The sequence below is a fragment of the Pseudomonas sp. HR1 genome (assembly GCF_030175875.1).
Taxonomy (GTDB): Bacteria; Pseudomonadota; Gammaproteobacteria; order Pseudomonadales; family Pseudomonadaceae; genus Chryseomonas; species Chryseomonas oryzihabitans.
Genome location: NZ_JASNRF010000003.1, coordinates 508,926 through 565,035, shown reverse-complemented (window position 1 = coordinate 565,035; position 56,110 = coordinate 508,926). Strand labels below are relative to the sequence as shown.

The 56,110-nt window shown below is 64.6% G+C and carries 54 protein-coding genes (1 of these 54 running past the window's edge); 18 read left to right on the top strand and 36 right to left on the bottom strand.

Going from position 1 to position 56,110, the window contains the following annotated elements; all coding sequences use genetic code 11:
- Positions 1-10: 10 nt before the first annotated feature.
- From QKY98_RS14000 to ttcA, 6 genes are all read right to left on the bottom strand, one after another.
- Positions 11-331: a hypothetical protein gene (locus QKY98_RS14000; RefSeq protein WP_007159236.1), complete on the bottom strand. Its 321-nt coding sequence runs from the start codon at positions 329-331 to the stop codon at positions 11-13.
- Positions 332-385: 54 nt separating this feature from the next.
- Positions 386-922: a C40 family peptidase gene (locus tag QKY98_RS13995; protein WP_017638877.1), complete on the bottom strand. Its 537-nt coding sequence runs from the start codon at positions 920-922 to the stop codon at positions 386-388.
- Between the two features lie 96 nt (positions 923-1,018).
- Complete coding sequence (locus QKY98_RS13990; protein ID WP_081875203.1) at positions 1,019-1,657, bottom strand: C40 family peptidase; 639 nt, start codon at positions 1,655-1,657, stop codon at positions 1,019-1,021.
- Positions 1,658-1,753: 96 nt separating this feature from the next.
- Positions 1,754-2,518, bottom strand: a complete 765-nt coding sequence (locus QKY98_RS13985; protein WP_284671083.1) for an NAD-dependent protein deacylase — start codon at positions 2,516-2,518, stop codon at positions 1,754-1,756.
- Positions 2,515-3,186, bottom strand: a complete 672-nt coding sequence (locus QKY98_RS13980; protein WP_284671082.1) for a DNA-3-methyladenine glycosylase I — start codon at positions 3,184-3,186, stop codon at positions 2,515-2,517. The genes QKY98_RS13985 and QKY98_RS13980 overlap by 4 nt, the downstream gene beginning before the upstream one ends.
- Complete coding sequence (gene ttcA, locus QKY98_RS13975) at positions 3,186-4,010, bottom strand: tRNA 2-thiocytidine(32) synthetase TtcA (RefSeq protein WP_027596944.1); 825 nt, start codon at positions 4,008-4,010, stop codon at positions 3,186-3,188. Before ttcA ends, QKY98_RS13980 begins: the two co-directional genes overlap by 1 nt.
- A 97-nt stretch (positions 4,011-4,107) precedes the next feature.
- Here ttcA and QKY98_RS13970 point away from each other — a divergent pair, with 97 nt between their 5' ends.
- Positions 4,108-4,728 (top strand): DNA-J related domain-containing protein, encoded by a 621-nt coding sequence (locus QKY98_RS13970; RefSeq protein WP_074584423.1) that lies wholly within the window; start codon positions 4,108-4,110, stop codon positions 4,726-4,728.
- Positions 4,729-4,747: 19 nt separating this feature from the next.
- A complete protein-coding gene (locus tag QKY98_RS13965) occupies positions 4,748-5,248 on the top strand; it encodes a SprT family zinc-dependent metalloprotease (protein ID WP_256326414.1) in 501 nt (166 codons plus the stop codon).
- A 46-nt stretch (positions 5,249-5,294) separates the two neighbouring features.
- On the opposite strand, the gene QKY98_RS13960 is transcribed toward QKY98_RS13965, so the two are convergent.
- On the bottom strand, positions 5,295-6,032 hold the full coding sequence (locus tag QKY98_RS13960) for a dienelactone hydrolase family protein (RefSeq protein ID WP_027596947.1): 738 nt from the start codon (positions 6,030-6,032) through the stop codon (positions 5,295-5,297).
- A 55-nt stretch (positions 6,033-6,087) separates the two neighbouring features.
- Positions 6,088-7,992 carry a molecular chaperone HtpG gene (htpG, locus tag QKY98_RS13955; RefSeq protein ID WP_115946029.1) on the bottom strand — a complete coding sequence of 635 codons (1,905 nt, stop codon included), beginning with the start codon at positions 7,990-7,992 and terminating at the stop codon, positions 6,088-6,090.
- 200 nt (positions 7,993-8,192) lie between these two features.
- Here htpG and QKY98_RS13950 point away from each other — a divergent pair, with 200 nt between their 5' ends.
- The gene (locus tag QKY98_RS13950) at positions 8,193-8,474 is read left to right on the top strand and encodes a hypothetical protein (RefSeq protein ID WP_027596949.1); all 282 of its coding nucleotides are present in this window, start codon (positions 8,193-8,195) and stop codon (positions 8,472-8,474) included.
- A gap of 55 nt (positions 8,475-8,529) precedes the next feature.
- On the opposite strand, the gene brnQ is transcribed toward QKY98_RS13950, so the two are convergent.
- The 10 genes from brnQ to sdhC all read right to left on the bottom strand — a co-directional run bounded on the left by brnQ (position 8,530) and on the right by sdhC (position 21,354).
- Positions 8,530-9,873, bottom strand: a complete 1,344-nt coding sequence (gene brnQ / locus QKY98_RS13945; RefSeq protein WP_284671081.1) for a branched-chain amino acid transport system II carrier protein — start codon at positions 9,871-9,873, stop codon at positions 8,530-8,532.
- Between the two features lie 204 nt (positions 9,874-10,077).
- Positions 10,078-10,965, bottom strand: coding sequence for a succinate--CoA ligase subunit alpha (gene sucD, locus QKY98_RS13940; protein WP_027596951.1), 888 nt, complete (start codon positions 10,963-10,965; stop codon positions 10,078-10,080).
- Positions 10,965-12,131: an ADP-forming succinate--CoA ligase subunit beta gene (sucC, locus tag QKY98_RS13935; protein WP_284671080.1), complete on the bottom strand. Its 1,167-nt coding sequence runs from the start codon at positions 12,129-12,131 to the stop codon at positions 10,965-10,967. The genes sucD and sucC overlap by 1 nt, the downstream gene beginning before the upstream one ends.
- A gap of 185 nt (positions 12,132-12,316) precedes the next feature.
- Positions 12,317-13,753 carry a dihydrolipoyl dehydrogenase gene (gene lpdA / locus QKY98_RS13930; protein WP_007159250.1) on the bottom strand — a complete coding sequence of 479 codons (1,437 nt, stop codon included), beginning with the start codon at positions 13,751-13,753 and terminating at the stop codon, positions 12,317-12,319.
- Positions 13,754-13,833: 80 nt separating this feature from the next.
- Positions 13,834-15,054, bottom strand: a complete 1,221-nt coding sequence (gene odhB, locus QKY98_RS13925; protein WP_007159251.1) for a 2-oxoglutarate dehydrogenase complex dihydrolipoyllysine-residue succinyltransferase — start codon at positions 15,052-15,054, stop codon at positions 13,834-13,836.
- A gap of 42 nt (positions 15,055-15,096) precedes the next feature.
- Entirely contained in the window at positions 15,097-17,928 is a 2,832-nt protein-coding gene (locus tag QKY98_RS13920; RefSeq protein ID WP_058792354.1) for a 2-oxoglutarate dehydrogenase E1 component, read from the bottom strand.
- A 185-nt stretch (positions 17,929-18,113) separates the two neighbouring features.
- On the bottom strand, positions 18,114-18,818 hold the full coding sequence (locus QKY98_RS13915) for a succinate dehydrogenase iron-sulfur subunit (protein WP_007159253.1): 705 nt from the start codon (positions 18,816-18,818) through the stop codon (positions 18,114-18,116).
- A gap of 11 nt (positions 18,819-18,829) precedes the next feature.
- Entirely contained in the window at positions 18,830-20,602 is a 1,773-nt protein-coding gene (gene sdhA, locus QKY98_RS13910) for a succinate dehydrogenase flavoprotein subunit (RefSeq protein WP_027596954.1), read from the bottom strand.
- A gap of 3 nt (positions 20,603-20,605) precedes the next feature.
- The gene (gene sdhD / locus QKY98_RS13905) at positions 20,606-20,974 is read right to left on the bottom strand and encodes a succinate dehydrogenase, hydrophobic membrane anchor protein (RefSeq protein ID WP_027596955.1); all 369 of its coding nucleotides are present in this window, start codon (positions 20,972-20,974) and stop codon (positions 20,606-20,608) included.
- Complete coding sequence (gene sdhC / locus QKY98_RS13900) at positions 20,968-21,354, bottom strand: succinate dehydrogenase, cytochrome b556 subunit (RefSeq protein ID WP_026083585.1); 387 nt, start codon at positions 21,352-21,354, stop codon at positions 20,968-20,970. The genes sdhD and sdhC overlap by 7 nt, the downstream gene beginning before the upstream one ends.
- Before the next feature lie 347 nt (positions 21,355-21,701).
- On the opposite strand from sdhC, the gene gltA reads away from it, so the two are divergent.
- Positions 21,702-22,982 (top strand): citrate synthase, encoded by a 1,281-nt coding sequence (gltA, locus tag QKY98_RS13895; RefSeq protein WP_284671079.1) that lies wholly within the window; start codon positions 21,702-21,704, stop codon positions 22,980-22,982.
- Positions 22,983-23,119: 137 nt separating this feature from the next.
- Here the strand turns inward: gltA and QKY98_RS13890 are convergent, their stop codons facing one another.
- From QKY98_RS13890 to ppsA, 6 genes are all read right to left on the bottom strand, one after another.
- Positions 23,120-24,175: an OmpA family protein gene (locus QKY98_RS13890; RefSeq protein WP_007159258.1), complete on the bottom strand. Its 1,056-nt coding sequence runs from the start codon at positions 24,173-24,175 to the stop codon at positions 23,120-23,122.
- Positions 24,176-24,275: 100 nt separating this feature from the next.
- Entirely contained in the window at positions 24,276-24,860 is a 585-nt protein-coding gene (sigX, locus tag QKY98_RS13885; protein ID WP_007159259.1) for an RNA polymerase sigma factor SigX, read from the bottom strand.
- A gap of 55 nt (positions 24,861-24,915) precedes the next feature.
- Positions 24,916-25,740 carry a mechanosensitive ion channel family protein gene (locus QKY98_RS13880; RefSeq protein ID WP_027596957.1) on the bottom strand — a complete coding sequence of 275 codons (825 nt, stop codon included), beginning with the start codon at positions 25,738-25,740 and terminating at the stop codon, positions 24,916-24,918.
- A complete protein-coding gene (locus tag QKY98_RS13875) occupies positions 25,741-26,004 on the bottom strand; it encodes a hypothetical protein (protein ID WP_007159261.1) in 264 nt (87 codons plus the stop codon).
- A gap of 48 nt (positions 26,005-26,052) precedes the next feature.
- Positions 26,053-27,054 carry a divalent cation transporter CmaX gene (cmaX, locus tag QKY98_RS13870; RefSeq protein WP_074584430.1) on the bottom strand — a complete coding sequence of 334 codons (1,002 nt, stop codon included), beginning with the start codon at positions 27,052-27,054 and terminating at the stop codon, positions 26,053-26,055.
- A 153-nt stretch (positions 27,055-27,207) separates the two neighbouring features.
- A complete protein-coding gene (ppsA, locus tag QKY98_RS13865) occupies positions 27,208-29,577 on the bottom strand; it encodes a phosphoenolpyruvate synthase (RefSeq protein WP_007159263.1) in 2,370 nt (789 codons plus the stop codon).
- Between the two features lie 126 nt (positions 29,578-29,703).
- Here ppsA and ppsR point away from each other — a divergent pair, with 126 nt between their 5' ends.
- Complete coding sequence (ppsR, locus tag QKY98_RS13860; protein WP_007159264.1) at positions 29,704-30,522, top strand: posphoenolpyruvate synthetase regulatory kinase/phosphorylase PpsR; 819 nt, start codon at positions 29,704-29,706, stop codon at positions 30,520-30,522.
- A 49-nt stretch (positions 30,523-30,571) separates the two neighbouring features.
- Positions 30,572-31,201, top strand: a complete 630-nt coding sequence (locus QKY98_RS13855; protein ID WP_027596959.1) for a LysE family translocator — start codon at positions 30,572-30,574, stop codon at positions 31,199-31,201.
- Between the two features lies 1 nt (position 31,202).
- On the opposite strand, the gene QKY98_RS24015 is transcribed toward QKY98_RS13855, so the two are convergent.
- From QKY98_RS24015 to QKY98_RS13825, 6 genes are all read right to left on the bottom strand, one after another.
- Positions 31,203-32,267, bottom strand: coding sequence for a hypothetical protein (locus QKY98_RS24015; RefSeq protein WP_502945088.1), 1,065 nt, complete (start codon positions 32,265-32,267; stop codon positions 31,203-31,205).
- Between the two features lie 102 nt (positions 32,268-32,369).
- A complete protein-coding gene (locus tag QKY98_RS13845) occupies positions 32,370-32,870 on the bottom strand; it encodes a GNAT family N-acetyltransferase (protein ID WP_027596961.1) in 501 nt (166 codons plus the stop codon).
- Between the two features lie 84 nt (positions 32,871-32,954).
- A complete protein-coding gene (locus tag QKY98_RS13840; protein ID WP_284671078.1) occupies positions 32,955-35,357 on the bottom strand; it encodes a TonB-dependent siderophore receptor in 2,403 nt (800 codons plus the stop codon).
- Between the two features lie 390 nt (positions 35,358-35,747).
- On the bottom strand, positions 35,748-37,745 hold the full coding sequence (locus QKY98_RS13835; protein ID WP_284671077.1) for a CHASE2 domain-containing protein: 1,998 nt from the start codon (positions 37,743-37,745) through the stop codon (positions 35,748-35,750).
- Between the two features lie 10 nt (positions 37,746-37,755).
- Positions 37,756-38,388: an OmpA family protein gene (locus QKY98_RS13830; protein WP_027602672.1), complete on the bottom strand. Its 633-nt coding sequence runs from the start codon at positions 38,386-38,388 to the stop codon at positions 37,756-37,758.
- Positions 38,385-38,831 (bottom strand): FecR family protein, encoded by a 447-nt coding sequence (locus QKY98_RS13825; RefSeq protein ID WP_284671076.1) that lies wholly within the window; start codon positions 38,829-38,831, stop codon positions 38,385-38,387. The genes QKY98_RS13830 and QKY98_RS13825 overlap by 4 nt, the downstream gene beginning before the upstream one ends.
- 267 nt (positions 38,832-39,098) lie before the next feature.
- On the opposite strand from QKY98_RS13825, the gene QKY98_RS13820 reads away from it, so the two are divergent.
- Positions 39,099-39,665 carry a histidine phosphatase family protein gene (locus QKY98_RS13820; RefSeq protein ID WP_144960241.1) on the top strand — a complete coding sequence of 189 codons (567 nt, stop codon included), beginning with the start codon at positions 39,099-39,101 and terminating at the stop codon, positions 39,663-39,665.
- Positions 39,666-39,671: 6 nt separating this feature from the next.
- Here QKY98_RS13820 and QKY98_RS13815 read toward each other — a convergent pair whose 3' ends face one another.
- Together QKY98_RS13815 and QKY98_RS13810 are read right to left on the bottom strand one after the other, a co-directional pair.
- A complete protein-coding gene (locus QKY98_RS13815) occupies positions 39,672-40,052 on the bottom strand; it encodes a DUF1090 domain-containing protein (RefSeq protein ID WP_244950612.1) in 381 nt (126 codons plus the stop codon).
- A 48-nt stretch (positions 40,053-40,100) separates the two neighbouring features.
- Positions 40,101-40,910 (bottom strand): inositol monophosphatase family protein, encoded by an 810-nt coding sequence (locus tag QKY98_RS13810; RefSeq protein ID WP_027596967.1) that lies wholly within the window; start codon positions 40,908-40,910, stop codon positions 40,101-40,103.
- A gap of 302 nt (positions 40,911-41,212) precedes the next feature.
- Here QKY98_RS13810 and QKY98_RS13805 point away from each other — a divergent pair, with 302 nt between their 5' ends.
- The 9 genes from QKY98_RS13805 to xylB all read left to right on the top strand — a co-directional run bounded on the left by QKY98_RS13805 (position 41,213) and on the right by xylB (position 50,176).
- Positions 41,213-41,653, top strand: a complete 441-nt coding sequence (locus QKY98_RS13805; RefSeq protein ID WP_027596968.1) for a hypothetical protein — start codon at positions 41,213-41,215, stop codon at positions 41,651-41,653.
- A 152-nt stretch (positions 41,654-41,805) separates the two neighbouring features.
- Entirely contained in the window at positions 41,806-42,051 is a 246-nt protein-coding gene (locus QKY98_RS13800; RefSeq protein ID WP_027596969.1) for a hypothetical protein, read from the top strand.
- A gap of 143 nt (positions 42,052-42,194) precedes the next feature.
- Entirely contained in the window at positions 42,195-42,509 is a 315-nt protein-coding gene (locus tag QKY98_RS13795) for a hypothetical protein (protein ID WP_027602668.1), read from the top strand.
- Positions 42,510-42,724: 215 nt separating this feature from the next.
- Complete coding sequence (locus QKY98_RS13790; RefSeq protein WP_027602667.1) at positions 42,725-44,050, top strand: ABC transporter substrate-binding protein; 1,326 nt, start codon at positions 42,725-42,727, stop codon at positions 44,048-44,050.
- 122 nt (positions 44,051-44,172) lie between these two features.
- Complete coding sequence (locus QKY98_RS13785; RefSeq protein WP_007159280.1) at positions 44,173-45,105, top strand: carbohydrate ABC transporter permease; 933 nt, start codon at positions 44,173-44,175, stop codon at positions 45,103-45,105.
- A 10-nt stretch (positions 45,106-45,115) separates the two neighbouring features.
- Positions 45,116-45,949 (top strand): carbohydrate ABC transporter permease, encoded by an 834-nt coding sequence (locus tag QKY98_RS13780; protein ID WP_007159281.1) that lies wholly within the window; start codon positions 45,116-45,118, stop codon positions 45,947-45,949.
- A 19-nt stretch (positions 45,950-45,968) separates the two neighbouring features.
- The gene (locus QKY98_RS13775) at positions 45,969-47,066 is read left to right on the top strand and encodes an ABC transporter ATP-binding protein (RefSeq protein ID WP_007159282.1); all 1,098 of its coding nucleotides are present in this window, start codon (positions 45,969-45,971) and stop codon (positions 47,064-47,066) included.
- A 65-nt stretch (positions 47,067-47,131) separates the two neighbouring features.
- Positions 47,132-48,607, top strand: a complete 1,476-nt coding sequence (locus tag QKY98_RS13770; RefSeq protein ID WP_284671075.1) for a mannitol dehydrogenase family protein — start codon at positions 47,132-47,134, stop codon at positions 48,605-48,607.
- A 72-nt stretch (positions 48,608-48,679) separates the two neighbouring features.
- Complete coding sequence (xylB, locus tag QKY98_RS13765) at positions 48,680-50,176, top strand: xylulokinase (protein WP_284671074.1); 1,497 nt, start codon at positions 48,680-48,682, stop codon at positions 50,174-50,176.
- A 160-nt stretch (positions 50,177-50,336) separates the two neighbouring features.
- Here xylB and ybaK read toward each other — a convergent pair whose 3' ends face one another.
- Both ybaK and QKY98_RS13755 read right to left on the bottom strand, forming a co-directional pair.
- Entirely contained in the window at positions 50,337-50,807 is a 471-nt protein-coding gene (ybaK, locus tag QKY98_RS13760; RefSeq protein ID WP_077172156.1) for a Cys-tRNA(Pro) deacylase, read from the bottom strand.
- Positions 50,804-51,868 (bottom strand): diguanylate cyclase, encoded by a 1,065-nt coding sequence (locus QKY98_RS13755; protein ID WP_284671073.1) that lies wholly within the window; start codon positions 51,866-51,868, stop codon positions 50,804-50,806. Before QKY98_RS13755 ends, ybaK begins: the two co-directional genes overlap by 4 nt.
- Before the next feature lie 222 nt (positions 51,869-52,090).
- On the opposite strand from QKY98_RS13755, the gene QKY98_RS13750 reads away from it, so the two are divergent.
- Positions 52,091-52,528 (top strand): HPF/RaiA family ribosome-associated protein, encoded by a 438-nt coding sequence (locus QKY98_RS13750; protein ID WP_007159287.1) that lies wholly within the window; start codon positions 52,091-52,093, stop codon positions 52,526-52,528.
- A gap of 81 nt (positions 52,529-52,609) precedes the next feature.
- Positions 52,610-53,668, top strand: coding sequence for an oxidoreductase (locus QKY98_RS13745; protein ID WP_284671072.1), 1,059 nt, complete (start codon positions 52,610-52,612; stop codon positions 53,666-53,668).
- Here the strand turns inward: QKY98_RS13745 and QKY98_RS13740 are convergent.
- Both QKY98_RS13740 and rlmKL read right to left on the bottom strand, forming a co-directional pair.
- Positions 53,662-54,696, bottom strand: a complete 1,035-nt coding sequence (locus QKY98_RS13740; protein ID WP_284671071.1) for an acyltransferase family protein — start codon at positions 54,694-54,696, stop codon at positions 53,662-53,664. The two genes, QKY98_RS13745 and QKY98_RS13740, sit on opposite strands and share 7 nt — an antisense overlap.
- A gap of 167 nt (positions 54,697-54,863) precedes the next feature.
- Positions 54,864-56,110 carry the 3' portion of a bifunctional 23S rRNA (guanine(2069)-N(7))-methyltransferase RlmK/23S rRNA (guanine(2445)-N(2))-methyltransferase RlmL gene (gene rlmKL, locus QKY98_RS13735; RefSeq protein WP_077172154.1) on the bottom strand. It continues 925 nt past the right edge of the window, so the window shows 1,247 of its 2,172 coding nt (coding positions 926-2,172); its start codon lies beyond the right edge, outside the window — the gene reads right to left on this strand; its stop codon occupies positions 54,864-54,866.

Below are 56,110 nucleotides of genomic sequence, written 5' to 3'. Positions count from 1 at the left end.
GTGGTATTACTCAACGCTTGGGCACGAAGCCATCGGGCTTGGCCGCCAGCCAGTCGACGAACTGGCGAATGCGCGCATCGCTGAGCAGCAACTCGCGGCTGTTGTATTCCAGCGCCAGGGTCTTTTCGTCGAAGGTCTGGTGGATATGGTTGTGGCAGGGTCGGCAGACCCAGAGGGTGGCGGTGATCCGGCTGACGCGGTCGAATCTCTTGCGCACGTAGGCCTTGTCGTGCAGCGAGCGAGGGATCAGGTGATGGCGGGTGAGCGGCGCCGCCCTACCGCACAGCTCGCAACGAGCCGGCTGGGGCGGCAGACGTATCGCCTGGGGCATGATGGGCTCCGCACGGGCTGGATGCCTATTCGAGCGGCCCGGGCGGAACGGGGTTCAATAGCCGCCGGCGAGACTCGGCGTGACCAGCACGCGCTTGGCCTGCAGATAGCTGTTCTGCCAATAGGGCTTGGCCAGGCTGTCCAGGCGCACCGTCCCGCCCGTGCGCGGTGCATGGACGAAGCGCCCTTCCCCGACGTAGATGCCGGCATGGCTGACCTGACGGCCACCGGCGGTGGCGAAGAAGATCAGATCACCGGGCTGCAGGGCATTGCGCGCCACATTGGGCGAGCCGAGGGTGATCATCTCGCGGGTCGAACGCGGCAGGGTCACCCCGGCCGCATCGCGATAGACGTAGCCGATCAGCCCGCTGCAATCGAAGCCACCCGCCGGGGTATTGCCGCCGTAGCGATAGGGAGTGCCGACCAGGCCAATGGCCCGAAAGAGCACATCGTTGGCGGCCTGGGCCTGGCTTTCCAGCAGGGGGCGGGAGACGACCGGGGCGACCGGTGCGGGTGCCTGGGGCGGCCTGCCGGCACAGGCGGCCAGCAGCACGAAGGCGCAATACAATCCGAGGCGAGCCGCATGCGGCATTGGAGACATCCTTAGTTATCCATCGATCACCGTCGGCCTGCCACGCAGCCTCGACGGGTCCTCGAAGCGCACCGGCGGAGATCGCGGCGATACGCCTCAGCGCAATACGCGCTTGCCTTCCAGGAAACTCACCTTCCAGTACTGGTCGTCCAGGCTGTCCACCCGCACCCCGCCGCTGCGGCGACTGGAGGAATGGATGAACTTGCCCTCGCCCATGTAGATACCGGTGTGACTGACCCGGCCACGGCCGTTGCTATTGAACAGCAACAGATCGCCAGGTTCCAGATCGTTCTTGCTGACTACCGGTACTTCGAGATCGATGATCTCGCGGGTGGAGCGCGGCAGGGTCATGCCGGCCCGCTCGCGAAAGACGTAATTGACGAAACCGCTGCAATCGAAACCGGCCAGGGTGCTGCCGCCGCGGCGATAGGGCGTGCCCACCAGCTGGGTGGCACGATTGAGGATCTGGTCCGCTAGATTCGGCAGCGCCTGACGCGGACCGACCTCGCGATCCCAATCCAGTTGATGCGGCGACTGGGTATGGGGGAAGACCGGACGTTGCTGAGCGCTCTCGGTCTCCACCGCGGCGGAACCGTTGCCAGCACCACCCAGACCATGCAGCGAGGCGGTCTGGAAGGTCCGGGAGGTAGAGGACTGATCAGGGGCAACGGCGATGTCAGGACTTTGCGGCGCACTCGCACAGGCGGCGAGCAGACAGACAAAAGACAGGGGCACGAGGGGTGCGAAGCGTTTCCTTGGCATGGGCACGACCGTGTCGTTTTCTCAAAGTTTCGACACCTTGCCGACCTGGATCACAGATGGCAAGTTTTTTTAGCCTCCGATGTGACTCAAAAGCCGAGGAAGGACGTCTACGGCCCTTTTTTTGATCTGAACGGTCGCCAAGCCACTCAGCGACGAGCGGTCCGGGTTGATTTCGATGAGGTCACCACCCTGCGCCAGGGTCTGGCCAATCGGCGCCTGGATATAGCCGAAGGCGGCCGTGGTGCCGACGGCGATCACCAGGTCGAAGCCCTCCTCCATCGCCTCCTGCAGACGTTGCAGCTCAGTGGCCGGCAGGGCTTCCTCGAACAGCACCACCGGTGGCCGCAGGATGCCGCCGCATGCGGGACAGCGCGGCGGCAGCGGACCGGCCAGGTGATCTTGGGCATCCGCGACCGTCTGCGCGCAACTCATGCAGGCGAGCGGCTCCAGTTGTCCATGGATCTCGATCAGCCGCTCTGGCGGAAAGCCTGCCTGCCGATGAAAGCCGTCGATGTTCTGCGTCAGCACCCAGCTGCCGGGGTGACTGACACCGAAGTCGGTGATCGCCTGGTGCGCCGCATTGGGCCTGGCCGCAGCGCAGGCCCGGCCGAGTTGCGCCAGGTAGCGCCAGCAGAGCTCCGGACGCTGCCGGAGCATGCTGCCCGAGAGCGCCGCCTCGATGGGGATGCCCTCTTCGGTGAGGCCGTTGTACAGCCCGCCCAGGCCGCGATAGGTCGGCAGTCCCGAATCGGCGGACAGCCCCGCCCCGGTGATGAACAGCACCCGACCGGCCCGCTGCAGCAGGCCTTGGGCACGCACCAGGGCGTCGGTCAATGATTCACCGTCAGGGCCAGCATCACCGACAGCTGGCAGAGCGGGCGGCCGCTCTGTTCCTGCCAGAGCTTGAAGGCCTCCTGCATCTTCTGCCGATCGCGCTTGGCGGTGGGCGCCTTGTCGAGGATGTTCTGCGCCTTGAGTGCCGTCACCACGTCGTCAGTCGCCAGAAAGGTGTCCTTGCCAGCCATGCGCAGGAAGCGCTGCGCTGACAGGCCACCCAGCTGATTGCCACGCTTGGTCAGCAGCTCCCAGAGGCCAACGATGTCCTGCGTCGGCCATTCGGCCAGCAACTGGCCGAAGCTGCCGTGACTGCGCTGGAAGTCCAGCACCATCTGGGCGTTGATCGGCACGCTGCGCAACTTGCCCAGGTGGCGGATCAGACGGGCGTCCTGCATCAGCCGCTCCAGACGCTCGCCGCCCATGAGCACCACCTTCTCCGGATCGAAGCCGAAGAAGACCTCCTCGAAGGCCGGCCACTTGGCGTCCACCAGGCTGTGCTTGAGTCCGGCGCGAAAGATGCGCCGGGTCAGCAGCGACAGATAGCGGTCATCGCCCACGGACGCCAGGGTGGCGGCGTCGACCGGTTGCGGCAGCCGTGCCTCCAGGGCCGCTCGGGAGCCGCAGCGATTGAGGGCGTATTCGAGCAGCCAGGCGTAGTCCCGCATCAGAGATTCATCACCTGGACGAAGCGCGGCGTGGCGCTGTCATCGACCCTGAGACTGGCGAAGTCGAACAGCTCGCGATCGGCCAGTTGCGAGGGCACCACGTTCTGCAGGGCGCGGAACATGATCTCGGTACGCCCTGGCGTCTTGCGCTCCCACTCCAGCAGCATCTCCTTGACCACCTTGCGCTGCAGGTTCTCCTGGGAGCCGCAGAGGTTGCAGGGAATGATGGGAAATTCGCGCAAGACGGCGTAGGCCTCGATGTCCTTCTCGTTGCAATAGGCCAACGGACGGATCACCACGTTGCGCCCGTCGTCGGCGCGCAGCTTGGGTGGCATGGCCTTGAGCGTGCCGCCATGGAACAAATTGAGGAAGAAGGTTTCTACCATGTCGTCGCGATGATGGCCGAGCGCCATCTTCGTCGCGCCGATCTCGTCGGCGAAGGTGTAGAGGATGCCCCGCCGCAGGCGCGAGCACAGCGAACAGGTGGTCTTGCCCTCGGGAATCTTTTCCTTCACCACGGAATAGGTATCACGTTCCAGAATGTGGTACTCGACCCCCAGTTCCTTCAGGTACTGAGGTAAAACGTGTTCAGGAAAGCCCGGCTGCTTCTGGTCGAGGTTGACCGCCACGATCTCGAAGCGAATCGGTGCGACCTTCTGCAAGTAGAGCAGCATGTCGAGCAGGGTGTAGCTGTCCTTGCCACCGGACAGGCAGACCATGACCTTGTCGCCGTCCTCGATCATGTTGTAGTCGGCGATGGCTTCGCCGGTAAGACGGCGCAGGCGTTTCTGCAGCTTGTTCTGGTTGACCGAAAGGGTGCCCATGGATGAATCCGCGAAAGGAAAAAACGAAAGGCCGGCATTTTACGCGCAAAGCGTCCGCCGCCCTACCCCGAACGTCAGTCCATGGCGACCGGCAGCCATGAGCGAAGCCCAGGCGCTCATGACGGCGCTCCACCAGGAACTGCTCAGGGCCCAGTCCAGCCTGTCGGAGTACGAGTTGCTGCAGGCCTTGCGCCGGGCGGGATCACCGCTGATCCCGCCGCGCCCGGTGACCGACAACTACGAACTCTTCCGCCTGCACTTCCGCGTCTTCAACGCCCTCTATCGACTGCGCGATCAACTCCGCGCCGAGCAGCGCGCCGAACTGGTCATCAGCGCCCTGCGCATCGAATTGCGCCCCTATCTGCGCGCCCGTGCCGGGCTGGTGGTGGCCGATCCGCTACGCGCCTACTACCTCGATGTCACCCAGCTGGAGACCACCACTCCGGAAGACGTGGCCAACCTGCTCAATCACTTCTGGGCCTTGGTCAACGGTGAGTCCGAACTGCTGGAGGCCCTGCGCCTGCTAGGACTCGATCGCTCGGCGGACTATGGCCAGATCCGCCGCCGCTATCGCCAGCTGGCCAGCCGTCATCACCCCGATCACGGTGGCAGCACCGGCCGACTGCAGGCCATCAATGCCGCCATGGATACGCTGAGGCGGCACTACGGCCACCAGCCGACCGCGGACGCTAGGGTGCAGGCACGGGCTTCGGCATAATCACCCGCCTCGCCAGAGGTTGCCCATGCCTGAACAACTCACAGCCCGGGTCGAAGACTGCTATCGGCAGGCCGAGGCCTTCTTCAAACGCCGCTTCCCTCGCCCCGAGGTCAGCCTGGCCCTGCGTGGCCAGCGCGCCGGCGTCGCCCATCTCACCGAGAATCGGCTGAGATTCAACCGGCAGCTCTATCAGGAAAATCGCGCCCACTTCCTCGAGCAGACCGTCGCCCACGAGGTGGCGCATCTGGTGGCGCATCAGCTGTTCGGTGGCGGCATCCGCCCGCATGGCGAGGAGTGGCAGCTGATCATGCGCGGGGTCTATGGCCTGCCGCCGGATCGCTGCCATACCTACGAGTTGCCGCAACGCGTACGCACCCTGTACCTGTATCGCTGCAACTGCCCCGACGGTCGCTTCGAATTCACCGCCCAGCGTCACGCGCTGGTGCGCAAGGGACGGCGCTATCTGTGCCGGCGCTGCCGCGGTCCGCTGGACTTCACCCAGGAAGTCATCCGCGGCTGATCCTGCCGGCCCCGATCCGGGTTCCGGCAGGCAGGCTGCGAAAGCCTCAGCCCTGGGCGAAGACTTCGTCGAACAGGTTGTGCATCGCCAGGAAGGCGCGCTTGGCCACCACCGGGTGGTACTGCTGCTTGCCCGGATTGTTGGCTTCGGGATCGGTGAAGGAATGCACCGCGCCACCATAGCTCAGCAGTTGCCAGTCCACCTGGGCGGCATCCATCTCCTGGCGGAAACCAGTGAGTTGCTCGTCCGGCACCAGCGGATCGGAGGCGCCGTGCAGCACCAGCACCGGGCCGGTGATCCGGGCGGCATCGGCCGGGTTGGGCGTATCCAGATTGGCGTGGAAGGTCACCACGGCGCTCAGCGCCGCGCCGTCACGGGCCAGTTCAAGCGCCGCGCAGCCACCAAAGCAGAAGCCGATGGCGGCGATCTGATGGACATCCACCGCCGCCGTCTCGGCCTGGGCGACCAGGGCCGCATAGGCCGCCTGCATGCGCTGGCGCAGCAGCGCGCGATCGCCGCGGATCGGCGTCATGGCCGCCAGGGCTTCGTCGGCGTTTTGCGGACGCACGTTGCGACCATAGAAATCCACCACCAGGTAGGCCAGGCCGTCGGCCTCGGCCAGGCCCTTGGCCTGCTCGACGGCGCCATGGGATACCCCCATCCAGTTGGGCGCCAGGAGCACGCCCGGGCGGGTGGGATTGCCGCTGGTGGCATACACCAGCTGGCTCTCGAACGGCTGGCCATCGATTTCGTAGGCGACGGGTTTTACAGTGACTTCGACCATGGGGTCCTCCAGAAGGTGGATAGAAAGAAGCCCGCCGAGGCGGGCTTCTTCGTTGTTAAGCGGACAATTCCACCAGCAGTTTGTTTAACCGGCGGACATAGGCGGCGGGATCCTTGAGGCTGTCGCCCGCGGCCAGCGCTGCCTGATCGAACAGGATGTGCGACAGGTCGGCGAAGCGGTCCTCGTCAGGCTCGCCATCGAGTTTCTCGATCAGCGGGTGCTGCGGATTGATCTCGAAGATCGGCTTGGAATCCGGGGCCTTCTGGCCGCTGGCTTCCAGGATCCGGCGCATCTGCAAGCCGAGGTCCTGCTCGCCGATGGCCAGGATCGCCGGCGAATCGGTCAGGCGATGGGAGACGCGGACTTCGCTGACCTGGGCCTCCAGGGCCTGCTTGAGGCGCTCGACCAGGCCTTCCTTGGTCTTGGCGACCTCTTCCTGGGCCTGCTTGTCTTCTTCGCTGTCCAGCTTGCCGAGATCCAGATCGCCACGGGCGACGTCGACGAAATGCTTGCCGTCGAATTCGGTGAGATAGCTCATCAGCCACTCGTCGATGCGATCGGTCAGCAGCAGCACCTCGACACCCTTCTTGCGGAAGACTTCCAGGTGCGGGCTGTTCTTGATCTGGGCGTGGCTCTCGCCGGTCAGGTAGTAGATCTTGTCCTGACCGTCCTTCATGCGGCCAATGTAGTCGGCCAGGGACACGTTCTGGGCATCGTCGCCGTTATGGGTCGAGGCGAAACGCAGCAGACCGGCGATCTTCTCGCGATTGGCGAAGTCTTCCGCCGGACCTTCCTTGAGCACCTGGCCGAAGTGGCCCCAGAACGACTGGTACTTCTCCGGCTCGCTCTTGGCCAGCTTCTCCAGCATGTCCAGCACGCGCTTGGTCAGCGCCGACTTCATGGAGTCGATCACCGGATCCTTCTGCAGGATCTCGCGGGACACGTTGAGCGACAGGTCGTTGGAATCCACCACACCCTTGATGAATCTCAGGTACAGCGGCAGGAACTGGTCGGCCTGATCCATGATGAAGACGCGCTGCACATAGAGCTTGAGGCCCTTGGGCGCTTCGCGCTGGTACAGATCGAAGGGCGCGCGGGCCGGCACGTACAGCAGTGAGGTGTATTCGAGCTTGCCCTCGACCTTGTTGTGGCTCCAGGTCAGGGGATTCTCGAAATCATGGCCGACATGTTTGTAGAACTCCTGGTAGTCCTCGTCCTTGAGTTCGGTACGCGGACGGGTCCAGAGCGCGCTGGCGCGGTTGACGGTTTCCCACTCGGCTGCGGCCGGCTGCTCGTCCTCGCCACCCTGCTGCTCCTTCGGCAGCTCGATGGGCAGGCCGATGTGGTCGGAATACTTCTTGACCACGTTGCGCAGGCGCCAGCCATCGGCGAATTCGATTTCCTCGGGCTTGAGGTGCAGCACGATGCGGGTACCGCGCTCGGGCTTGTCGATGGTCGCGACCTCGAACTCCCCTTCCCCCTTGGACGACCAATGCACGCCCTCGGCGGCCGGCTGGCCGGCGCGACGGGTGTAGACATCTACCTGGTCGGCGACGATGAAGGCCGAATAGAAGCCCACGCCGAATTGACCGATGAGGTTGGAATCCTTCTTCTGGTCACCGCTGAGATTCTTCAGGAAATCGGCGGTGCCGGACTTGGCGATGGTGCCGAGGTGAGCGATCACCTCTTCGCGGCTCATGCCGATGCCATTGTCTTCGAGGGTGACCGTGCCGGCCTCCTTGTCGAAGCTCAGGCGAATCTTCAGCGTATCCCCGCCTTCGAGCAGTTCGGGCTTGGACAGGGCCTCGAATCTGAGCTTGTCGGCCGCGTCGGAGGCGTTGGAAATCAATTCGCGCAGGAAGATTTCCTTGTTGGAATACAGCGAGTGAATCATCAGGTGAAGCAGCTGCTTCACTTCGGTCTGGAAGCCTAGGGTTTCCTTTTGAGTCTCCACACTCATGCTACGAACTCCGCTATCGATAGGTACGCACCAGATGCCTGGCGATGTCGCGGAGATGGGGGCGCGCGGTGACATTTCAACCTTGGCGCGCTCGGTTCGCGATGCAGGTAGGAATTTGCGCGATGCTGGAGCTAGACGCGGAACTTAACTTTTAACGGTGCGTTCGAACGGCTGTCGTGTAGTTCATAAGGAGAAAACACATGAAAAAGCCCTTTGCCATCGCCCTGCTCTTCACTGCCGCCTTCGGCCTCGCCGCCTGTGACAAGCCTTCCGAAAACAAGGCTCAGGATGCTGCCAAGACCGAACAGAAAGCCCAGGAAAACCTGAACAAAGCCGCTGAGCAGAGCAACAAGGCTGCCGAGCAGCGCAACGAAGCTGCCAACGAAGCTGCCAAGGAGCAATCCAAAGGCGAAGCCACCTCGGTGAGCCCGGCTACCGGGACCACCAACGGCACCGCGCCGGCTACCCAGCCCAAGCCGTAAGCCGATCGGATATGAAAAAAGCCCGCTGCTGCGGGCTTTTTTGTGGGCGACCGATTCAGGAGCGCGAAGGATCCGGCTCGGCTTCACTCTCGGGCGCGCGCCCGCTACGTCTCAGACTTTCCAGGACGAGGGCGGCAAGACCCACCACCACGGCCGGCAACAGCCAGCCCAGGCCCGAGTCGGCCAGCGGCAGCCACTGCCCGGCACCACTCAGATAGGGCACCGTCAGGTGCGCGGCCTGCAGGCCATCGAGGATACCGAAGGCCAGGGCCACCAGTAGCACCGGGCCGAGGATGCGCCCGGGCGCCGCCCAGCGGGCGGTAAAGAAGCTCAGCACCACCAGGGCGATGCAGGGCGGATAGATGGCGGTGAGGATCGGCACCGAGATCTGGATCAGCTGCGTCAGCCCCAGGTTGGATACCAGCAGCGAGAAGGCCGCCAGCAGGACCACCAGACTGCGATAGCTGAATGGCAGGAATTCGCTGAAGAACTCCGCGCAGGCGCAGGTAAGGCCCACCGCCGTGACCAGACAGGCCAGGGTGATCAGCACCGCCAGGAAGTCGCTGCCGACGCTGCCGAAGGTATGCTGCACATAGGCATGCAGCACCTCGGCGCCATTGCTGGCATGGGGTACCAGCACCCCGCTGCCGGCGCCGAGCTGGAACAGACTCAGGTAGACCAGCACCAGCCCGACGCCGGCGATCAGACCGGCGATGATGGTGTAGCGCGTCAGCAGCTGCGGCGCAGTCACGCCCCGGGCGCGAATGGCGTTGACGATAACGATGCCGAACACCAGGGCGCCCAGGGTATCCATGGTCAGGTAGCCGTTGACGAAGCCCTGGGACAGCGCCCGCGAGGCGTAGTCCGGCGCCGCCGTGACAGGTCCGCCCGCCGGCCAGAACAGCGCCGCACCGCCCAGTACCGCCAGCGCCAGGATCTTCAGCGGACCGAGAAAGCGCCCCACGGTGTCGAGCAGGCGTCCCGGATAGAGCGAGACCCCCAGCACCACCAGGAAGTAGGCCAGGCTGTAGAGGAACAGCGGGATGGGGCCATTGCCCAGCAGCGGCGCGACGCCGACCTCGAAGGACACCGTGGCGGTGCGCGGCGTGGCGAACAGCGGACCCACCGACAGGTAGCAGACGATGGCCAGGGTGCGGGCGGCGGTCTGGCCGAGCGGCTTGCTCAGGGCGTCCATGCCACCGCCGACTCGCGCCAGGGCGATCAGCGTCAGCACCGGCAGGCCGACCGCGGTCAGCAGAAAGCCCAGGGCTGCGCTCCAGACGTGCTCGCCCGCCTGCAGGCCGACGATCGGGGGAAAGATGATGTTGCCCGCGCCGACGAACAACGCGAACGTCATGAATCCAAGGGCCAGGACATCCCGGCTTTGCAAAGCTTTCATGGAAGGCAGTACCAGCAATGAGGAAAACGAGGCAGCCCGCCCTCATGGGAGCAGGTCTTGGTGGGGCCACGGTGTGGCCGTTGGAGCGGAAGGTTGCCATCCTAACGAATTACCGGCGAAAAGGCAGCCGGCAGCTGATGAGGCGTCATCGCAGCGCCCATGAAAAAGGCCGCCCGAAGGCGGCCTTTTTACAGTCGGTCAGGCTCAGGCCTTCTTGACTTCCCAACCGGTCAGCTCGGCCAGGGCCTTGCCGATGTCGGCCAGGGAACGCACGGTCTTCACACCGGCGTCCTGCAGGGCGGCGAACTTCTCGTCCGCAGTGCCCTTGCCGCCGGAGATGATGGCGCCGGCGTGGCCCATGCGCTTGCCGGGCGGTGCGGTGACACCAGCGATGTAGGACACCACCGGCTTGGTCACGTTGGCCTTGATGAAGGCCGCGGCCTCTTCTTCAGCGCTGCCGCCGATCTCGCCGATCATCACGATGGCTTCGGTCTGCGGATCTTCCTGGAACAGCTTCAGGATATCGATGAAGTTCGAGCCCGGGATGGGGTCGCCGCCGATGCCCACGCAGGTGGACTGGCCGAAGCCGGCGTCGGTGGTCTGCTTCACGGCTTCATAGGTCAGGGTGCCGGAACGCGACACGATACCGACCTTGCCCGGCAGGTGAATGTGACCGGGCATGATGCCGATCTTGCACTCGCCGGGGGTGATGACGCCGGGGCAGTTCGGGCCGATCAGGCGTACGCCCAGCTCGTCGCACTTCACCTTGGCATCCAGCATGTCGAGGGTGGGGATACCCTCGGTGATGCAGACGATCAGCTTGATGCCGCCGAAGGCCGCTTCCAGGATGGAGTCCTTGCAGAAGGGAGCCGGAACGTAGATCACCGAAGCATCGGCGCCGGTGGCTTCCACGGCTTCCTTGACGGTGTTGAACACCGGCAGGCCGAGGTGGGTGGAGCCGCCCTTTCCGGGGGTCACGCCGCCGACCATCTGGGTGCCGTAGGCGATGGCCTGTTCGGAGTGGAAGGTACCCTGGCTACCGGTGAAGCCCTGGCAGATGACCTTGGTGTCTTTGTTGATCAGGACGCTCATTACTTACCCTCCGCGGCCTTGACGACCTGCTGGGCAGCGTCGGTCAGGCTGGTTGCCGCGATGATGTTCAGGCCACTTTCGGCCAGGACCTTGGCACCGAGTTCGGCGTTGTTGCCTTCCAGGCGAACCACGACCGGCACCTTCACGCCGACTTCCTTCACGGCACCGATGATGCCTTCGGCGATCATGTCGCAGCGCACGATGCCGCCGAAGATGTTCACCAGAACGGCCTTCACGTTGCTGTCGGACAGGATGATCTTGAACGCTTCGGTCACGCGCTCTTTGGTCGCGCCGCCGCCAACGTCCAGGAAGTTGGCCGGCTTGCCGCCGTGCAGGTTGACGATGTCCATGGTACCCATGGCCAGACCGGCACCGTTGACCATGCAGCCGATGCTGCCTTCCAGGGCCACGTAGTTCAGTTCCCACTTCTGCGCATGGGCTTCACGGGCGTCGTCCTGCGACGGGTCGTGGAAGGCGCGCAGCTTGGGCTGACGGTAGATGGCGTTGCTGTCGATGTTGATCTTGGCATCCAGGCAGTGCAGGTTGCCGTCCTTCTTGATCACCAGCGGGTTCACTTCCAGCAGAGCCAGATCGTAGTCCTGGAACAGCTTGGCCAGACCGACGAAGATCTGGGTGAACTGCTTGATCTGGTCACCTTTCAGGCCCAGCTGGAAGGCCAGGTCGCGACCCTGGTAGGGCTGAGCGCCCACCAGCGGATCGATGGTGGCCTTGAGAATCTTTTCCGGAGTGTCGTGAGCGACCTTCTCGATGTCCACGCCACCTTCGGTGGACGCCATGAACACGATGCGGCGGCTGGAACGATCGACCACGGCGCCCAGATAGAGCTCCTTGTCGATGTCGGTGCAGGATTCGACCAGGATCTTGCTGACCGGCTGACCGTTGGCGTCGGTCTGGTAGGTCACCAGACGCTGGCCCAGCCACTTGGCGGCGAATTCCTTGGCTTCTTCCTTGCTCTTGACCAGCTTCACGCCACCGGCCTTGCCACGGCCACCGGCATGTACCTGGGCCTTGACGACCCACTCTTCGCCGCCGATACGGCCGCAAGCCTCGTAGGCCTCCTGGGGGGTGTCGACAGCGTAGCCTTTGGAAACGGGCAGGCCGTATTCAGCGAACAGCTGCTTACCCTGATACTCGTGGAGATTCATGCTTGTCTACCGTCTTCGTTGGGTATTGCGCATTAGACGCTGTGCGTTATCCGTGCCGTCCTCCGGACGGTCGCGGGCACCGCGCCACCTGTGACCCCTGCCCTCGCAAGGGTCCGAGGCGCCTTCCTGCGGTGGAGCCCTCAGGGCTCCACGGCGGTCGGCGACCCCGTGGTTCCGTAAATCTCTTACCGCTTCTTGCGATTCACTGCGTGGATCGCATGACCGTTCACCGCCAGGGCCGCTTCGTGCAGCGCCTCGGACAGCGTCGGGTGCGAGAACACCATCATGCCCAGGTCTTCGGCGCTGGTGCCGAATTCCATGGCGATGGCGCCTTGCTGCACCAGCTCCGCCGCGCTCGGGCCGACCACATGGACGCCCAGGACGCGATCGGTCTTGGCATCGGCCACGACCTTGACGAAGCCGGCGGTGTCGTTGGCCGCCAGGGCACGACCGCTGACCGCGAAGGGGAAGGTGCCGACGTTGACTTCGACGCCTTCGGCCTTCAGGGCCTGCTCGGTCTTGCCGACCCACGCGATTTCCGGGTGGGTGTAGATCACCGAGGGGACCAGATCGTAGTTCATCTGGGCCTTGTGACCGGCGATGCGCTCGGCGACCATCACGCCCTCTTCCGAGGCCTTGTGGGCCAGCATCAGACCGCGAACGCAGTCACCGATGGCGAACACGCCCGGCACGCTGGTGGCGCAATGGTCGTCGACGTAGATGTAGCCACGCTCGTCGCTTTCCACGCCGCTGTCGGAGGCCAGCAGGTCGGTGGTGACCGGACGACGGCCCACGGCGACGATCAGACGATCGAAGGTGATCTGCTTTTCTTCACCGGCTTCGGTGTAGTGCACGGTGACTTCTTCGCCGTTGACCTGGGAACCGGTCACACGCGCACCCATGCGGATGTTCAGACCCTGCTTGGAGAGGATCTTGTAGGCTTCCTTGGACACCTGCTCATCGGCGGCGACCAGGAACTTGTCCAGGGCTTCCAGCACGGTGACTTCGGCGCCCAGGCGGGCCCAGACCGAACCCAGCTCCAGACCGATGACGCCGGCACCGATCACGCCCAGACGCTTGGGCACGCTCTGGAATTCCAGGGCGCCGGTGGAATCGACGATGACCTTCTGGTCCACCGGAGCTGGCGGGATGTCGATGGGACGCGAGCCGGACGCCAGGATGACGTTCTCGGCCTCGACCACCTGGACGTTGCCGTCCAGACCGGTGACTTCGACCTTCTTGCCGGACAGCAGCTTGCCGTTGCCTTCCAGCAGGGTCACGCCGTTCGCCTTGAACAGGGTGGCTACGCCGCCGGTGAGGTTCTTCACGATCTGGTCCTTGCGGCCGATCATGGTGGGCACGTCGATGGTGACGTTCGGCGCGTCGATGCCGTGGACCTTAAAGCCCTCGTGCGCCTCGTGGTACTTGTAGGAGCTGTCCAGCAGCGCCTTGGAGGGAATGCAACCCACGTTCAGGCAGGTGCCGCCCAGGGCGACCTTGCCTTCCTTGCCCTTGTAGCGCTCGACACAGGCCGTCTTCAGACCGAGCTGCGCGGCGCGGATGGCGGCCACGTAGCCACCAGGGCCGGCGCCGATCACCACTACGTCGAATTTGTCGCTCATACACTAATCCCCTTGGAGCAGCTTCAGGCAGGAAAACTTGAAGCGGTGCGCGGCCCCTGCCCCGCACCGCGAGAGCCGGATCAGATGTCCAGCAGCAGACGAGCCGGGTCTTCCAGCAGGTCCTTCATGGTGACCAGGAAGGTCACGGCTTCCTTGCCATCGATCAGGCGATGGTCGTAGGACAGCGCAAGATACATCATCGGCAGGATCACTACCTGGCCGTTCACCGCCATGGGGCGTTCCTGGATCTTGTGCATGCCCAGGATCGCGGTCTGCGGCGGGTTGACGATGGGGGTGGACAGCAGCGAACCGAAGACACCACCGTTGGAGATGGTGAAGGTGCCGCCCTGCATGTCTTCCATGGTCAGCTTGCCGGCCTTGGCCTTCTTGCCGAAGTCGGCGATGGTGCCTTCCACTTCCGCCAGGCTCATGAACTCGGCGTTGCGCAGCACCGGAACCACCAGGCCACGGTCGCTGGATACGGCCACGCCGATGTCCTGATAGCCGTGGTAGACGATGTCGTTGCCGTCGATGGAGGCGTTGACGCCCGGCTGACGCTTGAGCGCCTCGGTGGCGGCCTTGACGAAGAAGGACATGAAGCCCAGGCGCACGCCGTTGTGCTTCTTCTCGAACATGTCCTTGTACTTGGAGCGCAGGTCCATGATCGGCTTCATGTTGACCTCGTTGAAGGTCGTCAGCATGGCCATGCTGGACTGGGCTTCGACCAGGCGCTCGGCGACCTTGGCCCGCAGGCGGGTCATGGGCACGCGCTTCTCGGTGCGGTCGCCAGCGGCGGTCACCACCGGAGCGGCAGCAGCAGCGGGCTTGGCAGCCGGAGCGGCGGCGCCGGACTTCTTGGCCTCGACGGCAGCGACGGCGTCTTCCTTGGTGATGCGACCGCCCTTGCCGGTGCCGACCAGGGTAGCCGGGTCGATCCCGTTCTCTTCGGCGATCTTGCGCGCGGCGGGGGCCAGGATCGGATCCTCTTCACCACCGGCAGCCGGGGCGGCGGCCGGAGCGCTGGCAGCGGCCGGCTGGGCAGCCGGAGCAGCGGCGGCAGCGGCGCCCTCTTCCACGCGAGCGATGACTTCTTCGCTCAGCACGGTATCGCCTTCGTTCTTCAGGATTTCGGCCAGCACGCCATCGGCAGGTGCCACGACTTCCAGCACGACCTTGTCGGTCTCGATGTCGACCAGCAGTTCGTCACGCTTGACCGCTTCGCCGGGCTTCTTGTGCCAGGTGGCGACGGTGCCGTCAGCGACCGATTCCGGGAAGGTAGGGGCTTTGATCTCGATAGCCATTCTATGAATTTCCTTAGTGATCTCTAGTAGTCGCGTGGCGAATCAAACGGAGAAAGCATCTTGCAGCAGTTTTTCCTGCTGCTCGGCGTGCATGGAGGCATAGCCGCAGGCCGGCGCGGCGGACGCATCGCGACCGGCGTATTCCAGACCCAGGCCCTGCTTGTAACCGGAAACGGCGCGGCGCATGTGATGCTGGCTGCAGTACCAGGCGCCCTGGTTCATCGGCTCTTCCTGGCACCAGACCACGCGCTCGAGGTTCGGATAGCCGGCCAGTACCTCGGCCAGGTCGTCCTCCGGGAACGGATAGAGCTGCTCCAGACGCACGATGGCGATGTCCTGGCGATTCTCGCTGCGGCGCTTTTCCAGCAGGTCGTAGTAGACCTTGCCGCTGCACAGCACCAGGCGCTTCACCTGCTGGGCATCGAGCTGATCCAGTTCGTTGATCACGGTCTGGAAGGAGCCATGGGCCAGGTCTTCCAGAGTCGAAATGGCCAGCTTGTGGCGCAGCAGCGACTTGGGCGTGAGCACCACCAGCGGCTTGCGCAGCGGGCGGATCACCTGGCGACGAAGCAGGTGGTAGATCTGTGCCGGCGTGGTGGGTACGCAGACCTGGATGTTCTGCTCGGCGCACAGCTGCAGGTAACGCTCCAGACGGGCCGAGGAGTGCTCCGGACCCTGGCCTTCGTAGCCATGGGGCAGCAGCATGGTCAGGCCGCAGAGACGACCCCACTTGATCTCACCGCTGGTGATGAACTGGTCGATGACGACCTGGGCACCGTTGGCGAAGTCACCGAACTGGGCTTCCCAGACCACCAGCGCATTGGGCGTGGTGGTGGCATAGCCGTATTCGAAGCCCAGCACCGCTTCCTCGGAAAGGAAGGAATCGTAGATCTCGAACGACGGCTGATCCTCGGCCAGGTGCTGCAGGGGCACGTAGGGAACGGCGTCCTTCTGGTTGTGCAGCACCGCGTGACGGTGCGAGAAGGTGCCACGACCGACGTCCTGACCGGTGATGCGGATCGGATGGCCTTCGTGCAGCAGGGTGGCGTAGGCCATGGTCTCGGCGAAGCCCCAGTTCAGCGGCAGGCCGCCGGCGGTCATCTTCTGCCGATCCTCGAGGATCTTGCCGACCTGACGCTGGACCACGACCCCTTCCGGAATCTGCAGCAGCTTGTTGGCCAGGTCCTGCAGGGTCTTGAGGTCGAAGCCGGTGTCGTGACGCGCGGTCCAGGCATGGCCCAGGTAGGGCTTCCAGTCGACGAACAGGTCGCGATTGGGCTCCTTGACCAGGCTGGCCACCACGTGACGACCCTCGTCGAGAGCGCCGCGATAGGCTTCGAATTGGGCCTGAACCTGCTCGGCATTGACCACGCCGGCCTGGGTCAGGGCATCGGCGTAGAGATCGCGGGTGGTGCGCTGCTTGGCGATCTGCTGGTACATCAGCGGCTGGGTGCCGCTCGGCTCGTCGGCCTCGTTGTGGCCGCGACGGCGGTAGCAGACCAGGTCGATGACGATGTCACGCTTGAACTGCATGCGGTAGTCGACCGCCAGCTGGGTGACGAACAGCACCGCCTCGGGATCGTCGCCGTTCACGTGGAAGATCGGCGCCTGGATCATCTTGGCGACGTCGGTGGCGTACTCGGTGGAGCGCGCATCTTCCTGGCGGTTGGTGGTGAAGCCCACCTGGTTGTTGATGACGATGTGCAGGGTACCGCCGGTCTTGTAGGCCCGGGTCTGCGACATCTGGAAGGTTTCCATGACCACGCCCTGGCCGGCGAAGGCGGCGTCGCCGTGGATAGCCACGGGTACGACCTTGTCGCCGGTGCGATCGCCGCGGCGATCCTGGCGTGCACGGACCGAACCTTCCACCACCGGAGAGACGATCTCCAGGTGCGAGGGGTTGAACGCCAGCGCCAGGTGGACTTCGCCGCCCTGGGTCATGACGTTGGAGGAGAAGCCCTGGTGGTACTTGACGTCACCGGAGCCCAGCTCGACCAGCTTCTTGCCTTCGAACTCGTCGAACAGATCGCGCGGGTTCTTGCCCAGGGTGTTGACCAGCACGTTCAGGCGGCCACGGTGGGCCATGCCGATCACCAGCTCCTTGACGCCATAGGAACCGGAACGCTGGATGATCTCGTCGATCAGTGGAATCAGGCTCTCGCCCCCTTCCAGACCAAAACGCTTGGTGCCCGGATACTTGGTGCCCAGGTACTTTTCCAGACCCTCGGCGGCGGTCAGGCGCTCCAGCAGATGGGTGCGGACTTCCGGCGAATATTGCGGGCGGCCACGGACGCTTTCCAGGCGCTGGAGGAACCAGCGGCGCTCCTCGGAATCGACGATGTGCATGAACTCCGCACCAACCGTGCGGCAATATGTCTCTTGCAGCGCATCCCTGATTTCGCGGAGAGTTGCCTCCTCTTTGCCGATGAACAATTCACCGGTACGGAAGGTGGTATCCAGATCGGCGTCGGTCAACCCATAGTGGTTGAGCAGCAGATCGGCAGGTGGCTGACGCTTCCACAGACCCAGGGGGTCGAGCTGGGCAGCCTGATGGCCCTGCAGACGGAACGCCTGGATCAGACGCAGGACTTCGACCTGCTTCTTCTCGTGTTCGGAACTGACGGTACCGGCCGAGACCGGTTGAGCTCGCCGCTGGTTCTTGCCCAACAGCACGAAATGGTCGCGGATCGCGGAATGCGCGACGTCCGGCGAATTGCCAGTGACCGCAGGCAGCTTCTGGAAGTAGGTGCGCCACTCTTCCGGCACAGCGTTGGCATCGTGCAGAAACAGCTCATAGAGCTCTTCCACATAGGCAGCGTTACTGCCGGACAGGTGAGCGCTGTCCCACAGTTGCTGCATCTGACTTTCGTGCATCTAGTTCACCCCTTCGGCAGAGATAGCATCAGCCGATGACCCGTCTCGACGCGAGACCTGGCCTCACTACGGCTGCGCCAATGCCCGGATCGTGTTCCGGGTATCCCTGAATGGACATTGGTTGAATCAAGCTATCAAGGTCGCTAACGAACCCGCCCGGCACAACAGGCCGGGCGGGACGTGGATCAGGTACCGCTCTGCAGCAGCATCGCCCGCACATGGCCGATGGCCTTGGTCGGGTTCAGTCCCTTGGGACAGACCGCCACGCAGTTCATGATCGACCGGCAGCGGAACACGCTGAAAGGATCGTCCATGGCGGCGAGGCGCTCCTGGGTCTTGGTGTCACGGCTGTCGGCCAGGAAGCGATAGGCCTGCAGCAGCGCAGCGGGGCCGAGGAACTTGTCGGGGTTCCACCAGAAGGACGGGCAGGACGTCGAGCAGCAGGCGCAGAGAATGCACTCGTACAGACCGTCGATCTTCTCGCGGTCTTCCGGGCTCTGCAGGCGCTCGATGGCCGGGGCCGGGGTCTCGTTCTGCAGGAACGGCTTCACCTTCTCGTACTGCTTGTAGAAGATGCTCATGTCGACGACCAGGTCACGGATGACCGGCAGGCCGGGCAGCGGACGCACGACCAGCTTGTCGTTCTTGACCACGGCCGACAGCGGCGTGATGCACGCCAGGCCGTTCTTGCCGTTGATGTTCATGCCGTCGGAACCGCACACGCCTTCGCGGCAGGAACGACGGTAGGAGAAGCCTTCATCCTGCTCTTTGATCAGAGCCAGGACGTCCAGCACCATGAGGTCCTTCCCACCGGTATCGACCTGGAACTCCTGCATGGACGGCAGGCCGTCCTGATCCGGGTTGTAACGATAAACGCTGACTTTCAACATGGTGGTCACCTTTAGTAAGTCCGAACCTTGGGTTCGAACATCGGTACGGTCTTGGGCGCGAAGTTGACTCCACGCTTACTGACCCGCTTTTCACCGGGGAAATAGAGGGTGTGGCACAGCCAGTTCTCGTCGTCACGCTCTTCGAAGTCTTCACGGGCGTGAGCACCACGAGACTCCTTGCGGTTTTCGGCGGCGATGGCGGTCGCTTCGGCCACTTCCAGCAGGTTCTGCAACTCGAGCGCCTCGATACGGGCGGTGTTGAAGCCCTGGCTCTTGTCGTTGATCTTGACCTTGGCGATGCGCTCACGCAGGTCGGCGAGCTCGGCGATGCCCTTCTGCATGTACTCGCCGGTGCGGAACACCCCGAAGTAGTTCTGCATGCAGGTCTGCAGTTGCTTGCGCAGGCTGGCGACGTCTTCACCGGTGGTGCGCTCGTTGACGCCGGACAGGCGCTGCAGCGAGGCTTCCAGGTCGCTTTCCGAAGCACCGCGGTGCTCGATGCCTTCCTTGAGCGCCTTCTCCAGGTGCAGACCGGCCGCACGACCGAAGACCACCAGGTCCAGCAGCGAGTTGCCACCCAGACGGTTGGCACCGTGCACGGACACGCAGGCCACTTCGCCCACGGCGAACAGGCCTTCGATGATCTTGTCGTTGCCGTTGGCGTCCTGAGTAATGGCCTGGCCATGAATGTTGGTGGCGATGCCGCCCATCATATAGTGGCAGGTGGGGATCACGGGCACCGGTGCGACGACCGGATCGACGTGGGCGAAGGTCTTGGACAGTTCGCAGATGCCGGGCAGACGGCTGTGCAGCACGTCTTCACCCAGGTGGTCCAGCTTCAGCAGCACGTGGTCGCCGTCCGGACCGCAACCGTTGCCGGCCAGCACTTCCTTGACCATGGAACGGGCGACCACGTCGCGGCCGGCCAGGTCCTTGGCGTTGGGCGCATAGCGCTCCATGAATCGTTCGCCGTGCTTGTTGATCAGGTAGCCACCCTCACCGCGGCAACCCTCGGTGACCAGTACCCCGGCGCCGGCGATGCCGGTTGGGTGGAACTGCCACATCTCGATGTCCTGCACCGGCACGCCGGCGCGCAGCGCCATGCCGACACCGTCACCGGTATTGATCAGGGCGTTGGTGGTAGAGGCATAGATACGACCCGCACCGCCGGTGGCCAGCACGGTGGCCTTGGACTTGACGTAGACGGTCTCGCCGGTCTCGATGCAGATGGCGATGACGCCAACCACGACGCCGTCCTGGTTCTTCACCAGATCCACGGCGTACCACTCGTTGAGGAATACCGTGTTGTTCTTCAGGTTGCCCTGATAGAGGGTGTGCAGCAGGGCGTGACCGGTACGGTCGGCCGCGGCGCAGGTACGCGCGGCCTGGCCGCCCTTGCCGTAGTCCTTGGACTGACCGCCGAAGGGACGCTGATAGATGCGGCCCTGCTCGGTGCGGGAGAACGGCAGACCCATGTGCTCGAGTTCGAAGACCGCTTCCGGGCCTACGGAGCACATGTATTCGATGGCGTCCTGGTCACCGATGTAGTCCGACCCCTTGACGGTGTCGTACATGTGCCAGCGCCAGTCGTCGTTCGGGTCGGCCGAGGCGATGGCGCAGGTGATGCCGCCCTGGGCGGACACGGTGTGGGAACGGGTCGGGAAGACCTTGGTGATCACTGCGGTCTTGTGACCGGACTGGGCCAGTTGCAACGCAGCGCGCATACCGGCGCCGCCGCCACCTACGATGATGGCATCAAACGAAATATGACGAATTGTGGACATAGATCAAACACCCCAGAAGATCTGCACGCCCCAGACGAAGAACGCGAACATCGCGAACCCGCATACCGCCTGGAAGAGGAAACGCACGGCGGTAGCACCCTTGCCGATCGCCATGGTGGTCAGGTAGTCGGTGGAGATGGTCCACATACCAACCCAGGCATGAACGCAGATGGACACCAGCGCCAGCAGGCTGAAGATGCGCATCAGGGTGTGGGAGAACAGGCCGTGCCATTGCTCGAAGGTGAGCCCTGGGTGAAGGATCAGGTAGCCGATGATAAAGAGGAAGTAGACCGCGAGGACGACTGCCGAGACCCGTTGAGCCATCCAGTCATAGAGACCGGAACGCGAAAGATTGGTGACGTTGGTTACCATACCCAAACCCCTGCCAGAATGATCAGAACTGCGGAAATGACCAGCACGAGCTGCGCACCCAGCTTGCCGCCCTGCAGGGTTTCGCCGGCGCCACCATCCATGATCAGGTGCCGAATGCCGGCGACCAGGTGGTAGAGCAATGCAGACAGCAGACCCCAGATCACGAGCTTGACCAGCGGATAGGCCAGAAAAGCTTTCACTTGGCCGAAGCCTTCCGGGCTACCCAGCGACAGGTGCAGGCCATAGAGCATGACTGCGATGCCGAGGAACAGGATGACGCCGGAGATACGGTGAAGAATCGAGGTATAAGCTGTGATAGGTAGTTTGATGGTCCTGAGATCTAGGTTTACAGGTCGTTTGCTATTCACGGCTTCTTTCACACTGAGGGCCCAATTGCGGTCGGGCTAGTTATAGGAGATTCCACATCTGCTACACGCTTCCTGTCGGAGGCGTCTCGACCGCTCGGCATCAGCTCGCCGACCCGGTACGGTCGGGCGAGAATTATAGACAGTTAGCCTACTCATGACAAACGCGGATGCCCGATTCCGACGTCGCCAGCTGATATTCAGAAGCCTGCGTGTTAATGTCTTTTCGCCGCACAATCCGCCCAGAAAGAGCCTTTAGGGTGATATTTTCGTAAATTGACTTTCAAATTTATCCCTCTATAGTGGGCGAGGCCCTGAGTGGAGGGTTTATTGATGATTTCAAAGCAAAATAAGGAGGCCTAATGGCTGACAAGAAAGCGCAGTTGATCATCTCGGGAGCGGATCCGGTTGACCTGCCCGTTATGTCCGGCACCCTTGGCCCGGACGTGATCGATGTTCGCAACCTCACCTCCACTGGTGTGTTCACCTTCGACCCGGGCTTCATGTCCACCGCCTCGTGCGAGTCCAAGATCACCTATATCGATGGTGACAAGGGCATCCTGCTGCACCGCGGCTACCCGATCGAGCAATTGGCGGAGAAATCCGACTACCTCGAGACCTGTTACCTGCTGCTCAAGGGTGAATTGCCGAACGCGCAAGAGAAGGCGCAGTTCGTGGACACCATCAAGAACCACACCATGGTTCATGAGCAATTGAAGAACTTCTTCAACGGCTTCCGTCGCGATGCACACCCCATGGCCATCATGTGCGGCGTGGTCGGCGCCCTGTCGGCCTTCTACCACGACTCCTTGGACATCACCGATCCGCAGCACCGCGAGATTTCGGCGATGCGCCTGATCGCCAAGATGCCGACCCTGGCAGCCATGGTGTACAAGTACTCCATGGGTCAGCCGATGATGTATCCCCGCAACAACCTGGGATACTCGGAAAACTTCCTGCACATGATGTTCAACACCCCGTGCGAGGAGAAACCCATCAGCCCGGTGCTGGCCCGCGCCATGGATCGCATCTTCATCCTGCATGCCGACCATGAGCAGAACGCCTCCACCTCCACCGTCCGCCTGGCCGGCTCTTCCGGTGCCAACCCCTTCGCCTGTATCGCCGCCGGCATCGCCGCCCTCTGGGGTCCGGCGCACGGGGGTGCCAACGAAGCCGTACTGAAGATGCTGGACGAGATCGGCGATGTCGCCAACATCGACAAGTTCGTGGCCAAGGCCAAGGACAAGAACGATCCGTTCAAGCTGATGGGCTTCGGCCATCGCGTCTACAAGAACTTCGATCCGCGCGCCACGGTGATGAAGCAGACCTGCGACGAAGTCCTGGCCGAGCTGGGCATCAACGATCCCCAGCTGGAACTGGCCATGCGCCTGGAAGAACTGGCCCGCAAGGACCCCTACTTCGTCGAGCGCAACCTTTATCCGAACGTGGACTTCTACTCCGGCATCATCCTCAAGGCGATCGGCATTCCAACCAGCATGTTCACCGTGATCTTCGCCATGGCGCGGACCGTCGGCTGGATCTCGCACTGGCAGGAAATGCTGTCCGGTCCCTACAAGATCGGCCGGCCGCGTCAGCTGTACACCGGCGTCGGCCAGCGCGACATCCCGGACGATCGCGGCTGATCGATCCGTCAGGAAGAACCCCGCCTCGGCGGGGTTTTTTTATGCCTGCAGCACCCGGCTGGAGTCGGGCACAAGAAATGCCAAGCATGAAAAAGCCCGCACTAGGCGGGCTTTTTTTGGAGTCTGGATCAGGCGGATTACTTGGCCTGAGCTTCGACTTCGGCTTCTACGCGACGGTTGACGGCGCGACCGGCTTCGGTGGCGTTGTCAGCAACCGGGCGGGACTCACCGTAACCAACAGCGTTCACGCGGCTGCCCTGCACGCCGTACTGGTTGACCAGGACGTTACGCACGGCATTGGCACGACGCTCGGACAGCTTCTGGTTGTAGGCGTCGGTGCCGACGGAGTCGGTGTGGCCTTCAACGGTGGTCGAGGTCTGCGGGTACTGCTGCATGAAGTCAGCCAGGTTCTTGATGTCGGCGTAGCTGTTGGGCTTGACCACGGCCTTGTCGAAATCGAACTTCACGTCCAGCTCGACGCGAACGGTTTCGGCGGCAGCCGGGCAGCCGGTAGCGTCAACGGTGACGTTGGCCGGGGTGTTCGGGCACTTGTCGACGTTGTCGCAAACGCCGTCGTTGTCGGAATCGGTGCAGACGTCAGCAACGGGGGCCGGAGCCGGAGCCGGAGCGACTTCTTTCTTGGTGGAACCACCGAAGTTCAGACCAACACCTACAGCAGCGCTCCACTCGGTGTCGCCGTAGTCGATGTTGTAGTTGGCTTGTACGCCGGTACGGGCATACAGGTTCTCGGTGAAGTAGTACTTCAGGCCGGCACCCAGGTTGGCGTAGGTGGAGTGATCACGACCACCTTCGTTGATGTCGCGGTTGCTGATGGACTGGTGAGCGAAGCCACCGGATACGTACGGACGCAGGCCGACGCCGGGCTGACCGAAGTGGTAGTAGGCGTCCAGAGCGGCCAGGCTGCCCTTGATGTTCTTGTGGCCCAGGTCGTGGTCGCCACGAGCGTTGTGGTACTCGCCGTAGGACAACGCCAGCTCAACGTCGTCGGTCAGGAAGTAGCCAACGGAACCGCCGTACAGGTCAGCGTTGGTCATGTTGCGCTGGCTGTCGGTGAACAGACGGCTGCCGAACAGCTCGGTCTCGACGGCGCCTTGACCTTGTGCCAGGGCGCTCAGCGAGGCGCTTGCCAGCAGGGAGCCGATCACGACGCCCAAGGTGCTCTTCAGTTTCATCCTTTGTATCCCCATTTTAGTGGTACTAATTCCGGCAATCTCCGGAGGCTTCGACAACAAGTTTTCGTGAAGTTCAAAAACTTACGGCTGACACATCCGGTCAGCCCTCAACTTCAGCTGCGAACTTGTCACGCAGTTTGTCGAGTGCCCGCTTGTACCGCATCTTTGTGGCGCTGAGGCCCATGTGCATGATGTCGGCGATCTCCTGGAACTCCAGCTCTGCGACGAAGCGCAGCACCAGGATCTCCCGATCGACCTGACCCACATGGACCAGCCAGCGATCCATCCCTCCCTTTTCTTCCAGCTTCGGCGCCCTTTCCTCGGAGGCTTCCTCCATCGGATCCAGACTTAATGCCTCCACTAGCCGCCGCTTGCGGCGTTCCTTGCGGTACTGAGTGATGCACTCGTTGTAGGTGATGCTGTACAGCCAGGTCTTGAATTTCGATTTCCCCTCGAAATTCTTCAAACCGTAAAGCACCTTCAGCATGATCTCCTGGCAGACATCGTCTGCGTCCCGGTCGTTCCCCAGGTAGCGGGCACAGACGTTGAACAGGGTGCGCTGGTAACGGCGCATCAGTTCTTCGTAGGCTCGCGTCACGTGGAAGAGTTCACCATGCGCGCGCTGGACCAGCTCTTCGTCACTGAGCGTGGTCGGGTCGTAGGCATGAGGGGCGGGCTTGTTCAAGACGGAGTTGGCTACCAAAAAGTGGCGGGCATGATAGCCATCTCCGCGTCGCCTGTCAGCGGCTGCGCACCTGGGCCTCCAGCAATAGACGGTTCGGAACCGAAACGATATCGCCCTCTTCGGTCATGATGAGAGTCTTGGCGGTGCCGATCTCCTCGATCTCGCCTTCGACGTCCGCCAGGGTCACCCACTGGCCGACTTCATAGAGTTCGCGCACATAGATGCCGGCCAGGATCTGCGACACCAGCCCACGGCTGCCGAGCCCCAGGGCTAGGGCCGCCGCCAGGGCGAAGGCGGTGAGCACGATGGCGATGACCAGGTTCAGCAGTTCGGTCTTGATCTCCAGCTGACCGACCGCGACCGAGATCGAAATGATGATGACCAGTCCCTGGGCCAGGCGCCCCAGGCCGGCCGCGTAATCCAGGCCGACGCCTTCGGCGGCGCCATGCACCAGACCGCTGACCAGTTGCGCCAGCAGCACGCCAACGATGAGCACCAGGGCGGCGCCAAAGATCTTGGGCACATAGAGCGCCATGACGTCCAGGGTCGAGGACACGCGCTGCAGCCCCAGGGACTCGGCGGCCGAGACCAGGAACACCAGCAGGACGAACCAATAGACGATCCGGCCGATCAGGGTGGTGACCGGCATGCGGATGCCGATCTTGGCCAGTTGCTTGGTCACCCCGGCTCCGGCGAGGACGCGATCCAGGCCGAGCTTGGCGAGTACCTTCGACAACACGGTGTCGAGAATCTTGGCGACGGCGAAGCCGGCGAGGATCACCACCAGGGCGCCGAAGACGTTGGGAATGAAGCCGGCCACCTTGCTCCACAGGGTGGTCATGGCGGACAGCAGACTCTGGGTCCAGATATCGAATTCCATCTACTTCAGTATCTCCGGGAGAGATTCGCGACGCGCGGTACGGCGCGTGCGCGGCTTCAGGTGAGGGGCACCGTTGCCCAGTGCCAGCAACAGCGCCGAGGCCCAGTGCCGCCCGATCAGATCGAACAGTGCGCCCGCGCCAACCTGACGGTTGGCGGTCTTGAGCACGCGATGCAAGCGGGCCTGGTCGTCGCCCTCCTCGTCCTGAGCATTGGCCGGGGTATTGAGGAGCGCCTTGAGGGACGCTTCGAAGGGATCGTGCATAAGCACCTCGCTGGTCGTTTCCTCTTGACGCAGCGAGGTGGGGACGGGTCACAGCCAGCGCAGTCGACGGAACAGCCAGACCTGGAAGACCGCCACCGCGCCGATCACCAGGCAGGCGGCCACGAAGCCGAAGGCGGATGACGAACCCGGCATGCCGCCCATGTTCATCCCGAGCAGACCGGTGATGAAGCTGATGGGCAGGAAGAAGCCGGTGATGATGGCCAGCAGATAGAGGGTGCGATTGGTCTTTTCGGTGGTCGCCCGCTGCTCGGCGTCCTGCAGCAGCGCGACCCGCTCGCGCATCACCTCGAGCTCCTCCAGATTGCGCACCAGACTGTTGTGCAATTCGCTCCAGTAGCCCTGGCTGGCCGCCTCGACGAACCAGGCGGGCTTGCCGCGGGCGAGATCGCCATAGATGTCACGCTGCGGAGCCAGGTACCGGCGCAGCCCGGTCGCGCGGCGCCGGAGGGTCAGCACCTGGGCGTGATCGGGCAGGCTGCCCTCGTCCTGGTCGACCTGTTCCTCGAGGCCGTCGAGCTGATCGGAGAGACCACGTACCAGGTCGTCGACCCGACTGGTCATGTAGCTGGCGAGGTAGAGCACCAGGTCTTCGGCACTCTGGGCACCGATGCCCGCCTCCAGGTCCTCCTGGACCTCGGCGGCGGCCTTCATGGGTCGCATGCGCAGGGAGATCACCCGACGTTTGTCGACGAAGACCCGCAGCGACACCATGTCCTCGGGCACGGCGCCGGGATTCAGATTCACCCCGCGCAGGAACAGCAGCAGGCTGTCGTCGGGCTGATTGACCAGGCGCGGGCGGGTCGCCTCTTCCAGCAACAGGTCACAGGCGAATTCGCTCAGGCCGCTGGATTGGCGGAGCCAGGCCTGAGCTTCGGGGACGCTACGGTCCCAGTGCAGCCAGAGCACCTCGCTCGGGCTCGGCTCCACCTCCGCCAGCTCGCGACGACTCAGGCGTCGTCCGCCACCGCGACCATCGAGGAGATAGCCATAGATGAGGCCTTGTTCCACATCGCTGTCGTACTGCTGCATCTGGGGTCTCTTGCAGGGATCGCGACCACGGTGGCCAGGCGATCCGGCGAAGGTGGCCCGAGACAGGGCGCAGGCGCTACCTTCGTGGGGAATGAGAGGGATTAATCCTGGAAAGGATCACCCCGCCGCTGGCCGGCGGGGCGATCCCTGGCCTCAGGCGTTGCCTTCGGCCAGGAAGAACCAGGTGTCGAGCACGGAGTCGGGGTTGAGCGAGACGCTCTCGATGCCCTGTTCCATCAGCCACTTGGCCAGATCCGGATGATCCGAAGGACCCTGGCCGCAGATGCCGATGTACTTGCCGGCCCGGTTGCAGGCGGCGATGGCATTGGCCAGCAGCTTCTTGACCGCCGGATTACGCTCGTCGAACAGGTGGGCGATGATGCCGGAGTCGCGATCCAGGCCCAGGGTGAGCTGGGTCAGGTCGTTGGAGCCGATGGAGAAGCCGTCGAAGTGCTCGAGGAATTCGTCCGCCAGCAGGGCGTTGGAGGGCAGTTCGCACATCATGATCACGCGCAGGTCGTTCTCGCCGCGCTTGAGACCGTTCTCGCCAAGCAGCTCGACCACCCGCGCCGCCTCGTCCAGGGTGCGCACGAAGGGCACCATGAGCTCGACGTTGGTCAGGCCCATCTCCTCGCGCACCTTTTTCATGGCGCGGCATTCCAGCTCGAAGCAGTCGCGGAAGTTCTCGCTGATGTAGCGGGAAGCGCCGCGGAAGCCCAGCATGGGGTTCTCTTCCTCGGGTTCGTAGAGCTTGCCGCCGATGAGGTTGGCGTATTCGTTGGACTTGAAGTCCGACAGGCGCACGATGACCTTTTTCGGCCAGAAGGCGGCGGCCAGGGTGGAGACCCCCTCCACCAGCTTCTCGACATAGAAGCCGACCGGATCCGAGTAGCCGGCGATGCGCTTGTCGACGCTCTCCTTCACCTCGAAGGGCAGGCTGTCGTAGTTGAGCAGCGCCTTGGGGTGCACGCCGATCATGCGGTTGATGATGAATTCCAGGCGCGCCAGACCCACGCCGGCGTTGGGCAGCTGTGCGAAGTCGAAGGCACGGTCGGGGTTGCCGACGTTCATCATGATCTTGAACGGCAGCTCGGGCATGGCATCCACCGAGCTCTGGCGGATGTCGAAGTCCAGCTCGCCTTCGTAGATCAGGCCGGTGTCGCCCTCGGCGCAGGAGACGGTGACGGTCTGGCCATCCTTGAGCAGGCTGGTGGCGTTGCCGCAGCCGACCACCGCCGGAATGCCCAGCTCGCGGGCGATGATGGCGGCGTGGCAGGTACGACCGCCGCGGTTGGTGACGATGGCGCTGGCGCGCTTCATCACCGGCTCCCAGTCGGGATCGGTCATGTCGGAGACCAGGACGTCACCGGGCTGGACGCGATCCATCTCGCTGACGTCGCGGATGATCTTGACCTTGCCGGCGCCGATGCGCTGGCCGATGGCGCGGCCTTCCACCAGCACCTGGCCCTTGTCCTTGAGCAGGTAGCGCTCCATGACGGTGGCGCTGGCGCGGCTCTTCACGGTCTCGGGACGGGCCTGGACGATGTAGAGCTTGCCGTCGTCACCGTCCTTGGCCCACTCGATGTCCATCGGGCGACCATAGTGGCGCTCGATGATCAGCGCCTGCTTGGCCAGTTCGGTGACCTCGGCGTCGGTGATGGAGAAACGCGCGCGATCCGCCGGCTCGACATCGACGGTGCGCACGGAGCGACCGGCCTTGGCTTCTTCGCCATAGACCATCTTGATGGCCTTGCTGCCCAGATTGCGCCTGAGGATGGCCGGGCGACCGGCTTCCAGGGTGGGCTTGTGAACATAGAATTCGTCCGGGTTGACCGCGCCCTGCACCACGGTCTCGCCGAGACCGTAGGCGGCGGTGACGAAGACCGCGTCGCGGAAGCCGGATTCGGTGTCCAGGGTAAAGAGCACGCCGGCGGCGCCGGTTTCGGAACGCACCATGCGCTGCACGCCGGCGGACAGGGCGACCAGCTTGTGATCGAAGCCCTGGTGGACGCGGTAGGCGATGGCGCGGTCATTGAAGAGGGAAGCGAAGACTTCCTTGGCCGCGCGAATGACGTTGTCGACGCCGCGGATGTTGAGGAAGGTTTCCTGCTGGCCGGCAAAGGAGGCATCCGGCAGGTCTTCGGCGGTCGCCGAGGAGCGCACGGCCACGGCGAGATTGGGGTTGCCCGCCGAGATCTCGGCGAAGGCCCGGCGGATCTCGGCGTCCAGGCGCTCGGGGAAAGGCGCGTCCATGACCCACTGGCGGATCTGGGCGCCGGTCTTGGCCAGGGCGACGACGTCGTCGACATCCAGCGCGTCGAGGGCCGCGTGAATGCGATCGTTCAGGCCGCTCTGCTCGAGGAAGTCGCGATAGGCCTGGGCCGTAGTGGCGAACCCGCCGGGTACGGAGACGCCCGCGCCGGCCAGGTTGGCGATCATCTCGCCGAGGGATGCGTTCTTGCCGCCCACGCGCTCGACGTCGTGCACGCCAAGCTGTTCCAGTGAAATTACATACTCGTCCAAGGTCTTCTCTCCATCTTGTGTCTTTGTGGGAAAGCAGTACGCCTCGGCGCTCGCCCCATGGACAGTGGACGGCGGTAGGTTACAGTGCAGCGATCCCTGCCCCGTACGCCACCAGGACGTCCCTCCATGCAACGAACCGCCTTTTTCATTTCCGACGGTACCGGCATCACGGCCGAAACCCTCGGTCAGAGCCTCCTGGCCCAGTTCGGGGACATCACCTTCAGAAAGGTCACCCGCCCCTACGTGGATACGCTGGACAAGGCCAGGGCGATGGTACAGCAGATCAATGCCGCCGCCGTCCAGGACGGTGCGCGACCCATCATCTTCGATACCATCGTCAACCGTGACATCCGGGCCATTCTGGACCAGTCGAACGGGTTCATGATCGACATCTTCTCCACGTTTTTATCCCCGCTCGAAAGGGAACTTTCCGCCGAATCTTCGTATTCGGTAGGGAAGTCACATTCGATCATGCACAATAGTCACTACATGGAGCGGATCGAGGCCGTCAATTTCGCACTCGAAAACGACGACGGCGCCCGCACGACCCACTATGCGCAGGCCGATCTGATCCTGGTCGGGGTCTCGCGCTGCGGCAAGACGCCCACCTGCCTCTATATGGCGCTGCAATACGGCATCCGCGCGGCGAACTATCCGCTGACCGAAGAGGACATGGAGCGCCTCCAGCTGCCTGCCTCGCTGAAGACCTACAAGGACAAGCTGTTCGGCCTGACCATCGACGCCGAGCGCCTGGCGGCGATCCGCCACGAGCGTCGGCCCAACAGTCGCTATGCGAGCTTCGCCCAGTGCGAATTCGAACTGCGCGAGGTGGAGAGCCTGTTCCGCCGCGAGAACATCTCCTTCATCAACACCACGCATTTTTCCGTGGAGGAAATCTCGGCGAAGATTCTGGTGGAGAAAGGCGTGGAAAGACGGTTTAAATAGTCGGCCTCCCCTCCTCTTCGGCGCCCGTGCGGCGCACCAGGCGACCGCCATGAACCTCGTCGATGCCCTGCTGTTCTTTCCGGTCGCCCTGCTCATCGCCCTGACCCCCGGCCCCAACAACTTCTGCTCGCTCGGCAACGGCATCCGCCATGGCGCGGTGACGGCGGGACTGGCAGCCCTGGGGCGCGACGTGGCCTTCGTGATCTTCCTGGTGATTTCGGCGGTGGGCCTGGGCGCCATGCTGCTGGCTTCGGAGACGGCCTTCACCGTCATCAAGTGGGTCGGCGCGCTCTACCTGCTCTACCTGGGCGTGAAGAGCTGGCGCAGCCGGGCCTTCGACGGCCTGGACCTGGCCGAGACCGGCGCGGCGCAACCGCGGGCGCTGCACCGGCTGATGCTGCAGGAATTCCTCATCGGCATCAGCAATCCCAAGGCGATCCTGCTGTTCGCCGCGGTCTTTCCGCAGTTCATCGATCCCACTCAGCCGACGACCCAGCAATTCGTCTACCTGGGTGGCACCCATCTGTTCGCGGAGCTGGTCGCGGCCGTGATCTATGGCCTGTTCGGCCGCCAGATCCGCCGCTTCATCCGCGGACCCCGTGGGGTGCGCCGGCTCAATCAGGCCACCGGGGCCTTCTTTGCCGGCGCAGGCGGTCTGTTGCTGACCGCCCACCGCTGATTCAGGACGACACCAGACCGGACTGGGCGGGGCCCAGCTTGGCCAGGGCCGCTTCGATCGCCGACCAGGGCTGTTCCCTGGGCGCTAGCGACGTGTCCACCCCGGCCTGGCGTGCGGTTCGCACCAGGGTGTTGAATTCGGCCGTCAGTGCCGCGGCCTGGGCCGTGTCGACAGCTCCGGAAAAGGCCGCGGGCGACAGCCAGAGGCGTTCCTGCAAGCGCTCGCCGACCTGACGGGCGAATTGCAGCCGCCGCTGCTGGCCGATCTGCTCGGCTTCGGTGTCTTCCACCAGACCCAGCGACAGCGTCTTGTAGGCCGGCAGCCGATCGAGCAGCCCCTGCTGGGCCTGGACCGACCGCGGCCAGTCGACATGCAGCCCCTCCACCGGCAGACCGGCAGCCAGCCCCAGGTTGTCGAGCAACTCGCCCTGACGCACACCCAGCAGCTTCTTCAGCGGTTCGCGTTGCAGCAGGTTGTAGGCCCTCTCGAAGGCGGTGCGCCAGGCCAGCGGCAGTTCCAGCGTCAGCAGAGGCTCATCGAGCTGGACCCATTCCACGCCCTGGGCGGCCAACCGCGCGAATATCTCGCCATAGACCGGTAGCAGCGCTTCCAGCAATTCGAGGCGGTCGAAGGCCGGATCGAGCGAGCGACCGAGCCATAGATAGCTCAGGGGTCCGAGGATCACCGGCTTGGCCACCAGACCGAGCGCCTGGGCCTCGGCGACCTCGTCGAACAGCTGCTCCCAGCCGATGGCAAAGGACTGGTCCGAGGTGAATACCGGGACCTGACAGGGACCGGCGAATAGATGATCGTCTTCCGCCTCGGTGCGAGCGGCGGCGCCGACCAGATACGAATGCGCCAGAACCCGATCGCCCCAGCCGAAGTCGCCTACCGCGAGCCACTCACAACCCGCGGCCTGCTGGGCGCGCCAAGCCTGCTGACGCTGCTGGCGCCCCTGGGCGATCAGGGCGGTCCGGTCGCAATCGTCGAGAGACGCCAGCGTCGCCAGGGACGCGTCACCCTGTTGCGCGCGCCGCGCGGAACCCTGGGAATGAATCTTGACCATTGCACACCTCCACCTGACAGGATGGTGATTGTCGTCGCGCATGAACCATGAAACAAACTCAGGTTTCTTGTGATGAACTCAAGTTTCTCTCATACACCGCGATCAGGGTTTGAAGCGCGCCATGCTGTAGGCGTCGACGAACACCCCATCGCGCAGGGCATAGCGACGCAGCAGCCCTTCCTCTTCGAAACCCAGCTTGCGATAGAGCGCCAGGGCCGGCTCGTTGTCGCTGAAGACGGTCAACTCGACCCGCTGCAGATTCATCCAGTTGTCGGCGAGGTCGAGCAGCGCCGTCAGCAGCCGGGTGCCTATGCCCTGCCCCTGGCAATCCCGGGCCACGCCCATGCCGAGGGCGCCACAGTGCTGGCGGCGAATGCGCTGCTGCTGTTCGAGACTGGCGCTGCCCACCACCCGCCCCTGCTGCAGGGCGACCAGTCCTATCCGCCCTTCGCGTTCGCCGCTCAGACGCTGCCGCCATTGTTCGGCGCTCTGATAGGGTAGCTGCAGCACCTGCCGCGCCACGGCCGGATCGCCATAGAGGGCAGCGAGGCCCTCGGCATGGCGGTCGGCATAGCGTTCCAGGTGGACGGTGGAACTGGACATGGGCGGCACTCCTTGGCGGAAGTCCGCAGCTTCGCCCAGGTCCGGGGGCCCGGACAAGGGCGAAGCGCAGGCGTCACGCGCCGGTCACAGCGTCCACTTCAGGCTGAGCATGACATTGCGGGGATCGCCGTAGGTGCCGAAACCCGTGCCGCTGGGAATGCCCTGCCAGTACTTCTCGTCGAAGATGTTGTTGAAGTTGACGCGGCCATCCCAGTGGTCGTTGAAGCGGTAGCCCGCCATCAGGCCGACCACAGAATAGCTGTTCTGCTTGGCCTCGCCGTTACCCACCCGCTTGAAGGTCTCGCTCTGTGCCAGCACATCGGCACCGATGCGCCACTTGCTCAGATCCCCGGTCAGTTGATAGCTGGTGGCAGCCTTAAACAGATGCTTGGGCTGCTCCGGAGCGAAGCGGCGGTCTTCGTAGATCAGATCCTTGGTGTACTCGCTCAGCACCAGGGTATAGGCCGCCGACGCCTGCCAGTTGGGCGCCAATTGCCCGGAGATCTCCGCATCGATGCCGCGACTGCGCACTTCGCCGGCAGTGTCGTAGCAGGTACGGCTCTGCCGGGTGCACTCGATCGGCTGAGGGGACAGCTCATAGGCGCGGCCCTCCTGAATGGTCTCGAAGAGCGCTACGGAGGCATTCAGGGCACCGTCGAAATAGGCGCCCTTCAGGCCAATCTCGTAGCTCTTGCCCGTCATGGGCGCGAGCACGGAGTTACCGGTGTTCTGCTGGCTTTGCGGTTTGAAGATATCGGTGTAGCTGGCGTAGACCGAATAGGTGTCGTTCAGATCGTAGATGATGCCGGCATAGGGCGTGAATTCACGCGTCGCCTTGTAATCATCATCGCTGTAGAGATTGTCGAAGTCATACCAGCTGACCCGGCCGCCGACGATGACGTGCAGCGGGTCTATGGGGTTAAAGCGCGCCGCCGCGTAGATCGCCTCTTCGGTCGTGGTGTTCTTGCTGGCATAGGGCGTCAGGCTGTCCTTGGCCGGCTTGGGAATGCTGCTGGGGCGGAAGTTGTAGATATCGATCGGTGTAGCACCCGAGTAGCCGCCACGCTGATAGAACTTTTCCTGACGGCGACTTACCCCGGCCATCAATTCGTGCTCGCGGCCCAGCAGTTGGAAGGGCCCACTGACCGAGGCGTCGATGTTGAGCTGGTCGGAATCGGTACGGTAGGCACCGGAAGCGGTACCGAGATCGGCCACCGTGTTGTAGGCGTAGTTGTTGCTCGGCAGGGTGGTGACGTAGTTGGAATAGGTATCCGAATTCGCCCAGACCTGCTGCGCCGCCAGCTTGGCTTTCCAGCCGTTGTCGAAGGTGTGGGTGATGTCGGAGAACAGGGTGTAGTTATCCTGATCCCAGTAGGCCCAGTCGCCGCTCAGGAAGGTGGAACGCGACAGGTGCAGGTTCTCGCCGTTGGGGCCGCTGGGCAGGCTGCCCCAGTCGGAGGTCTTGTCTTCACGCTGCTTGGACGCGCCGATGGTCCAGGTGGTGGCGTCGCTGAGGTCCGCTTCGAGGACGCCATAGAAGGTCTGGCGCTTGCGCTCGCGCACGTCCTGGAAGCTGTTGCCGTCTTCGTAGGCGGCCACGGCCCGACCGCGCAGGGTGCCGGCTTCGTTGAGCTTGTTGGAGGTGTCGACCTCGGTACGGTAGCGGTCCCAGCTGCCGGCGCTGGTGGTGACGCTGACCTGGGGGAAGGCGGTCGGGCGCTTGCGCACTAGATTGAGGGTGGCCGAAGGATCGCCGGCGCCGGTCATCAGGCCGGTGGCGCCACGCACCACTTCCACCCGGTCGTAGATGGACAGGTCGGCCGAGGACAGGGTGTCGAGGGTGAAGGTCCCGGCCGTGGTGGGTAGGCCGTCGTACATGATGTTGTCGATGCGGAAGCCGCGGGAGAGGAATTCCTGGCGGTCGCCGCCGAACTTGTTCAGCGTCACGCCCGGGGCGTAGCGGACCACATCGTTGAGATCGGTCATGCCCTGGTCTTCCATGCGCTGCCGGGTGATGACGCTCACCGACTGGGGCGTTTCGCGGATGGACAGCGGCAGGCCGGTGGAGGTGCTCATGGCGCCGGTGGTGTAGGAGCGGGTCCCTTCGGTGGTCGTCCGACCCGTCAGGGAGCCATCGTCCGCGCTGATGGTGGTGGCATCCAGGGCCACGCTGCCGGCCGCCGCCTGGGTGGCCACCGGGGCGACGGTCGCGACCGAGCCGCTGACCGAGGCCGCCAGGCCGCTGCCCGCCAGCAGGCGCTGCAAGGCGACATCCGGCTCCATCCGCCCCGCCAGTGCCGGTGCCCGCTTGCCCACCAGGGCGGCGGGATCGTAGTTCACCTGGAGGCCACTGGCGCGCGCGAAGCTCTGCAAGGCATCGGCCAGCGGCTGCGCCGGTTGCGACAACGCCACGGGAGCGGCCTGGGCGAGGGTCGCCACGCCCAGGGAGACGGAAAGCGCGATGAGGCGCAGGGAGAAGAGCTGCATGTCGTTGGTCGTCCTCTAGGGAAACACCGACCCGTCCGTACCCCACGTAAGGACTCGCTGGAGATTTTCCAGGGACCGGTATCCGATGCCGTCTTGCGCGGCGGAACGCAGGCTATGCAACCTGGATGCATCTGTAAATGCAAATTAATATCATAAGCGACCGCAAACTTATGCTTTGCCCGCGCGAAGCCGTCAAGGACGGGGATTTTCAGACGCCAGCCTTCCATCGCTCTGATTCGGCGATTTTCGAGGGAATGTTTCAAGAAATGAGCGGCTGCCCTCTCCGCCTTGTGCAGCGGTAGGCAAACCAGCCGGATGACGAGCTGGATGCCGGCGAGAGGGAGAAGGCACCAGGAATCGAGGAGCGAGGCGGCAGGAAGGGGGACGGATTCAAACCAGACGCCGGGTCCCTCCCACCCCTTCATCGTGAAAGCGCTGGGCGATGGCGCAGATCTGCGGTTCGATGGCCAGGAAGGCATCGAGCACCAGGGGATCGAAGGTGCTGCCGCGCATCTCGCGCATCATCTGCAGGGAGTCTTCGTGGCTGAACGGCTCCTTGTAGCAGCGCCGGCTGATCAGGGCGTCGTAGATATCGGCGACCGCCATGATCCGCCCCGCCAGCGGGATGCCGGTACCGGACAGCCCGTTGGGATAGCCGCTGCCATCCCACTTCTCGTGGTGGGTGCTGGCGATCTCGGCAGCCAGGGCGAGGAAGTTGTCATCCTCCAGATGGCTGGCGGTGCTGAGGATGATCTGCCGACCGAATTCGGCATGCCGCTGCATCACCTGCATCTCCTCCGGCGTCAGCCGCCCGGGCTTGAGCAGGATGGCATCCGGCACCCCGACCTTGCCGATGTCGTGCAGGGGCGCGGACAGGAACAGCAGCTTGATGTAGTCCGGCGTGAGCAATTCCGGCGCCTGGCCGGCACGGCGCAGCTCCTCGGCGATGGCGCGAACATAGTGCTGGGTGCGCTTGATATGGGCGCCGGTCTCGGGATCCCGGGTTTCGGCCACCGCCGCCATGGACTCGATGGTGACCTGGCGTGAGCGTTCCAGTTGCCGGCGCCAGCGCTCTTCGTGCTGGCGCGCCAGCACGATCCGCGTGACCAGCGCCAGGGCCGTGAGCAGCCCTACCAGCACCAGGGGTGCGGCCAGCGGCAGGAAGACGTCATGGCGAACGAACAGCCAGGCGCCCAGCAGCTGCGGCAGGACGATCGACGCCGCCGCCAGGAGGACGAAGCGCCGCTGGCTGCGGTTGAAGAAGAAGCCGGCGGACAGCAGCAGACCGCCGAGCAGGCACAACGCCAGTTGCAGCACGCCGGCGAATTGCGGGACCCGTACCAGGGCATCGTCCAGCAGGTCCTGGGTCAGGGCCGCCTGCAGCCTGACGCCGGAAAAGGTCTGTCCCAGCGCCGTGGCGTGCAGGTCGTTGAAGCCTGCGGCCGAGACGCCGACGAAGACCACCTTGCCCTTGAGCGTGGCCGGTGCCACCGCGCCGCTGAGCACCGCCAGGGCCGAGACCTCCGGATAGTGTTCGGCGGCGCTGTGCAGCCGCAGCAGCGCCTGGCCTTCGCGGTCGAGCGGCAGGCGGCGGTCGCCAAGCCGCAGCACCGGACCCGCCAGGCCGGTCTCCACCACGCCCTCGTTCAGCCCCAGGGCGCGCAGGGTGGCGGCCAGCGCCAGACTCGGATGGATGATGCCCTGATAGCTGAGCAGCAGGGGCACGCGCCGCAGGATGCCGTCGCTGTCCCGCTGGCTATTGATGAAGCCGCTGAAGCGCGTCTGGCTGGCGATGGGGGCCACACTGTCCAGCGCGCCGCTGGCCTTGGGCAGCCTGAGGGCGTCGAGGGCGCCGCTGAAGCCCACCCCTGGCCTTAGCCCGGCAGCGACGGGTTGCTGCAGATCGAGGAAAAAGAAATGGGCGCCGACGGCGCCCGTCTGCCCCATGACGTAACCGAGATAGCCGTCGTTGTCCTGCAACTCCGGCGGCACACCGGAAAAGCTCAGGTGCATGCCGAAGTCGTCCTGGAAACTCTGTTGCAGGGCCTTGAGCGAGGTACGGTCCGGCTCGCTGAACAGGACGTCCACGGCGATCGCCGCCGGCTCGGCCTCGGCGATCCGTGAGAGCAGCTGGGCAACCCGATAGCGCGGCCAGGGCCACTGCCCCAGCGCCGCCAGGCTGGCCTCGTCGATGCTGACCACCTGGACGTCGCGGGCGTCCTCGTTGCTGGCCGCCAGGCGGCTGAGCTGGTCGTAGGCCAGGCGATCCAGGTACTGCAGTGGCGTCCATTGCAACAGCGCGGCGAGGCCGAAGGCCAGCGACAGGCCAAGGCTGACCAGGAACATCCAGGGCGCGCGCCGGCGCAGCAGGGTCGCAACGGAGTTCATGCCCGCGACCCTAGAGAATCAGGATTTCGACACGCCGATTGCGCGGCTCGGATTTGCCGGGACGGGTCGGAACCAGGGGCACGGTATCGCCGAAGAATTCGACGTTGATGCGCAACTTGGGATCGAGTCGCTGCAGCAGACCGGCCACCTTGCGGGCACGCTGCCCCGAGAGGTCGAGGTTGTAGGAAGGCGCACCCGAGCCGTCCGCATGGCCGAATACCGAAATCTCGGTAGGGATGCGCTGCCGTGCCGTTTCCAGCACCTCGGGCAGCAGCGCTTTGGACTGCGGCGTGAGCTCCATGCTGTCGGAGAGGAAATTGAGGATGAAGGTCTTGGGCGGCGACGGCTGCGCCGCCAGCACCTGACGATGCTGCTGTTCGAAGAGGGGTTGGGCCACCGCCTGGGCCGCGGTCGGCGCCTGACCCGGGCCGGCCACCGTGACCTCGGCGAACCCCTGGTCGATGGCCTGGCGGCCCGCCGGGCTGGTCACCGAGACGGCGCCGACATGCCCATCGGCGTCGGGCATCAGGATCACCCGCGTCTGCGGTGGTGGAGGGCTGGCACAGCCGCCCAGCAGCAGCGTGGACAGCAGCACGCTCAGCAGCAGACGACCAGGGGACGCGACAGCGATCAGGGCAGTCATTGGGCCTGGACCAGGAAGCGGGTGCCGCGCACGCCTATGGTGGCGGTCGGCGTCTCGATCTTGACCGTGTCGGGTGCGACCTTGCCGATCTTGCCGGACGAATAGATGGCGGAGCCCTTGGTCAGGTACAGCGAGAAACCGTACCGACTGCTCTTGGGTTCGAAGAGATAGTCACGCAATTGCACATCGGCGCCGTTGCCCAGGGTGAGCAGGGTACCGTCGAGAAAGACGATGGCCGCGGTGGCGTCCGGGCCGGCCTGCAGGCGATCGGCCACCTGCAGGGTGGTACCGGCCTGGGCGTCCAGGCTGGCGGTCTGGCGCAGCACCTTGACGCTGCCGGAGACGCTCTTGATCAGGGCCACGTGCTCCTCCGCAGCCGTGACCTGCGGGGATCCCAGCAGCTGCAGCCCGAGCAGCGCCAATGCGAACAGTGTTGTCTTCATGCTTTCCTGGTCCCTGGATGGAAAGGCGTGGCCGTCGCTGGGGCGACGGATTGCCGGCAGGACCTCGGATGGCATCTTGAAGCGGCCTGCTGCGCAGCGGTCAGGGCTCCAGACTCGTGAACCCAATCACCTTCTACCAGATAAACAAGCCAAGCGGCACTCAAAGTAGTACGAATGGCACCTGGCCACTACCCATGCCATCACGACCCAGCGAGACGAACGGCACGGGCAGTGGTCTAGTGAGCATCTTTCCCAGGTAACCTTTTCATGCAGATCATTCTGGTGCGTCACGGCAAACCCGATCTTTCCAGCAAGGCTCGCTGCACCCCGCGGGAGATGAAGGACTGGGTCGCGCGCTACCAGAAAGCCCCGGTGCCCGCCGGCCTGGAGCCCGCGGAGACGCGGCGACTGGCCCAGGAAGCGGGCTATGTGGTGAGCAGCCCCCTGGGCCGCTGCGTGCGCTCGCTGGAGTACCTGCTGGGACGCTCCGGCAGCCCGGTCGATGACCGCTATGCCGAAGCCCATCTGCCCTATCTGGAACTGGATGCGCCGCGGCTGCCGGTCAAGGCCTGGCGCCTGTTGTTCAGATCCGCCTGGTTCCTGGGTTTCGCCGCCCACACCGAATCCATCGGCAGCTCCTCGGTGCGTGCCGGCCAGGCGGCCGATCGCCTCATCGAACTGGCCGAACTCCATGGTTCGGTGCTGCTGCTGGGCCACGGCATCATGAACGTGCTGATCGCCTGGCAGTTGCGCAAGCGTGGCTGGCGCGGGCCGCTGCATCTGCTGCTCAAGGACTACTGGAAGCCGAGTATCTATCGCAAGGAAAGGCGCTGAGTTCGATCAACGGCTCGCCTTGGCGCGGGCCTCTTCCAGCTCGCGGCGGGCCTCGGCCAGCTTTCTGCTCCGCACCCGGATCTTGTCGGCGTCGCCCTTGGCCTGGGCGTCGCGCAGATCCCGTTCCCGTTCGGCCACCTCGCGACTGCGGGCCTGGATGACTTCCAGCCGCTGTTGGCGCAGGCCGGTATCGGTGCAGTGCGCCTGCACCGCGTCGAGTGCTCGCCGCAATCCTGCCAGCCGTCCGGCATCGCCTTGCGCCTGAGCCTGGGCGATCTGCCGTTCCAGCGTGAGGCGTTTCGCCGCGCAACCCCCGTCGGCTGCAACTGCCACGCCGGGCAGCAGCAGGCTAGCCGCCACCAGCACTGCCTTGACTCGGTTTATCATAGGTCTTCCTCCGGGCGTTGAAATCCGCGAGCGCCTGACTCTTCCCGTTCAACCGTCCAGCGACGGTCCGACCAGGGCGGCGAGCTGGTCGTAGACCCCGGGCGCCGCCACCAGCAGCGGATTGCCATTGACCAGGCCATCGTTGCGCAGGAAGGCGTTGTGACGACCGCCTGCCTCCCGGATCAGGACCAGGCCCGCCAGGCAGTCCCAGCCATGGATCAGGGTCTCGTAGTAGCCGATCAGCCGGCCGGCGGCGACGTAGGCGGTCATCAGCGCGCCCGAGCCATTGCGGAAGAACTGCCCCCCCTCGGCCAGCAGGCCGGTCACGAACGGCAGGAAGTGTTCCTTGCCGCGTCTGTGGGTGGTGCCCAGTCCGGTCAGGCCCTGGCGGATCTCGGTGGCCGCATGGACGCGCAGCGGCTGGTCGTTGACGAAGGCGCCGTGCCCGCGCAGGCCATGGAAGAGTTCGTCGTGATTCGGATCCATGATGGCGCCGAGCAAGGGCTCGCCCTCGTGCATCAGGCCGATGGACACGCACCAGTTGTGCAGGCCGTTGAGAAAGGGCGCGGTGCCGTCGATGGGATCTATGACCCAGAGGTAGGGCGCGGAGAGGTCGGTGGCACCGCCCTCCTCGCCCAGCAGGCCATCTTCCGGAAAGCGTTCGCTCAGGCGTTGGCGGATGAGGTCCTCCAGCGTCTTGTCGGCGATGCTCACCACGTCCTGCAGGTCGCTGCCCTTGTGGTCCACCTGCAGCGCCGCGCGCCGACGATAGAAGTCGAGGCCGAGCTGCGCCGCCTCCCGGGCGATGTCCTGGACAGCGCGGTAGCGTTCAGCGATGGCGGGGGCGATGGCGGTCATGGACACTCCTGGAACGGGGAAAAGGCGCCAGGGTGCCAGTTCCGCCTGAGGAAAAGAATAGTCGCGAGCCTGGCGCACACCAGGGTTGCAGCGGACCGCTGTCAGGCCGCGGCGGCACCCCGGCCACTTTTGGCCGATGTCGGCAAAGGTCCGACTAGAGGCCCCTGGTAATGGCCGTGTCATCTCGGGAGCGCAGGCTGTCGGGTATTGGCAGTCAGGACGGCGAAATGCAGCGGCGGACCGCACCAAATCCGCGCGCGACCGTCAGAACTAGTGAGAGCTCGTTGTACCGGGAGGACGCCATGACCGCACAAACTTCGCTATTCCACGGCAATGGTCAGCTGCAGCAATTGCGGCGACTGATACCCAGACAGCATTTCGAATGTCTGGAACGCCACCTCGAGTTGCTGTCGCGCGAATTTCCGCTGTTCGATCATCCGCCGCTGAGCATCGACTGCGCCGTCGCCGAAACCCTGGAAAACCTTGGTATCCGCGCCTTTCAGTGGCAGGGCAGTTGCAACCTGCCGCAGCGGATGGCCCTGGGCAGTGCGCTGATGGGCGAGGGATTCATCGCCCAATCCAGCACCCCCGAATACACCCTCTATCTTAATGCCCGGGGTGAAAAGGTGCTGTTACGGCAAGAGCCCGCCGCCGGCCAGACCCTGGTCAGCCTGGTGTCGGATTGCCCGCCGCTGTTCGCCTATCTGGCGGCCAAGCACCGCGACGCGGTACCCGTCGCCTAAGTGACGCGCCATCGCCTTGTCAGTCGTGTGATCCGCTCGAAAACAGAATGACGAACAGGATCACAACTGCGCTTTAACGTCGGACTAACCGGGAACCAAATAGGCAGTGGAATGGTAGACTCGCGCTTCGGATCTACCAGGAGACCCAAGGAATGGGAATTCGTATTCTGGCCAGTGTCGTCGTGACCTTTGCCGCCCTCAATGGCGAAGCAGCCTCCCTCCCCGCGATACCCCCGCTCAAGCTGGCGGACCTCACCCTTCAGGTCCCCCTGTTAAGTACCGATGCCATCCCTACCAAAGTTGACGCCCAGCTGCGTGACAGTCGGCAGCCAGTCAATAGCGCCCGCTGGCTTAACGACCATCAGACCTTTGCTCAAGAGCAACGCTGGGTATTCTAGTCCGTTGGATTGATGTCGACGGATGGCTTCCCTTTCGTATGCTTTTTGATACCGCGCGGGGAATGAATCGCGTTTTTGCAGGTCCGTCTGGTTCTACGGGCAGCTCAACTCCTCTGCCCTTTCAACCTGCACGCGGAGCCGTCATGAAACGCCTGTCCTTTCTCCTGTTCGCCGCCCTATCGGCCTGCAGCTCGGCTCCCACCCCGCCCCCGGCCGATCCGTCGCAATTCGGCGGCCGTACCCAGGAACAGCTCCGGCAGAGTTTCGGCGCACCCCAGCGGGTCGCGCAGCTCGATCGCCTGATGGTCTACGAATACCGCAACCTGCGCGCGCCGGGCAGCGCGACGCCGGTCTATTCCTTTCTCATCGAAAACGAGCGGGTGATCGAATCCACCCCCGGAACCTTGCAGCTTTATCGCGAAGACGGCATCACCAAGGTCAAGGCGGAAAGCCTCTAGGCAGAGCCGCTGGCCATGGCGGCGGTCCCGCGCAGCCCTGCAGGGATGTGCAAAAAAATACCGATTTTGGTGTCTTTCAGCATTTGTTTCCCGGGCGGCAACGGGCTGTAATCGGTCCGTGGCTTCCGCTGCAAAGGCCGTCACAGCCGGCCGCGTGGTGGGTTACAACAACAAGAAAAGCGTCTGCTGCAGTTGCACAGGACGCGGAGTGCAAGATGAAAACAACACCAAAAGCGCTTTTATTGTCCGCTGTTACCCTCTCTGCAGGCCTGACCTTCTCGCTGGCCCTCCAGGCCGCCGAAACGGTCACCATCGCCACCGTCAACAACAGCGACATGATCCGCATGCAGCGGCTGTCCAAAACCTTCGAAGACCAGCATCCCGACATCAAGCTCAACTGGGTGGTGCTCGAAGAAAACGTGCTGCGTCAGCGGCTGACGACCGACATCGCCACCCAGGGTGGCCAGTTCGACGTCCTCACCATCGGCATGTACGAAACCGGCCTCTGGGGCGCCCAGAACTGGCTGGAGCCCATGAAGGACTTGCCCGCCAACTACGACCTGGACGACCTCTTCCCGTCGGTTCGCGAAGGCCTGTCGGTCAAGGGCACCCTCTATGCGCTGCCCTTCTATGCCGAAAGCTCCATCACCTACTACCGCAAGGATCTGTTCCAGCAGGCCGGCCTGACCATGCCCGCCCAGCCCACCTGGACCCAGATCGCCGAATTCGCCGGCAAGCTGCACCAGCCGGACAAGGACCAGTACGGTCTGTGCCTGAGAGGCAAGGCCGGCTGGGGCGAGAACATGGCCCTGGTCACCACCATGGCCAACGCCTTCGGCGCGCGCTGGTTCGACGAGAAGTGGCAACCGGAATTCACCGGTCCGGAATGGACCGCGGCGGCCAACTACTACGTCACCAACATGAAGAAGTACGGCCCGCCCGGAGCCTCCAGCAACGGCTTCAACGAAAACCTGGCGCTGTTCAACAGCGGCAAGTGCGCCATCTGGGTCGATGCCAGCGTCGCCGGCTCCTTCACCATGGACAAGAGCCAGAGCAAGGTCGCCGACAGCGTCGGCTTCGCCGGCTCGCCGCGCGAGGTCACCGACAAGGGCTCGTCCTGGCTGTATGCCTGGTCGCTGGGTATCCCCACCTCCTCCAAGCACAAGGACGCCGCCAAGACCTTCGTGACCTGGGCCACCTCCAAGGACTACGCCAAGCTGGTCGCGGACACCGACGGTATCGCCAACGTGCCGCCGGGCACCCGCAAGTCCACCTACAGCCAGGCCTACATGGACGCGGCGCCCTTCGCCAAGGTCTCGCTGGACATGCTGCAGCACGCCGACCCGGCCCATCCCTCGGCCAAGCCGGTGCCCTACGTGGGCATCCAGTACGTGACCATTCCCGAGTTCCAGGCCATCGGCACCTCGGTGGGCAAGCTGTTCGCCGCGGCCCTCACCGGGCAGATGTCGGTCGAGCAGGCCCTGCAGGCGGCGCAGCAGTCCACCGCCCGGGAAATGAAGCGCGCCGGCTATCCCAAGTAGCGCTGGAGCCCGGGGTCCGCACCACGCGGCCCCCGGCCTAGCGGCTTTCCCTGCCTGATCCGTCGCTGGCGTCGCGAGACGCCAGCGCCTCGTCACGGCCCACTGCCTTGCGGAGCATCGCCATGCAGACCTCCACCCTCAAGACGCCCGTCGTCGAATCCCCTGCCGCTCCCGCCCGTCGTCAACGCCGTCGCGCCGGTCCCGGCTGGTTCCTGATCAGTCCTTCGGTGGCCCTGCTGCTGGTGTGGATGCTGGTGCCCCTGGGCATGACCATCTGGTTCTCGCTGATCCGCTACAACCTGCTCTACCCCGGCGAGCACGCCTTCGTCGGCCTGGAAAACTTCGAATACTTCGTCACCGATGCCGGCTTCTGGCCCGGCATGACCAACACCCTGCTGCTGGTGGGCAGCGTGCTGCTGATCAGCGTGGTCTTCGGCGTGCTGATCTCGGCGCTGCTGGAGGCCAGCGAGTTCTTCGGTCGCGGCATCGTCCGCGTCCTGCTGATCTCGCCCTTCTTCATCATGCCCACGGTCAGCGCCCTGATCTGGAAGAACCTGATCTTCCATCCGGTCTCCGGCATCCTCGCCGCGATCTGGAAACTGTTCGGCGCCACCCCGGTGGACTGGCTGGCCACCCACCCGCTGCTGTCGATCATCCTGATCGTGTCCTGGCAGTGGCTGCCCTTCGCCATCCTCATCCTGATGACCGCCATGCAGTCGCTGGATCAGGAGCAGAAGGAAGCGGCCCGCCTGGACGGCGCCGGTCCGGTCGCCATCTTCTGGCACCTGACCCTGCCGCACCTGGCACGGCCCATCGCCGTGGTGGTGATGATCGAGACGATCTTCCTGCTGTCGGTGTTCGCCGAGATCTACACCACCACCAGTGGCGGTCCGGGCTTCGCCTCCACCAACCTCGCCTACCTGATCTACAACCAGGCCCTGCTGCAGTTCGACGTCGGCCTGGCCTCCGCCGGCGGCCTGATCGCCGTGCTCATCGCCAACATCGCCGCCATCATCCTGGTGCGGATGCTTGGCAAGAACCTGACCCAACAGTGAGGACCCTGACATGCTGACGCTCAAGCAATCCCGGCGCCTGCAGAGCCTGCTGCTGGGCCTGCTCGCCTGGCTGGTGGCCCTGGTGCTGTTCTTCCCAATCTTCTGGATGGTGCTGACCAGCTTTAAGACCGAGATCGACGCCTTCGCCACGCCGCCGCAATTCTTCTTCATGCCCACGCTGGAGAACTACCTGACCATCCAGGCGCGCAGCGACTACTTCCACTTCGCGCTGAATTCGGTGGTGATCTCCTTTGGCGCTACCCTGCTCAGTCTGTTGCTGGCGCTGCCGGCGGCCTACTCGATGGCCTTCCACGAGACCCGCAACACCCAGCGCCTGCTGCTGTGGATGCTGTCCACCAAGATGCTGCCGGCGGTCGGGGTGCTGGTGCCCATCTACCTGCTGGCCAAGCAGTTCGAACTGCTCGACAGCCGACTGCTGCTGATCGCCGTCTACACCCTGATCAACCTGCCGATCGTGGTCTGGATGGTCTACACCTACTTCAAGGACATCCCCAAGGACATCCTCGAGGCGGCGCGCCTGGATGGCGCCACCACCTACCAGGAAATCGTCCGGGTGCTCTTGCCGATCAGCAAGGGCGGCATCGCCTCGACCATGCTGCTGTCGCTGATCCTCTGCTGGAACGAGGCCTTCTGGTCGCTGAACCTGACCTCGTCCAACGCCGCCCCGCTGACCGCGCTGATCGCCTCCTACTCCAGTCCCCAGGGACTGTTCTGGGCCAAGCTGTCGGCCGTCTCGACGCTGGCCTGCGCACCCATCCTGATCTTTGGCTGGATCAGCCAGAAACAACTCGTCCGCGGCCTGTCGTTCGGCGCGGTGAAATAAGAACAAGAGGACTCCTGTCATGGCCAATCTGAAAATCCGCAGCCTGCGCAAGGGCTTCGACTCGCTGGAAATCATCAAGGGCGTCGACCTCGACATCAACGACCGCGAATTCGTGGTCTTCGTCGGCCCGTCCGGGTGCGGCAAATCCACCCTGCTGCGGCTCATCGCCGGCCTGGAAGAGGTCACCAGCGGCACCCTGGAACTGGACGGTCGCGACATCACCGAGGTGTCGCCGGCCAAGCGCGACTTGGCCATGGTGTTCCAGACCTATGCCCTCTATCCGCACATGAGCGTGCGCAAGAATCTCTCCTTCGCCCTGGACCTGGCCAAGATCGACAAGCAGGAAGTGGAGCGCAAGGTCACCGACGCCGCCCGCATCCTCGAGCTGACGCCGCTGCTGGAGCGCAAGCCGCGCCAGCTCTCCGGTGGCCAGCGCCAGCGGGTGGCCATCGGCCGCGCCATCGTCCGCCAGCCGAAGATCTTCCTGTTCGACGAACCCCTGTCCAACCTGGACGCCGCCCTGCGCGTGCAGATGCGCCTGGAACTGGCGCGCCTGCACCAGGAATTGCAGGCCACCATGATCTACGTGACCCACGACCAGGTGGAAGCCATGACCCTGGCGACCAAGGTGGTGGTGCTCAACGGCGGCCGCGTCGAGCAGGTCGGCTCGCCCCTGGAGCTCTATCACCATCCAGCCAACCTCTTCGTCGCCGGCTTCCTGGGTACGCCGAAGATGGCCTTCCTCAAGGGCAAGGTGGCGGCTACCGACGCCCAGGGCGTCGAGGTAGAGCTGGCGGCCGGTCCGCGCTTGCACCTGCCGCGCCGCGGCGACGACCTGGCGGTCGGCAGCCCGGTGACCCTGGGCATTCGTCCGGAACACCTGCGCCTGGCCGCCGACGGCCAGTTGCCGGTGATCAGCGATGTGGCCGAGCGCCTGGGCAGCGACACCTACTGCCACATGGTCACCGAGGCCGAGGAGCCGCTGACCGTGCGCGTGCCGGGTGATTGTGCCGTTGCCTACGGCGAACGCCAGCGCCTGGCCCTGGACGTCGACTTCTGTCACCTGTTCGACGAGCAGGGCCGCGCCGTGGCGCCGCTGCTGCGCAAAGCCGCCTGACCCTCCCCCCTTCCAGCCCCGGCGCCCTGCGCGCGCCCGGGGCACCGCCTTGCAGGATCGCCATCGTGAAACTCAATCGCCAGCACCTCGAACAACTACCCGACTACATCGCCAAGCCCGGCTACACCGCCTGCCAGCTGCGCCAGGGCATCGTCCACATCGGCGTCGGCGGCTTCCACCGCGCGCACCAGGCCATCTACACCGAGGCCCTGCTGAACCAGGGGCGCGACCTGGACTGGAGCATCTGCGGCGTCGGCCTGCGCGCCGAAGACCGCGCCATGCGTGATGCCCTGGCCGGCCAGGACTATCTCTATACCCAGGTGGTGCTGGCCGACGAGCCGGACACCGAGGTGCGCGTCGTCGGCGCCATCAGCGGCATGCTGCTGGCCGAGGACGGCACCCAGACGCTGATCGACAAGCTGGCCCATCCCGGCACCCGCATCGTCTCCCTCACCATCACCGAGGGCGGCTACTGCATGGACGACAGCACCGGCGAATTCAACTTCAAGCTGCCGCTGATCCAGCACGACCTGCAGCATCCGGGCGATCCGCGCAGCGTCTTCGGCTTCCTGCTGGCGGCCCTGGCCAAGCGCCGCGCCGAGGGCACCGGGCCCTTCACCGTGATGTCCTGCGACAACCTCCCGCACAACGGGCAAGTCACCCGCAAAGCCCTGCTGGCCTACGCCGCCCTGGTGGATGAAGAGCTGCACGGCTGGATCGCCGAGCACGTCAGCTTTCCCAACGCCATGGTCGATCGCATCACCCCCATGACCAGCACCGCCCATCGCGAGGCGCTGCTGGCCGAACACGGCGTCGAGGACGCCTGGCCGGTGGTCTGCGAGCCCTTCCTGCAGTGGGTGCTGGAAGACAAGTTCGTCGCCGGCCGTCCGGCCTGGGAAGACGTCGGCGTCCAGTTCACCGATGACGTCACCCCCTACGAGGAAATGAAGATCAAGCTGCTCAACGGCAGCCACCTGGCGCTGACCTACCTGGGCTTCCTCAAGGGCTACCGCTTCGTCCACGAGACCATGGCCGACCCGCTGTTCGTGCGCTACATCCGCACCTACATGGACAAGGACGTGACGCCGCAGCTGGCCCCGGTGCCCGGCATCGATCTCGACCAGTATAAGGACACCCTGATCGAGCGTTTCTCCAATCGCGCCATCGCCGACCAGCTGGAGCGGGTCTGCTCCGACGGTTCGTCGAAGTTTCCCAAATTTACCGTGCCGACCATCAACCGCCTGATTGAAGACGATCAGGCCATGGATCGCGCCGCCCTGGTGGTGGCCGCCTGGGCGGTCTATCTGCGGGGCGTGGACGAGACCGGGGCGACCTATCGCATTCCCGATCCGCGCGCCAACTACTGCGAAGAGCTGGTGCAGGATCAGAAGAATCTCACCGAGCGCCTGCTGGGCGCCGAGGAAATCTTCGGTAAGCACATCCCGAAATCCGCGGCCTTCGTTGCCGCCTTCGAGCGGCAGCTGTACAACTTGCGTAACCATGGGGTCAGCGCCACCTTGCAGACCCTGCTCGGCGACTAGCCTTGGCAAAAAGCTGCCTGGGCAGCGTCGATGATCAATACGAGCCCAAACAACAACAAGGAGCGGCCAGGCATGAAGTTTCTCGGGATAGACTGCGGCACCCAGGGCACCAAGGCGGTGATCCTGGATGTCGAGCGCGGGGTGGTACTGGGCGAAGGCAGTGCGCCTCACCCCTTGACCGAGGCCGCCAACGGCCGCCGTGAGCAGAATCCGGCGGACTGGATTAGGGCCCTGGTGGCGGCCACCCGCGCCGCCCTGGCGCAGGCCGGCAGCGATGGCCAGGACATCCTCGGCGTCGGCGTCTCCGGCCAGCAGCATGGTCTGGTATTGCTCGACGACAGCGGCAAGGTTCTGCGGCCGGCCAAGCTCTGGTGCGACACCGAGTCCACCCCGGAAAACCAGCGCCTGCTGGAGCATCTGGGCGGCGTCGAGGGCTCCATCGAGCGCCTGGGCCTGGCCATCGCGCCGGGCTACACCGTCTCCAAGCTGCTCTGGACCAAGGAGCAGCACCCGGAGGTGTTCGACCAGATCGCCCAGGTGCTGCTGCCCCACGATTACCTGAATTTCTGGCTGACCGGACGCGCCGTGGCCGAGTACGGCGACGCCTCGGGCACCGGCTATTTCAATGTGAGGACGCGCCAGTACGACCTGGAGTTGCTGCGCCACATTGATCCTAGTGGGCGTCTGGAGCGCGCCCTGCCGGTGCTGATCGAAGCCGACCAGCCGGTCGGACGGCTGCGGCCGGAGGTCGCCAGCCAACTGAGCATCAATCCCCAGGCGCTGGTCTCCAGCGGCGGCGGCGACAACATGATGGGCGCCCTGGGCACCGGCAACAGCCGCGCCGGCCAGATCACCCTGAGCCTGGGCACCTCGGGCACCCTCTATGGGTATTCCGACGAACCTCGCATCAGCGACCATCCCGCCGTGGCGGGCTTCTGCTCGTCCAACGGCGGCTGGCTGCCGCTGATCTGCACCATGAACCTGACCAATGCCAGCGGCCAGATCCGCGAGTTGCTCGGCCTGGACCTGGCGGAATTCACCCGTCTGGTGGCGGAGTCGCCCATCGGCGCGGAAGGGGTACTGATGCTGCCCTTCCTCAATGGCGAACGGGTCCCGGCGCTGCCGACCGCCACCGCCAGCCTGCATGGCCTTACCGCCACCAACCTGACCCGCGCCAATCTGTGCCGGGCGGTGGTCGAGGGGGTGAGCTTCGCCCTGAGATATGGCTTCGATCTGCTGCGCGACCTGGGCATGCCCGGCGACACCCTCAGACTCATCGGCGGCGGCGCCAGGAGCCCGGTGTGGCGGCAGCTGATCGCCGATCTGATGAACACCCCGGTGGTCTGCCCGGTCCACGGCGAAGCCGCGGCCCTGGGGGGCGCCTTGCAGGCCGCCTGGTGCTGGAGTCGCGAACAGGGCCGCCCGGAGTCGCTCGACAGCCTCACCGAACGCTGCGTGCACCTGGATCCGGCCAGCCGCGCCGAACCGTACCCGGCGCGGGTCGCCGAGTACGAGGCGGCCTACCAGCGCTATCGGCAGCAACTGCGCGAGAGCTACGGGATCGCCTAGCGGGCGGATGGGGTGGAAAACGCCAGGCGGTTTTCCAACCTGCTGAATTTCGGCAACCAACCCGTCGTAGGGTGGACAACGGCGCAGCCTTGTCCACCACCAGCCTGATCGCGCGTGGAAAACGCTACGCGGTTTTCCACCCTACCCGACAGGCAGGCGCTCAGGCCTTGCCGATAGGCACGAAGGGCGCGTCCAGCAAGCGGGCGAGGTCCGCCGGGGCCAGGGCCACTTCCAGCCCCCGGCGCCCGGCACTGACATGGATGCTCGGCAACGCCGCCGCGGAGTCGTCGATGAAGGTGCGCAGCCGCTTCTTCTGCCCCAGGGGGCTGATGCCGCCCACCAGGTAGCCGGTGCTGCGCTGGGCCTGGTCGGGTTTGGCCATCTCCAGTTTCTTCACCCCGGCCGCCTGGGCCAGGGCCTTGAGATCCAGGGTGCCGGCGACGGGCACGATGGCCACCAGCAATTCCTGTTTCTCGCTTGCCGCCAGCAGGGTCTTGAACACCGTCTCCGCTGCCAGACCGAGTTTCTCGGCGGCTTCCAGGCCGTAGGAGGCGGCCTTGGGGTCATGGTGGTAGCTCAGCACCTCGTGGGGCACCTGGCTCTTCTTGAGCAGTTCTATCGCCGGGGTCATGCCAGCACTCCTTGGGGATCGGCCACCTCCGCCCGCCCGCGGCCCTGCGCCTTGGCGCGGTAGAGAGCGAAGTCGGCCGCCTGCAGCCAATGGGCGACGTCATCGTAGGCGCGGTCGAAGCCGGCGATGCCGCAGCTCAGGCCGACACGTACGTTCTGACGGTCGCCGGGGCCGCCTGCCTGCATGTCGTGCAGACGCTCCTGCAGCCGCCGGATCAGGTCCAGGGCCCGCTCGGGCGAGGTGTCGGGCAAGAGGATACCGAATTCATCGCCGCCAAAACGACCGGCGAGATCGCTGGTGCGGATGGTGCGCGCCAGCAGACCGGAAAACTGGCGCAGCATCTCGTCGCCGGCCTGATGGCCGAAGCGGTCGTTGATGAGCTTGAAGTTGTCCAGGTCGATCATCACCAGGCTGGCCGCGGCGCCGCTGCGTTTGCAGCGGGCGAATTCCCGGTGCAGCAGCTGATCCCAGTGGGTTCTGTTGTGCAGCCCGGTCATGCCGTCCTGCTTGCTGATCAGCTCCAGCTCCTGCTGGCGCCGCGACAACTGCTGCGCCAGGCGAAAGCTCACCAGGCCCAGGGCCCAGGGATAGGCGATGATCATCGGCAGGCAGGCATAGATCTGTGCGGTGGAGGTCTCGATGGCGACCGGATGGCGCAGCACCACGAGGCCGACCAGGATGCCCGCCAATTGCGCGACCAGCCCTCGGCGCCAGAACGCCAGGCCACCGGCGCCGAGCATGTTGAGACCGGTCATGGCGAGCAGCGTCGCGCTGGGCAGGAGGTTGAAGCCCATGCTCGCCGCCCAGAAGCCGGCCGAGCCGCAGTCCAGTAGCAGATTGCCCAGTTCGGTGCGATAGGGATCGCGCGCACGGACGGCGCGCCAGTAGGCCAGCGGCGACCAGCACAGGGCATTGGCCAAGAGCAGGATCCACAGCCAGAGAGACACCGGCTGGGTGATCTGCACCGAAACGATACAACTCAGGCTGAGCAACAGACCAATCGCACGGGGTAGCCAGAGCCGCCGGGCAAAATTGCGGCCACGGGTGAGCACATCTGGCATTGACGATCCCCACTGCGACGGACGATGAAAGGTCGCGCATTATCAGTGGACAAGGGCAAAACGCCAGCGACCGCGACCTGAACGTCGTGTTCCGAACCTTACGACGCCCCTAGACACTGCCAGAAGGAAACATCGGGTGACACGCACACCGGACGAACAGCCTTGAACCTCGGCCTGACCGGCCTCATCCAATGGTCAGGCCCGTCAAAAAGAGGAAGCCGCATGCAAGTCCAAGTCAACAGTGACCACAACATCGAAGGCAGCGCCGGTTTGCAGAATTGGGTGGCGTCCGTGGTGGAAGACCGCCTGGATCGCTTCGACGAACTCCTGACTCGCGTCGAGGTGCACCTCAACGACGAGAACGCTGGCAAATCGGGCGCCCAGGACAAGCGGTGCCAGATGGAGGCCCGCATCAAGGGCCATCAGCCGCTTTCGGTGACGCACAAGGCCGAATCCCTGGAACAGGCGGTGGATGGCGCAGCCGACAAGCTGCACCGGGCCATCAGCAACCTCTCCGGCAAGCTGGAAAAGAAGCGGCTGTCGGGCGGTGAACTCAACGACCCCCTGGCCCTGGAAGATTCCGAAGAATTCCAGGACTCGCTGCGGCAGGACGAATTCCTCGAACGGGAGCAACTCGCTCACGATCACCAGTTGAAGTGATGCGCCGTTAGACGCTAGCGTTCAACCGAGGCCGCTCCCTGAGCGGCCTCGCTGTTTTCCACCCCGGCACAAGGAAGCCCCATGCCCTTCCCCTTTCGCGTCGCCCTGATCGGTTACGGCTTCGTCGGTCAGACTTTTCATGGCCCCCTGCTGAGCTCCATCCCTGGGCTCTCCCTGGATTTGGTGGCCTCACGGGATGCCGCACGTGTGCAGGCCGATCTGCCCGGGGTGCGCGTCACCGCGGATTACCTGGCGGCCGTGAGGGATCCGGCCATCGACCTGGTGGTGATCGCCTCACCCAACCAGACCCATGCGCCTCTCGCCAGCGCCGCCCTGGCCGCTGGCAAGCACGTGGTGGTCGACAAGCCTTTTACCGTGACCCTGGCCGAAGCCCGGCAACTGGCCGCGGAAGCCGAACAGGCCGGCCGGTTGCTGTCGGTGTTCCAGAATCGTCGCTGGGACAGCGATTTTCTCGGCTTGCAGGCAGTCCTGGCCAGCGGCGCCCTGGGTGAATTGACCAGCCTGGAATCCCGTATCGAGCGCTTTCGTCCCGAGGTGCGGACGCGCTGGCGCGAAGCCGCGCTGCCCGGCAGTGGCCTCTGGTTCGATCTCGGTCCCCATCTGCTGGATCAGGCGCTCTGCCTGTTCGGCCTGCCCGAGCGCCTGCAGGCGCAGCTGGTGCGGCAACGACCCGGCGCCCTCACCGACGACTGGTTCCAGGTGCAGCTGGACTACGGCGCTCGCCAGGTGACCCTGAGAGCCGGGATGCTGGCCGCCGGTGGCGTGCCGCGCTTTCTGGCGCAGGGCACCGCGGCCAGCTGGATCAAGCAAGGCGCGGATCGTCAGGAGGACGCGCTCAAGGCCGGCGTGCGCCCCGGTGGTGCCGACTGGGGCCAGGATCCGGATCCGGGCTGGCTGATCGACGCCAGCGGCGAGCGCCAGGCCCTGCCGACGCCGGCGGGCGATCACCGTCGCTACTACCTCGCCTTGGTCGAAGCCCTCGCCGGTCGCGCCGACAATCCCGTCAGCCCAGCCCAGGCTTGCGCCCTCATGGCCCTGCTGGAAGCGGCGCAGCGTTCCTCGGCGGAAGGTCGGGCGCTGATGCCCGAACTCAGCGCGGCGGAACGCGCGGCCTACTGACCGGCCACCCACTGCGGGCGCCGTCCGGCTAGGCGCTCGCCCAGCTGGCGCAGGGTGCGCGACAGGCGGCGCTCGATCCACTCGTAGCTGGCCCAGGCCAGCAGCAGGATCACCGGCAGGCAGACCGCCAGGGTCTGGTAGGGACTGAATCCCCACTGCTGGTGCAGCCAGTAGTCGCCTAGCCAGAGCACGATCACGTGCACCAGATAGACCGAATAGGACCAGTCCCCCAGCGCCTTGCACAGCCGCGAGCCGGCGAACCAGGGTTCGAGGATCACGCAGGCGCCGACCAGTACCGCACTGGGCACGCCCCAGGTCAGCAGGCGCCAGGGATGATCGGCGGGAAAAGCCACCAGGCAGGTCAGTGCCGCCAGGGCCGCCACCAGGGCCAGGGGTTTGGGTCCGCGCAGGGCGCCACGGCGATAGAGCGCCGCCAGGCTCACGCCCAGCAGGAATTCGAAGATGATCGGATTGCGATAGAAGCTGCTGACAAAGGACTCGCGGGCCAGCACCAGGCTGACCAGGATCACCAGCAGGCTGACCATCCCGATGCGCCAGCGCTCGGCCACACCGAAGGACAGGGCGAACAGCAGGTAGAACAGCATCTCGAAGTTGAGCGTCCAGCCCACCGGCAGGATCGGATAGTGGCCGAAGCCCGCCGGATTCTCGCTGGGAATGAAGAACAGCGAGAGCAGCAATTCGCGCGCGGCGACGCCATAGATGGGCATCACGTCGCTGGCGAGATAGAGGATCAGCGCCGTCACCGCGGTGTACAGCCAATAGGCCGGGACGATGCGGGCGATGCGATGCCAGAGGAAGGTACTGCGCCTGAGCGGTCGGCCCGCGGTGGACAGGTGGATCACGAAGCCGCTGAGCACGAAGAAGATGTCGACCCCGACCTGTCCCCGGGTGGAGAGCAGATGGCCACCAAGGCTGTCGGCGTGGAAATCGAAGAACACCTGCATGAAGTGATGAAAGACCACCAGCCAGGCGGCCAGGGCCCTGAGAGCCTGCAGTGAAACCAGCATCGTAGAACCTTTCCCTCCTCGTCCCGCCAGGCACGACCCAGCGTAGCGCCGCCATTGTGGACGGCATGGGCTGCTGGGGCGTTCGTGGGAAAAGGCTGGATTGCGCCGGTTCACAGGCTGAACGGCTCGATGCCCGACCCGTTCAGCGGCAGTTCAGGCGGCTGACCTCATTGCAGGCTGAACCGCCAGGCGCGGTGGATCTTGGGATTGCGCGCGAAATCCGGATCCAGGGTGCTGGCGCTGATCTCTTCGACGCGATAGCGCTCGGCGAGACTCGCATCCAGTTCGAACTTGCGGAAGTTGTTGGAGAAATACAGCACGCCGTTGCGACTCAGGTGGGCCATGGCCGAATCGAGCAGGGCGACATGATCGCGCTGGACGTCGAACACCCCTTCCAGGCGCTTGGAGTTGGAGAAGGTCGGCGGGTCGACGAAGATCAGATCGTATTCGCCGCGATCGTTTTCCAGCCAGTGCAGGACATCGCCCTGTTCCAGGCGGTGCCGCTCGGAAAAGCCGTTGAGCGCCAGGTTGCGCCGGGCCCAGTCCAGGTAGGTGCGCGAGAGGTCGACGCTGGTGGTGCTGCGTGCACCGCCCACTGCCGCCTGCACCGTGGCGGCGCCGGTGTAGCAGAACAGATTGAGGAAACGCTTGCCCTGGGCTTCCTGGCGCAGCCGCAGACGCAGCGGACGGTGATCGAGGAACAGCCCGGTATCCAGGTAGTCGGTGAGGTTAACCAGCAGCTTGGCGCCCGCTTCTTCCACCTGCAGGAATTCACCCTGGGCGGCCTGGCGTTCGTACTGCTTGGTGCCGCTTTGCCGTTCGCGGCGCTTGACCACCACCAGTGACGGATCGATGTTCAACGCCTGGGGAATGGCGGCCAGGGCGTCGAGCAGGCGCGCCTGGGCCTTGTCCGGGTCGATGGAGCGCGGCGGTGCGTATTCCTGCACGTGCACGCGATCGCCATAGAGATCCACCGCCACCGCGTACTCGGGCATGTCGGCGTCATACAGGCGATAGCACTGCACGCCCTGGCTGCGGGCCCACTTGCCGAGCTGCTTGAGATTCTTCTGCAGCCGATTGGCGAACATCTGCCCGCCTTCGCTGAGCTTGGCCGGCTCCGCCGCCTGGGCATTGGCCGGGCGTTCGCCACTGCGACTGCCGGTGACGAACTGGCGGGTCTCCACCTCGAACATCAGCAGCTTGCAGGGCAAGGCGCCATTCCAGAAGGCGTATTGCTTGTGACTGCGGATGCCCATGCGCTTGCCCAGCTCGGGCGCGCCGGTAAAGACCCCTGCGCGCCAGCCCAGGCAGGCCTGGCGCAGGCGCTCGCCGAGATTCTGGTAGAGGTACAGCAGGCTGGCTTCGTCACCCAGGCGCTCGCCATAGGGCGGGTTGCAGATCACTAGGCCGGTCT

What these genes read in the sequence shown, in the direction of transcription:
- QKY98_RS14000 (WP_007159236.1), bottom strand. Translation starts at nt 331, where the DNA reads ATGCCCCAGGCGATACGTCTGCCGCCCCAGCCGGCTCGTTGCGAGCTG.
- QKY98_RS13995 (WP_017638877.1), bottom strand. Translation starts at nt 922, where the DNA reads ATGCCGCATGCGGCTCGCCTCGGATTGTATTGCGCCTTCGTGCTGCTG.
- QKY98_RS13980 (WP_284671082.1), bottom strand. Translation starts at nt 3,186, where the DNA reads ATGCGGGACTACGCCTGGCTGCTCGAATACGCCCTCAATCGCTGCGGC.
- ttcA (WP_027596944.1), bottom strand. Translation starts at nt 4,010, where the DNA reads ATGGGCACCCTTTCGGTCAACCAGAACAAGCTGCAGAAACGCCTGCGC.
- QKY98_RS13970 (WP_074584423.1), top strand. Translation starts at nt 4,108, where the DNA reads ATGAGCGAAGCCCAGGCGCTCATGACGGCGCTCCACCAGGAACTGCTC.
- QKY98_RS13960 (WP_027596947.1), bottom strand. Translation starts at nt 6,032, where the DNA reads ATGGTCGAAGTCACTGTAAAACCCGTCGCCTACGAAATCGATGGCCAG.
- htpG (WP_115946029.1), bottom strand. Translation starts at nt 7,992, where the DNA reads ATGAGTGTGGAGACTCAAAAGGAAACCCTAGGCTTCCAGACCGAAGTG.
- QKY98_RS13950 (WP_027596949.1), top strand. Translation starts at nt 8,193, where the DNA reads ATGAAAAAGCCCTTTGCCATCGCCCTGCTCTTCACTGCCGCCTTCGGC.
- brnQ (WP_284671081.1), bottom strand. Translation starts at nt 9,873, where the DNA reads ATGAAAGCTTTGCAAAGCCGGGATGTCCTGGCCCTTGGATTCATGACG.
- sucD (WP_027596951.1), bottom strand. Translation starts at nt 10,965, where the DNA reads ATGAGCGTCCTGATCAACAAAGACACCAAGGTCATCTGCCAGGGCTTC.
- sucC (WP_284671080.1), bottom strand. Translation starts at nt 12,131, where the DNA reads ATGAATCTCCACGAGTATCAGGGTAAGCAGCTGTTCGCTGAATACGGC.
- lpdA (WP_007159250.1), bottom strand. Translation starts at nt 13,753, where the DNA reads ATGAGCGACAAATTCGACGTAGTGGTGATCGGCGCCGGCCCTGGTGGC.
- odhB (WP_007159251.1), bottom strand. Translation starts at nt 15,054, where the DNA reads ATGGCTATCGAGATCAAAGCCCCTACCTTCCCGGAATCGGTCGCTGAC.
- QKY98_RS13920 (WP_058792354.1), bottom strand. Translation starts at nt 17,928, where the DNA reads ATGCACGAAAGTCAGATGCAGCAACTGTGGGACAGCGCTCACCTGTCC.
- QKY98_RS13915 (WP_007159253.1), bottom strand. Translation starts at nt 18,818, where the DNA reads ATGTTGAAAGTCAGCGTTTATCGTTACAACCCGGATCAGGACGGCCTG.
- sdhA (WP_027596954.1), bottom strand. Translation starts at nt 20,602, where the DNA reads ATGTCCACAATTCGTCATATTTCGTTTGATGCCATCATCGTAGGTGGC.
- sdhD (WP_027596955.1), bottom strand. Translation starts at nt 20,974, where the DNA reads ATGGTAACCAACGTCACCAATCTTTCGCGTTCCGGTCTCTATGACTGG.
- gltA (WP_284671079.1), top strand. Translation starts at nt 21,702, where the DNA reads ATGGCTGACAAGAAAGCGCAGTTGATCATCTCGGGAGCGGATCCGGTT.
- QKY98_RS13890 (WP_007159258.1), bottom strand. Translation starts at nt 24,175, where the DNA reads ATGAAACTGAAGAGCACCTTGGGCGTCGTGATCGGCTCCCTGCTGGCA.
- QKY98_RS13880 (WP_027596957.1), bottom strand. Translation starts at nt 25,740, where the DNA reads ATGGAATTCGATATCTGGACCCAGAGTCTGCTGTCCGCCATGACCACC.
- QKY98_RS13875 (WP_007159261.1), bottom strand. Translation starts at nt 26,004, where the DNA reads ATGCACGATCCCTTCGAAGCGTCCCTCAAGGCGCTCCTCAATACCCCG.
- cmaX (WP_074584430.1), bottom strand. Translation starts at nt 27,054, where the DNA reads ATGCAGCAGTACGACAGCGATGTGGAACAAGGCCTCATCTATGGCTAT.
- ppsR (WP_007159264.1), top strand. Translation starts at nt 29,704, where the DNA reads ATGCAACGAACCGCCTTTTTCATTTCCGACGGTACCGGCATCACGGCC.
- QKY98_RS13855 (WP_027596959.1), top strand. Translation starts at nt 30,572, where the DNA reads ATGAACCTCGTCGATGCCCTGCTGTTCTTTCCGGTCGCCCTGCTCATC.
- QKY98_RS24015 (WP_502945088.1), bottom strand. Translation starts at nt 32,267, where the DNA reads ATGGTCAAGATTCATTCCCAGGGTTCCGCGCGGCGCGCGCAACAGGGT.
- QKY98_RS13845 (WP_027596961.1), bottom strand. Translation starts at nt 32,870, where the DNA reads ATGTCCAGTTCCACCGTCCACCTGGAACGCTATGCCGACCGCCATGCC.
- QKY98_RS13840 (WP_284671078.1), bottom strand. Translation starts at nt 35,357, where the DNA reads ATGCAGCTCTTCTCCCTGCGCCTCATCGCGCTTTCCGTCTCCCTGGGC.
- QKY98_RS13835 (WP_284671077.1), bottom strand. Translation starts at nt 37,745, where the DNA reads ATGAACTCCGTTGCGACCCTGCTGCGCCGGCGCGCGCCCTGGATGTTC.
- QKY98_RS13830 (WP_027602672.1), bottom strand. Translation starts at nt 38,388, where the DNA reads ATGACTGCCCTGATCGCTGTCGCGTCCCCTGGTCGTCTGCTGCTGAGC.
- QKY98_RS13825 (WP_284671076.1), bottom strand. Translation starts at nt 38,831, where the DNA reads ATGAAGACAACACTGTTCGCATTGGCGCTGCTCGGGCTGCAGCTGCTG.
- QKY98_RS13820 (WP_144960241.1), top strand. Translation starts at nt 39,099, where the DNA reads ATGCAGATCATTCTGGTGCGTCACGGCAAACCCGATCTTTCCAGCAAG.
- QKY98_RS13815 (WP_244950612.1), bottom strand. Translation starts at nt 40,052, where the DNA reads ATGATAAACCGAGTCAAGGCAGTGCTGGTGGCGGCTAGCCTGCTGCTG.
- QKY98_RS13810 (WP_027596967.1), bottom strand. Translation starts at nt 40,910, where the DNA reads ATGACCGCCATCGCCCCCGCCATCGCTGAACGCTACCGCGCTGTCCAG.
- QKY98_RS13805 (WP_027596968.1), top strand. Translation starts at nt 41,213, where the DNA reads ATGACCGCACAAACTTCGCTATTCCACGGCAATGGTCAGCTGCAGCAA.
- QKY98_RS13800 (WP_027596969.1), top strand. Translation starts at nt 41,806, where the DNA reads ATGGGAATTCGTATTCTGGCCAGTGTCGTCGTGACCTTTGCCGCCCTC.
- QKY98_RS13795 (WP_027602668.1), top strand. Translation starts at nt 42,195, where the DNA reads ATGAAACGCCTGTCCTTTCTCCTGTTCGCCGCCCTATCGGCCTGCAGC.
- QKY98_RS13790 (WP_027602667.1), top strand. Translation starts at nt 42,725, where the DNA reads ATGAAAACAACACCAAAAGCGCTTTTATTGTCCGCTGTTACCCTCTCT.
- QKY98_RS13785 (WP_007159280.1), top strand. Translation starts at nt 44,173, where the DNA reads ATGCAGACCTCCACCCTCAAGACGCCCGTCGTCGAATCCCCTGCCGCT.
- QKY98_RS13780 (WP_007159281.1), top strand. Translation starts at nt 45,116, where the DNA reads ATGCTGACGCTCAAGCAATCCCGGCGCCTGCAGAGCCTGCTGCTGGGC.
- QKY98_RS13775 (WP_007159282.1), top strand. Translation starts at nt 45,969, where the DNA reads ATGGCCAATCTGAAAATCCGCAGCCTGCGCAAGGGCTTCGACTCGCTG.
- xylB (WP_284671074.1), top strand. Translation starts at nt 48,680, where the DNA reads ATGAAGTTTCTCGGGATAGACTGCGGCACCCAGGGCACCAAGGCGGTG.
- ybaK (WP_077172156.1), bottom strand. Translation starts at nt 50,807, where the DNA reads ATGACCCCGGCGATAGAACTGCTCAAGAAGAGCCAGGTGCCCCACGAG.
- QKY98_RS13755 (WP_284671073.1), bottom strand. Translation starts at nt 51,868, where the DNA reads ATGCCAGATGTGCTCACCCGTGGCCGCAATTTTGCCCGGCGGCTCTGG.
- QKY98_RS13750 (WP_007159287.1), top strand. Translation starts at nt 52,091, where the DNA reads ATGCAAGTCCAAGTCAACAGTGACCACAACATCGAAGGCAGCGCCGGT.
- QKY98_RS13745 (WP_284671072.1), top strand. Translation starts at nt 52,610, where the DNA reads ATGCCCTTCCCCTTTCGCGTCGCCCTGATCGGTTACGGCTTCGTCGGT.
- QKY98_RS13740 (WP_284671071.1), bottom strand. Translation starts at nt 54,696, where the DNA reads ATGCTGGTTTCACTGCAGGCTCTCAGGGCCCTGGCCGCCTGGCTGGTG.